A 57,671-nucleotide genomic window follows, 5' to 3' on the forward strand; every position below is an offset into this window, starting at 1 on the left:
ATAAAGGTTGAGAGAATTAACAGCACAATCAGCGGCAGATGGTGAGTGATCCCTTTGCCGGCATGAGCGTGAATTTTTTCTTCCCCGTGGAAGGTAATGAAGATCATACGGAAGGTGTAGAGGGAGGTCATAAACGCCCCTGCCAGGCCGGCAATCATCAGATTCAGATGACCGTTAGCCAGCGCACCCGCCAGGATCTCATCCTTACTGAAGAAGCCTGCGGTGATCAGCGGCAGCGCAGACAGCGCAGCGCCCCCGACCAGGAAGCAGACATACACCAGCGGGATACTTTTACGCAGACCGCCCATCTTGAAGATGTTCTGCTCATGATGGCAGGCAAGGATCACCGAACCAGAAGAGAGGAACAGCAGCGCTTTAAAGAACGCATGAGTCATCAGATGGAAGATCGCCGCGTCCCAGGCCTGAACACCCAGCGCCAGGAACATATAACCAATCTGGCTCATGGTGGAGTAAGCCAGCACGCGTTTGATATCGGTTTGCACCAGCGCGGCAAAACCGGCCAGTACCAGCGTGACCGCACCAATAATGCCGACCAGATGCAGCACTTCCGGCGTCATCAGGAACAAGCCGTGTGTACGGGCAATCAGGTAAACACCCGCGGTAACCATCGTGGCGGCGTGGATCAGAGCAGAAACCGGCGTCGGGCCGGCCATTGCATCAGCGAGCCACGTTTGCAGCGGCAGCTGTGCAGATTTACCGACCGCCCCGCCTAACAGCATCAGGGTCGCCCACTGCAGCATGTGGTTATCCGCTGCAAAGTGCTGTGGTGCCAGCTCCATCATTTCGCGGAAGTTCAGCGTACCCAGCTCGTTGTAGAGAATAAACAACGCAAATGCCAGGAACACGTCGCCCACACGGGTGATGATAAAGGCTTTCATTGCCGCCGCGCCGTTGTTCGGGTTGGTGTAATAGAAGCCAATCAGCAGATAAGAGCAGAGACCCACCCCTTCCCAGCCGAGATACATCAGCATCAGGTTATCGGCCAGCACCAGTACGACCATGCTGGCGATAAACAGGTTGGTGTAGGCGAAGAAGCGTGAGTAGCCCTCTTCTCCCCGCATATACCAGGACGCGAACATGTGGATCAGGAAACCAACGCCAGTGACCACCGACAACATGGTCAGCGACAGGCCGTCCAGCGTCAGGTTGACATCAATTTTGAAATTACCCACCTGCATCCAGGTCCACAGCGCCTGGTTGAATACCTGCTGGCCGTTATTGAAGAAGTCGATACCTGCATATGCCGCCACCAGCGCCGCAAGGCCGACCGATCCCATCCCCACGGTAGCAGACAGATTCTCTGACCAGCGGCCACGGGAGAACGCCAGCAGTAAGAAGCCAATCAGCGGAAACAGGATAGTTAAATAGAGAAGGTTCATCCGCGCATCTCGCTCACTTTATCAATGTTGAGGGTCTGGCTACGACGATGGAGCTGCAGCAGCAGCGCCAGGCCAATGCTGGCCTCAGCCGCGGCCAGGCTGATTGCCAGGATAAACATCACCTGACCGTCGGCCTGTCCCCAGTAGCTTCCCGCCACCACAAACGCCAGTGCTGCGGCGTTAATCATGATTTCGAGACTAATCAACATAAACAGCAGATTGCGGCGGATCACCACGCCTGTCAGTCCAAGGACAAACAGGATGGCTGCCAGAATAAGTCCATGCTGTAGAGGGATCATACCCGCTCCTCCTTATTACTTTTCGCCGCATCACCCGGACGGTTGCTCAGAACCTCACCAGAACGCTGTTCGCGCCCGATGTGGAATGCCACCACCAGACCCGCCAGAAGCAGCATCGATGCCAGCTCAACGGCCAGAACATACGGACCGAAAAGACTGATACCCACTGCTTTCGCATCGATCATCTTGCCGTCGATGCCCTGGTCATTAATGCCGCTAATGGCATAAACCAGCACCACCAGCAATACCAGGGAGAGCGCAGCCGGCCCCATCCACATACTCGGTTTCAGCCACTGGCGCTCCTGCTCGACTTCCTGGCCGCCCAGATTCAGCATCATCACCACGAAGACGAACAGCACCATAATCGCACCGGCATAAACAATGATTTCCAGCGCGCCCGCAAAGTAGGCGCCGAGCGAAAAGAACACTCCTGAAACGGCCAGCAAAGAAATAATCAGGTACAGCAACGCATGTACCGGGTTGGTATGAGTGATGACGCGCAACGTCGCCAGCACCGCTACCAGACCACTAACATAAAAAGCAAATTCCATGCCTGGCTCCTTAAGGTAACAAGCCCTTGACGTCGATAGGTTTGGCTTCGTTTTCAGCGTCGCCTTTGTCTTTACCGTCGATCGCCATACCCGCCATCCGGTAGAAATTGTACTCCGGGTATTTACCCGGGCCGGAAATCAGCAAGTGTTCTTTTTCATACACCAGATCCTGACGCTTGAACTCACCCAGTTCGAAATCTGGGGTAAGCTGAATCGCAGTGGTCGGGCAAGCCTCTTCACACAGGCCACAGAAAATGCAGCGCGAGAAGTTAATACGGAAGAACTCCGGATACCAGCGGCCATCCGCCATCTCTGCTTTTTGCAGAGAAATACAGCCTACCGGGCAGGCAACAGCACACAGGTTGCAGGCAACACAGCGCTCCTGGCCATCCGGATCGCGCGTCAGCACAATACGGCCACGGTAGCGTGGTGGCAGATAAACCGGCTCTTCCGGATACATCATGGTTTCGCGTTTGGCGAAGGCATTCATGCCTATCAGCCAGATACTGCGTACGGTTGTCCCGAAACCAACGACAAGGTCTTTTAATGTCATGTTCTTAAACCCCTTACTGCGCCGTGTACAGAATGACTGCGGCAGTCGCCAGCAGATTCAACAGCGTCAACGGCAGACAGACTTTCCAGCCGAACGACATCACCTGGTCATAGCGCGGACGCGGTAACGCAGCACGAATCAGAATGAACATCATCATGAAGAATGCCGTTTTAATCGCGAACCAGAAAATCGGTGGCAACCACGGACCGTTCCAGCCGCCGAAGAACAGCGTGACGATCAGTGATGAAACGGTCACGATACCGACGTATTCACCGACAAAGAACAGGCCGAATTTCATCCCGGCATATTCAATGTGGTAACCGTCGGCCAGTTCCTGTTCCGCTTCTGGCTGGTCAAACGGATGGCGGTGACAGACCGCAACACCGGCGATGCAGAAGGTAAGGAAACCTAAGAACTGCGGGATCACGTTCCACAGATGCTGCTGACTGTTAACAATGTCGACCATGTTGAATGAGCCCGCCTGTGCGACCACGCCCATCAACGACAGACCGAGGAACACTTCATAGCTCAGGGTCTGCGCAGAGGCACGCATTGCGCCCAGCAGCGAGTATTTGTTATTACTCGACCAGCCGGCAAACAGCACCGCGTACACCGCCAGACCCGCCATCATCAGGAAGAACAGCAGACCAATGTTCAGGTCGGCGCCCATCCAGGTGGAGGTCACCGGCACAATCGCCATCGCCAGCAGCAGCGAGGTAAAAGCAATCATAGGAGCGAGGGTAAAAATCACGCGGTCGGTAAACGGCGGGATCCAGTCCTCTTTAAAGAACATTTTGATCATGTCAGCGACCAACTGCAGGGAACCGCCCCAGCCGACACGGTTAGGCCCGTATCGGTTCTGGAACAGGCCGAGCAGACGGCGCTCACCAAAGCTCATAAAGGCGCCACAACCGACCACCACAAACAGGATAATCAGCGCTTTTACGACGGCAATCAGCACGTCGATAACTTCCGGTGTCAGCCAGCTCATTGTACTGCCTCCCGCAGATTGTCGATGTTGCTACCCGCCAGGAACGGTGGAATGCCCGGTAAACCGAGTGGCAAACCCACCTGCCCTGCCTGCAACGTGCTGGAGAAGCGTACTGGCAGGCGCAGTGTTTCGCCCTGGCAAGTAAACTCAACGGCCGTGCCGACATTCACCCCAAGCTTCGCAGCATCATCCGGATTAACCATCAGGTAGGCTTCTGGCATACGCTGCTGAATAACCGGGGCGCGCTGAGTCATTTCATCGCTGCCGAACAGGTGGAAATACGGTGCCACACGCCAGGCATCGTTCACGCCAGTGAAGGCAGCAGGTACCGTGTCGAACCAGCCCAGCTGTGTGGCCCCCGCTTCGATCAGACGCACGCCTGGATCGCCATTACGCAGGCTTCCGCCCACTTCCGCCTGGAATTTATTCCATGCCTGAGGTGAGTTCCAGCCTGGTGCCCAGGCAAACGGAATTTGCGAACGTGCTGCAGACGGCTGGTTGTTCCCTTCCATAGAGAAGGCAAACATGCTGTCTTTGTCCTGCGGCTGACGCGGCTCATGCACGTCGATGTTGGCGCGCATTGCAGTACGCCCACTCGAACGGTTAGGTGAACGTGCCAGTTTCTGACCACGAATACGGAAGCTGGCATCAGGTGCAGCTTCTTTAATCCCAGCCAGCTGTGGCAACGCCGCTACGCAGGCATCGATCACATGATCGAGCTGGCTCCAGTCCACTTCGCGGCTGTTAATCGTGCTTTGCAGCGAATGCAGCCAGCGCCAGCTTTCCAGCATCTGTACTTTTTCGTCGTAGTAGGCAGGGTCATAAACCTGGAAGAAGCGCTGTGCGCGGCCTTCCTGATTCACTACCGTACCGTCGCTTTCAGCAAAGCTGGCGCTGGAGAGGATCAGACCGGCTTTTTCCGTGGTCGACGTACGCTGATGATCGAGTACGATCACGTTTGGCGTATGGGCCAGCGCAGCATCCACCTTCGCCTTTGGCAGGTGACGGTAGAGATCGTTTTCCATGATAATCACGGCATCTGCTGCACCGCTTTCCAGCTCGGACAATGCCACATCAAGGGATTTCCCACCGATCAGGCCAAGACCCACGCTGTTCGTCGCGGTTGCCAGCAGGGTAATACCTACATCAGCACCGCGATTCTTCAGTGCTTTTGCCACGTTAGCGGCCGCCTGAATCATCGCTTCGCTGCCGGAGTTAGTCCCGGAGATAATCAGCGGTTTCTTCGCCCCGGCTAATGCCTGAACGATGACGTCAATTTTGCCTGCCAGTGACTTATCAATATCCGTAACGACAGGCGCACTTTCATCCAGTTCATGCGCAACGGCAAAACCAAGACGCGCCTGATCTTCCACCGGGGCGCGATAGCTCCAGGCGGCAATGTCATCAAGACGGGTCTGGTCAACGTTGGTGACAAACAGGGGGTGCTTCGCGTTCTGCCCGATGTTCAGGATGGCGGCAATCTGCCAGTCTGCCACTTTCTGTGCGGCAGCCATTTCACGGGATTTGCCCTTCACCGCCTGACGCACTGACAGTGCAACGCGCGCTCCGGTCTGGGTCAGATCTTCACCCAGCACCAGCACCGCATCGTAGCTTTCAATTTCGCGCAGCGCCGGAGTATGAATTCCGCTGTCGCGCAATACTTTCAGCATCAGATCCAGGCGCGCCTGCTCTCCCGCCGCAATGCCGGTGGAGAAGTTTTCTGCACCGACCAGTTCACGCAGTGCAAAGTTGCTTTCTACGCTGGCTCGCGGGGAACCAATGCCGATCACTTTCTTCGCCTGGCGCAGCACATCCGCCGCGCCCTGCATTGCCTGGTCAGCATTCAGCGCGATCCAGTCATCACCGCGACGCTGCATCGGCTGGCGTGGACGGTCTTTCAGGTTCACGTAGCCATAGCCGAAACGACCACGGTCGCAGAGGAAGTAGTGGTTTACAGTACCGTTGTAGCGGTTTTCAATACGACGCAGTTCGCCATAGCGCTCACCCGGGCTGGTGTTACAACCGATGCTGCACTGCTGGCAAATGCTCGGTGCAAACTGCATATCCCACTTACGGTTATAACGCTCAGAGTGCGTTTTATCCGTGAATACGCCGGTCGGACAAATTTCAACCAGGTTACCGGAGAATTCGCTTTCCAGTACGCCGTCTTCCGGACGACCGAAGTAGACGTTATCGTGCGCGCCATAGACACCGAGGTCGGTGCCATCCGCGTAATCTTTGTAGTAACGCACGCAGCGGTAACAGGCGATGCAGCGGTTCATTTCGTGGGAAATGAACGGACCGAGATCCTGATTACGGTGGGTACGCTTCGTGAAACGATAACGACGGAAGCTGTGGCCGGTCATCACTGTCATATCTTGCAGGTGACAGTTACCGCCCTCTTCACATACCGGGCAGTCGTGCGGGTGGTTAGTCATTAACCACTCGACAACGCTTTCGCGAAACTCTTTGGCTTCGCCATCATCGATCGAAATAAAGGTGCCGTCAGACGCCGGGGTCATGCAGGACATAACCAGGCGGCCACGGGTGTCTTCGGCATTCTGAAATTGCTTCACCGCGCACTGGCGGCAGGCACCGACGCTACCGAGCGCCGGGTGCCAGCAGAAATAAGGAATATCTAAGCCGAGGGAGAGACAGGCCTGCAAGAGGTTGTCTGCGCCATCAACATCATATTCTTTACCGTCTACATGAATTGTAGCCATAGTGAACATGCTTCCGTAAGGCCCGTGCGAACACGGGCGTTAAACTTTGCTTACCAGCGCGCCTTTAACAGGTTGGGCTGGATGCCGCTAATCGCGTGCGCGTTGCTGAATACCTGGGGTGCCATACCCGCTTCAAACTCTTCGCGGAAATATTTAATGGCACTTTGCAGTGGCTCTACTGCACCAGGCGCATGCGCACAGAAGGTCTTACCCGGGCCAAGCTGGCGGCAGAGTTGCAGCAGGGTTTCAATATCCCCCGGCTGTCCCTGTTTATTTTCCAGCGCGCGCAGAATTTTCACACTCCACGGCAGGCCATCGCGGCATGGCGTACACCAGCCGCAGGATTCACGGGCAAAAAACTCTTCAAGGTTACGCACCAGCGACACCATGTTGATTTCGTGGTCGACGGCCATCGCCAGCGCCGTACCCAGACGACTACCTGCTTTACCAATACTGGCAAATTCCATCGGCAGATCGAGGTGCGACTCGGTCAGGAAGTCCGTACCTGCGCCACCTGGCTGCCAGGCTTTGAACTTCAGGCCATCGCGCATGCCACCGGCATACTCTTCGAGGATCTCGCGCGCGGTGGTGCCAAACGGCAGCTCCCATACGCCCGGGTTCTTCACACGACCGGAAAAGCCCATCATTTTGGTACCGGCATCTTCGCTGGTAGAAATCCCTTTGTACCAGTCAACGCCGTTGGCGATAATGGCCGGTACGTTAGAGAGCGTCTCTACGTTGTTAACGCAGGTCGGCTTGCCCCAGGCACCCGCAGAAGCCGGGAATGGCGGCTTGGAACGCGGATTAGCGCGACGCCCTTCCAGTGAGTTAATCAGTGCGGTCTCTTCGCCGCAGATATAACGCCCCGCGCCGGTATGCACAATCAGCTCAAAGTCAAACCCCGTGCCGAGAATGTTCTTACCCAGCAGACCCGCTTCGGTCGCTTCCGCAATGGCACGGCGCAGGTTAACGGCCGCCTCAATGTACTCACCGCGCAGGAAGATGTAGCCACGGTAGGTTTTCAGTGCAAACGCGCTGATCAGCATGCCTTCCACCAGCTGGTGTGGCATCTGCTCCATCAGCAGACGGTCTTTATAGGTGCCCGGCTCCATTTCATCCGCGTTACACAGCAGGTAACGGATGTTCATGGATTCGTCTTTTGGCATCAGGCTCCACTTCAGACCCGTGGAGAAACCTGCACCGCCACGCCCTTTCAGGCCCGAATCTTTAACCTGACTGACAATCTCTTCCGGCGACAGGGATTTCAGCGCTTTTTCAGCCCCGGCATAACCATTCTTACTGCGGTACTCTTCGAGGAATACCGGCTGTTTGTCTTCACGCATGCGCCAGGTCAGCGGATGCATTTCGGCAGTACGCACGATCTGTCTCATTGATACTGCTCCAGTAAGTTGGCGATACCTTCCGGCGTCAGATGAACGTGGGTATCTTCATCCACCATCATCACCGGCCCTTTGTCGCAGTTGCCGAGACAGCAGGTTGGCAGCAGCGTAAAGCGCCCGTCCGCCGTGGTCTGACCCGGTTTGATATTCAGGCTGCTTTCCAACGCCGACTGAATCCCCTGGAAGCCCGTAATATGACAAACCACGCTATCGCAATAACGGATCACATGGCGGCCCACCGGAGTGCGGAAGATCTGGCTGTAAAACGTTGCCACCCCCTCCACATCACTGGCCGGGATCCCCAGCACATCAGCAATGGCGTGGATTGCACCGTCCGGCACCCAGCCACGCTGTTTCTGGACAATTTTCAGCGCTTCAATGGAAGCCGCACGCGCGTCTTCATAGTGGTGCTTTTCATGCTCGATGGCGTCGCGCTCTGCCGCACTCAGCACAAAAGCCCCGGTTTCATCGATCGTTTCGATCGCAATTCTTTGATCGTGCATAATTAGCGGTCCACGTCTGACATAACAAAATCGATACTACCGAGGTATACGATCAGGTCGGATACCAGGCTGCCGTTGATCACCGAAGGGATCTGCTGCAAGTGCGGGAAGCTTGGCGTACGCACGCGGGTGCGGTAGCTCATGGTGCTGCCATCACTGGTGAGGTAGTAACTGTTGATCCCTTTTGTCGCCTCAATCATCTGGAAGGATTCGTTGGCCGGCATAATCGGGCCCCACGACACTTGCAGGAAGTGAGTGATCAGGGTTTCGATATGTTGCAGCGTGCGCTCTTTCGGCGGCGGTGTGGTCAGAGGATGGTCGGCTTTGAACGGGCCTGCTGGCATGTTCTTCAGGCACTGTTCCAGAATGCGCATACTCTGGCGCATCTCTTCCATCTTCAGCATCACACGCGTGTAAGCACAGCTCACGCCGTCTCCGATTGGCACTTCGAAATCGAAGTTTTCATAACCGGAGTACGGGCGCCATTTACGCACGTCAAAGTCCAGCCCCGTACCACGCAGACCAGCACCGGTGGTGCCCCAGGCCAGCGCTTCTTCCATGTTGTAGGCAGAAACACCTTTGGAGCGGGCAATCAGCACGGAGTTTTTCAACGCCGTCTGTTCGTAAGCTTTCAGACGTTTTGGCATCCAGTCGAGGAACTCACGCAGCAAGCGTTCCCAGCCTTTCGGCAGGTCATGCGCCACGCCGCCAATGCGGAACCAGGCCGGATGCATACGGAAACCGGTAATAGCTTCCACTACGTCATAAATTTTCTGGCGATCGGTAAAGGCAAAGAACACCGGAGACATAGCACCGACGTCCTGAATAAACGTAGAGATGTACAGCAGATGGCTGTTTATACGGAACAGCTCTGAAAGCATCACGCGAATCACTTCAACGCGTTCTGGCACCTTGATACCTGCCAGTTTTTCAACCGCCAGTACATAAGGCATTTCATTGACGCAGCCGCCGAGATACTCGATACGGTCAGTGTACGGAATGTAGCTGTGCCAGGACTGGCGTTCGCCCATTTTTTCCGCACCACGATGGTGGTAACCGATATCCGGCACACAGTCGACGATCTCTTCGCCGTCCAGTTGCAGGATGATACGGAAAGCACCGTGCGCTGATGGGTGGTTCGGACCCAGGTTGAGGAACATGAAGTCCTCATTGTTGGTCGAACGCTTCATGCCCCAGTCTTCTGGTTTGAAGGTCAGGGACTCCATCTCCAGATCCTCTTTCTGCTTGGTCAGCTCGAAAGGATCGAATTCGGTCGCACGCGCCGGATAGTCTTTACGCAACGGGTGCCCTTCCCAGGTCTGCGGCATCATGATGCGCGTCAGGTGTGGGTGGCCCTCGACATTGATACCAAACATCTCCCAGGTTTCACGCTCATACCAGTTGGCATTCGGGAAAATTTTGGTGATGGTTGGCACATTCAAATCGTTTTCAGACAACGCCACCTTGAGCATGATGTCGCGATTGCGTTCAATGGAGATGAAGTGATAGAAAACGGAAAAATCCGCCGCCGGTAATCCGGCACGGTACGTACGCAGGCGCTCATCCATGCCATGCAGGTCATACAGCATCACATAAGGTTTAGGCAACTTGCGCAGGAACTCAATAATCTCAAGCAACTGCTCACGTTTCACCCAGACTACCGGCACGCCGGTACGGGTTGCTTGCACGGTAAAGGCATCAGGCCCAAAACGATTACGCAGCTCGCCGATCACCGGGTCATCCTGGTGATCTCGGGTTTGCCATAACGGCTGAGCGAGATCTTGCGTGGTTAAATCTGTCATAAGTTGTTCACCATTCTGGCCTGTCAGACAGGCACTCAGTGTTGGCGTCAGGTGGGTCAGCGCGATGACATTGTGTTTTTATTGCGCTTTTCATGACCACATCCATAAACTGCTGTCTTAAATTTCGTCAGGGGTACGCAGATTAGTGACTGCGATACGCTCGGCGTTTTTCCTGTCGCGCTCAGATTGCATATTGGCGCGATAAACGCCCTGATCGCTGACCACCCACGACAGCGGGCGACGTTCTTTTCCGATGGACTCCTGCAGCAGCAGCAGCGCCTGCATATACGCTTCAGGGCGCGGTGGGCAGCCTGGAATATACACGTCAACTGGCAGGAATTTATCCACGCCCTGTACTACGGAATAGATGTCGTACATGCCACCGGAGTTGGCACAGGCACCCATTGAGATCACCCATTTCGGTTCCAGCATCTGGTCATACAGGCGCTGAACAACCGGAGCCATCTTGGTGAAGCAGGTTCCTGCAACCACCATAAAGTCTGCCTGGCGCGGCGAAGCACGGATAACTTCAGAACCAAAGCGCGCAACGTCATGCACCGACGTAAACGACGTGGTCATTTCGACATAGCAACAGGAAAGACCGAAGTTAAACGGCCAAAGGGAGTTCTTGCGACCCCAGTTCACCATGTCGTGCATGGCATGTTCCAGCTTGCCCATGTAGACGTTTTGATGAACGTGCTTTTCCAGGGGATCGGTCACGATCTCCTGTTTTTGCAGTGGGTAACGGTCATTCTCACCGTTCGGGTCTATGCGGGTGAGCGTATAGTCCATGTTAATGCCTCGCTGTTACTGCTTGTGACGGTTGGCGTGCGAGATGGTGGTAGGTTTGACGTCAAACTGACGACGGGCAGGAGCCCAATCCAGTGCGCCAATGCGAACCAGATAAAACAGACCAGCAAGCAGAACCAAAATGAAAATGGCGGCTTCGACAAAGCCGACCCATCCGCTTTCGCGAATAGCCGTCGACCATGCGTAGAGATAGAGGGCTTCAACGTCGAAGATGACGAAGAACATGGCAACCAGGTAGAACTTGGCAGACAGACGCAGTTTTGCGGTGCCTACAGAGGCGATACCGGATTCAAAAGGTGTATTTGTATGCCTTCCACGGGCTTTTCCGCCCAAAAACCATGCTCCGGCCAACATCAGGCAGCAGAGACCAATCGAGACGATCAGGAAAACAGCGAATGCCCAGTGATGGGCGACGACTTCTGTGGTTGTTGACATACTCTTGCTTACTCACCAAAAGTGGCGTTTTGCGTCCTGCTCTATTATTTGGCAGTTAACACACCACATCGATTCAAGGGAAGAATGAAAAACCTTATAAATTTTACCGTCTTTAGCGATTAGGCAGTAATTTTATGTGGTTTTTTACTCCTTTAACTGACCTTTTGTCAACTTTGACAAAACTATCCGCACATTATTTTACACTCACAACATTTATTTAACACATGATGCTCAAAAAATGGGCTAAATCGAGTCAGTGACATCATGTGATCAAAGTGTAGCGGTTAAAACCTTGTTTGGATCGTGTATTTAACAAGGCCTATTTTGGCAGGATTCGTCCTCTTTTCCTGCCCCTTAATGGGGTTATTTTTTTGATCCAGAACACAGTTTGGTGTTTTTAGTGATAAAAACGGTCGGTTTTTTTACTGCCGAATCAATTCACTGATCGGACCAGATGGCTCGGAAAGAGGAAAAAAATCGTCGTTCAACGAATAGGTGAATTTTTGACACCGCAGTGTTAATTGACGTCAAAAAAAGAAGGGTTTCACTCGACTAAAAGGTAAAAAAAAGGCCTTTCAGATTAAAAATACGCTGAAAGGCCTTTTTTACTCAGTAAAACTTAAATTCATCAATGTTTAATGATAAAAGTAATCGTTTGCGTTTACTGGTTATTCTTCTTCATCGGCAAAAGCTGCGCTGTCTGGCGCTGCAGGGGTCAGGCGATAGGGATCATTGCCGGACTCCATTGCGTTGAAGATTGCCAGCGCCAGTTCGTTATCGCTGTCCGGGTTACGGCACAGCAAATACTCGGTGTCTGGCAACATTGGCAGCCCTTCAGCAGCCCCCATTACGCGTAATTCCGGGCTCATCATCTCAACCGGACGAGCTGTGACACCCAGGCCCGCTTTCACCGCAGCACGGACCGCAGCAAGTGTTGAGGCAACGTACGAGATACGCCACGGAATGCCCGCTTCGTTAAGATGGTCAATGGCCATGTCACGGTATGGGCTTGGCTCATCCAGCAGAACCAAAGGAATGGCTTCTCCACGCTGGAAGATATAATCCGCTGCGCAGTACCACAATGTTGGAGACGTACGCAGAACCTGCCAGGCGAAGTTCATCGGGCTGGAGGTCGTCACCACCAGATCAACTTCACCCTGGTTTAACATTTCCATCATGAAGGGATTGCGTTTCACACGGACATCGATAGCCAGTTTCGGGTAAACCGATGTCACGCGGTTGAGCAGAAACGGTAAAATGGTATCAGAAGTATCATCAGATGCGCCGATGGTCAGTACGCCCTGAATGTTGCTGTACATCAGAGAAGTACAGGCTTCATCGTTGAAGCGCAGGATTTTTCTGGCGTAGCCCAGTAACTGAATACCATGTTCCGTTAATAACTTGTTGCGTCCATGCCTGGCAAACAGCTCTTTGCCTACCAATTGTTCCAGACGCTGCATCTGCTGGCTTACGGCTGACTGCGTTCTGCACACCGCTGCTGCAGCGGCAGCAAAGGTGTTCAAATCAGCAACAGCAACGAAGGTTCTCAGCAGATCGAGGTCAAGATTAAGTATTGGACGATTTGCACTAGTCATGTTTTTTTCTTCACTTTATAAGTTTTTTACAAACAGCTACCCTGGTGTTATTACCTTTTTTATCAATGGGATAAAATGATAACAATTGCATAATGGCTACAGTGTTTAGCAATAAAAAAAATTACCCGATGCATTACTTTCATTGGCAGACGAATAAGTAGTTTTTACTCTGGTAATTTTGACCAATGGTGAATGGCAAGATCGCAGAGAAAAGGTTCTTCCGTCTGATACATCACTAATGCACGCTGCACTAACCCATAAGTTGCAGGAAGCCGCGTCGTTATAGTTAAGTAACGCCGACAAAACTCAAAAAGAGACGAGTTGCGGTGTCGTTAGTCTAAAACAACCCTTGAAAATTAAGTTACCAACACGCTGTAGAAACAGCGAAAAATGTTAAGCAGTACTTATTGTTTAGGGTAATAAAAATCTTTTTTTTATTACCGGAAGAACCTGCACACCCGGTGCAAAGTCTCCTGAAGGTTATCCTGACATACTGTCGTTTACTTTTTAAGCCCAAAACTGATTATTCTTATCACTAAAGTAAGATTTTATTGGCAACAGCCCGCAGCACAGGCCCTGACACTACAAACTTTATTATTCCCACAGCACGATTATCACACTCGGTCGAGGCAGCATGCGGATCAGCCCTCAATGGTCAATCTTCACGCAAAGCCCGCCTTGTACAAAAAACATACCGACAAATAAGCATGACTTGACTGTTTCATGTATCATCAGTACATCAATATTTACTAAATAATTTAATAATCACGTTGAAAAAGTATGACGGATAGGACAATACGCTGAGATTTTAAAACATCTGAATAGTTGTTCACATCGGATTACACTCAGATAACAGCATGAAATGTCATAAAACAGCGATCCAGTGTGCACGCCTGCCATCTGAATGAAAAAACATCCTTTAACACACCAAAGCCTGTTGCTACCCTTCAAAAGGAACCAGGAGAAGAGTACATTGTGCAATGTTTAGTTTTCCACGGCAGGAATGCCCTTCTGCCAGTCAAGGCGACAGAGATGACCCCAATTGATAAATCCAGCAAACTGGATAATGTGTGTTACGACATTCGCGGCCCGGTATTAAAAGAAGCCAAGCGCCTCGAAGAAGAAGGAAATAAAGTCCTCAAGCTGAACATCGGTAACCCTGCCCCGTTCGGTTTTGAAGCCCCGGATGAAATTCTGGTCGATGTCATCCGTAACCTGCCAAGCGCACAGGGTTATTGCGACTCAAAAGGCCTCTATTCCGCCCGTAAAGCGATCATGCAGCATTATCAGGCGCGCGGCGTGCGTGATATGACAGTAGAAGACATCTATATCGGTAACGGTGTGTCTGAACTGATTGTGCAATCCATGCAGGCGCTGCTGAACAGCGGCGACGAAATGCTGGTGCCAGCGCCGGATTATCCGTTGTGGACGGCGGCCGTATCGCTCTCTGGCGGCAAAGCGGTTCACTACCTGTGTGATGAGTCTGCAGGATGGTTCCCGGACCTGGATGATATCCGCAGCAAAATTACACCGCGTACTCGCGGCATTGTGATTATTAACCCGAACAACCCGACCGGTGCCGTCTACAGCAAAGAACTGCTGTTGGAAGTGGTCGAACTGGCGCGTCAGCATAACCTGATTATTTTTGCCGACGAGATCTACGACAAAATTCTTTATGACGCCGCACAGCATCACTCTATTGCCGCCCTGGCACCGGATCTGTTGACCATTACCTTTAACGGTCTGTCAAAAACCTACCGTGTGGCGGGCTTCCGTCAGGGCTGGATGGTGCTGAATGGGCCGAAAAAACATGCGAAAGGCTATATTGAAGGGCTGGAAATGCTGGCCTCAATGCGCCTGTGCGCTAACGTCCCTGCGCAACATGCGATTCAGACGGCGCTGGGGGGATATCAGAGTATTAGCGAATTTATCCAGCCTGGCGGCCGTCTGTATGAACAGCGCAACCGTGCCTGGGAGTTGATCAATGAAATCCCGGGAGTCAGCTGCGTGAAGCCGGATGGCGCGCTGTATATGTTCCCGAAAATCGACAGTAAGAAGTTCAACATCCACGATGACCAGAAAATGGTGCTCGACTTCCTGCTACAAGAAAAAGTGTTGCTGGTGCAGGGTACTGCGTTTAACTGGCCGTGGCCGGATCACGTTCGTATCGTCACCCTGCCGCGCGTGGATGAGCTGGATATGGCGATTAACAAGTTTGGTCGCTTCCTCAGCGGCTATCGCCAGCTGTAATGTTCCCCCCAAAGAGCGGCTAAGGCCGCTCTTCGCATTTTGACGTAAGGGAAAATGACCATGACTCAAAGCCACTTCTTTGCCCACCTCTCCCGCCTGAAACTGATCAACCGCTGGCCGCTGATGCGTAATGTGCGTACCGAAAATGTCTCGGAGCACAGCTTACAGGTGGCAATGGTCGCCCATGCTCTGGCCCTGATCAAAAATAAGAAATTTAATGGCAATCTCAACGCTGAACGTATCGCAATGATGGCGATTTATCACGATGCCAGCGAAGTGCTGACCGGCGATCTGCCCACACCGGTGAAGTATTACAACGCGCAGATTGCCCATGAGTACAAAAAGATAGAGAAGATTGCCCAGCAAAAGCTGATTGAAATGCTGCCGGAAGAGCTGCGTTCCGCCTATGCACCGCTGATTGATGAACATCAGCACAGCGAAGCGGAGACGGCCATCGTCAAGCAGGCTGATGCTCTCTGTGCCTATCTGAAATGCCTGGAAGAATTATCAGCGGGTAATAATGAGTTTCTGCTGGCAAAAGCGCGGCTTGAGAAGACGCTGACGCAGCGCCACAGCCCGGAAATGGACTATTTCGTCGAAGTCTTCGTGCCGAGCTTCAGCCTGTCGCTGGACGAAATCAGCCAGGACTCGTTGTAATCCTCCCGGGCGCGGCATGCCACGCCCAGCTGCACGGATATTTCCCAGGGGTCAGGCATGCCTGACCCGGCGGTCAAAACGCATACTCCAGTTTCAGACTCACGTCATTACGATCATAGCTGTACAACCAGTCGACGTTACTCTTCACCTTGTTATGCCGCACGGTCAGCAGTGGAACAAACCCCGCGACCTTCCAGTCAACCGCCTTCAGCACCAGCGTATAATTCTGCTCTTTGTCGCGACGACGCATCTCAAGAAGCGGACTGTACATGCCGTAATCACGCTGCCGATACGCGCTAAATACGGTCGCCTGGAACCCGGCAGGTAACTCAACAGAAGCGCCCAGACGAACGCCCTTCTGCTGATAGGCATTGACCTTATCTTCCGCCGTACTGTCGACAAAATCGATACCGCCAAACAACGTCACCCCTGCCCCAACCTCACGATACAAGGTGGCGTAAGTTGAGGTTTGCCCGCCATCAAAATTTTGCGCATACAGCTGCTGCCGAAAGCGCATCGCTTTATAGTCGCTCTCAATTTTCAGCAACGAGGCGCTGCCCGCCAGATAGCTCCACTCTGCGTGCGCACCCCAGGCACCGTAAAAGGCATCATTGCCCAGATCGTAATACTCAAACGTGGGTGCAACAGCAATCTGATGGCGTCCCTTGCGATAGCTGTAACCCGCCTGAGTACTGAAGGTCGTTTCGTTGTAGTCGCCGTGGGTGCGGTACTGAGTACCAAACAGCTGTGAACGAATATACAAGCCATGATGCTGCCAGATGGGAATACGCCGCTGCACGCTGGCGTCAAAGCTGATGCCAGTGGTACTGATCGCCTTCGGCAAGGTGCGCTCGTAATAACACTGACCACTGATCGACAGCAGGCAGGTCTGGCTGGCAGAGGTCCGGTTAACGTTATCCGTCCATTCGGGACCAAAAGCGAAAGCCCCGGTCCAGGCCTGACGTTGTTCCAGTGCATCACGGAACAGGCCAATCGACTTGCGGACGCCCGCCGTTTTTGGGTCGCTGGCATCAATACTCTCCAGCGTCTCGGTGAAGGTATTCTCCGCCTCGCGCTCCTGACCATCTTCAAACAGCGTGCGGGCCAGCTCAAGCCGGGCTGGCAGGAAACCGGGCTGCCTGTTCAGCAGTGCGGTAAATTCAGCAACAGACTGCGAAAAATCACCCCTTTTGCGCGCCAGCAATCCCTGTGCGTAGTGCACCAGCAGCGGGTCACGGTCGGCAAAGGTCAGATAGTCATTGAGAAAACGTTGCGCTTCCGGCCACTGCTGCGATTGCAGCGACAGATAGAGCGCCTGCCCCACGGCCGGGGAGCTGTGCTCTACCTGCCAGGTTTGTCCATCAATCGTAATTGTACTGCCCGCCGGGGCGGTGGTTTCACTCTGCAACAGATCGCGTTCGCGGTCTGCCGCCTGGCGCTGCACGTTCATCTCAAGCATGCGGCGAGTATCTTCACGCTCCTGAGCATGAGCGACTGAGAGCGTACAAAAAAAGGGTATAGCGATTCGTAAGGCACGGATACCCATCAGCCTGCTCATCCGCATAACGTTCCCCGAATAAAAAAAGCAGGGATCCGATAAAGGATCCCTGCTGAGGAGCAACCCTCAGGCTGCCGGTAGATTAGTTTTTAGTACCACCAAAGGCAGTATCTTTATTACGGTCTGAGAATTTCACCAGACCGGCTACAGCAGAAGCGCCGGTACCGTAGAACTGACCATTCAGAGCACCACCGGTACCGCTAACGCTGGTTACCGCTACGTTGCTTGCCGCCAGTTTCACATCGGAAGCAGAAGTGGTAATGGTGCCGCCGGTGAAGGCAATATCACCGGTAGAGCTGGCCGTTTTGGTGCTGAAGTTAGCAGTCAGCGTACTGGATGGCAGGGCTGCTGTCGCAGAGGTGCCACGGTTGATGGATTTCACCGCATAGGTCACTGGACCAGTGGTTGGCAGCGTGGTGGCAACATTCCCATTGTTCCCTACGTAAAATGCGGTATGAGTGCCATTAACTTTGCTACCGACAGCCGTCCCTTCTGCATCCCACTCACCGAACCACACATCCTGGGTTCCCACCTTGGCAAATGACCAGACCCCCAGGCCACCATGACCAGGAACGCCGATAGCCGTCAGTTGTTTACCGGAGAATTTGTAGCCATCGTTCCCACTGTTTTTGAACATCGGTAACGTGAAATGGCTGAAAGCCGTGATGGCACTGTTTAACTGCCCGCTCACTCCCGCCCCTGCAACAGCAGGCGTCGTCGTTCCAGCCTGACCAATAAGCAGGTTACTGCTGGCACTGGTCCCCCCGACAATGACCGCTGCCTGTGCCACACCTGTTGTCGCCAAAATTGCCAAAGCCAGAACCACTTTATTCTTTGCAAACATTGGAACTCTCCTTAAAAAGATGATTTACAACGGTTAACTGCAAATTTAGAGCCGCCCTTACGTGTTACACCAGCGGCTCCGGTCAAAAAAATTAAATACAAATCACAATGATATGTATTTGCATTTACATATAAGAGCGTAGTTACCCCGGAAAAAGCGGAATATCCCCATGGTAACTGCCTCACGCGCTACGAACGCGGGAAGAACTGAATCTGTGCGGTAAGTCGTTTCGGTTCACCATCTGGCGGTGCCGGTACCGGTGAAGCACGGCGTAACAGAGACAACACTTCATTATCCAGTGCACTAAAACCCACGCCCTTTCTGAGTGCTACCGTCTGTACATTTCCCTGACCATCAAGGGTAAATTCGACGGTCGCCACCCCCTGCTGTCCGCGATCCTGTGCCGCCTGAGGATAGCGTTTGCGCTTCTCCAGATGGGCCATCACTTTGCTCATCCAGGTCGCCCTCTGTTGGGGTGACAGCGCGTTGCTGGCGACGGTCTGGCGGGCGGCGTTACGTAATGCCTGCTGCGCCTGTACCTGTGCCTGAACGCTCTGGGCTGATGCCGCTTGCTCGCGTTGCTGCTCTTGTTGCTGTTTTTGCTGATGCTGCCTTTTCTGCTGCGCCTTGCGTTGTTCATCTTTTTTACTTTTCGATGCCCGGGCGGCTGACTGGGTCATCACCGTTTTTTCCACGACAGGCAGCGGTTTTTCTGGGTCCTTCAATGATGGCTGCGGCTGTGCTTGCGCGGGTGCCGCTGCGCCATCGCTCTGCGCTTCTTCTTTGTTCTGCGCCTGACTGGCCTGGGCATCCACCTTTTCCGTGGTGATATTGTTCTGCTGCGTCTGTACAGCCTGCGCCGTATCGGCGATTTCAATCATAATGGCTGCGGGAGGGGCATCGTCAGCAGCAACCGGCGGTGGCGTCCACATCCACCAGACTGCCAGACCGCCATGTAGTGCCAGCGCCAGCAGACCACCCGTTAACCACAGCGGAGAATCTTGCTGACTTTCCGGCCCGAGTACGCCTTGCATACCACCCCCAACCTGTTTTTATTCTTTCACCCCTCTCGGGTTGATTGCCTGGCATCTTGCTTCTTACTAATAAAACGAACGGCGCGGCTTTTTTTTCTCAGTGAAGACAACGTTTTTTGATTTAAATGAAAAAAAGAAAACGGGCGGGGTTTCCCCCGCCCGCAAAAGGCTATCAGAACTTCATCGTCACACTACCGCGCAGTGTCCTGCCTGGACCGGCCTGCGGTGAGATACTCATCGCCTCGACATAATAACGGTCGGTCAGGTTATCAACGGTCAAATCAAACGTCGTATTCCTGTTCAGCTTATAACTGGCGTACAGGTCAACCAGCGCATACGGACGCCAGCGAGAAGGCTGAATTGAGCCGACACCCAGTGACTGTGTGGTTTTCTCACTGCCATCACCAATTCCCTCGGTGTAGCGGCTGCCGATCCAGTTAACACGTGAACCCACGGTCAGCTTGTCATCGAGGAAACGGCTTCCCAGATTCACCGTCACCGTATCTTTCGGCGGTACCTGTTGAAGCGCGAAGCTGTTGTAAATCCCCCCGGCTGCACACTCGGTATATTCAGGATTAATACTGCCCGGCACCGCGCAGAACATCACATGGGTATAGTGGTTCCAGCCCACACTGCCGAACACTTTGCCGGTGTCATACTCAGCGGAAACTTCAAAACCGCGCATCTCGGCTGACTTCAGGTTAATGCGTCCCAGCGCATACCAGGTGAACCACGGCGTCTCCATAGGGACATTGGAACGGGTAATGTAATTATCAACCTGGTTATCAAAATACGCCGCATGCAGGCGCAGTTTGTCTTCTTTCATCAGTACGCCATCGCGCAGAATGTTAATTCCGGCCTCATAGCTGCGTGCCTGTTCCGGTTTCACGGCGTTATCCGCCACCGGCACGCCAAATGACGGGCTGGTCAGTGACTCAAAGATACTGGGGTTGCGCATGACATTGCTGTACTTCACATAAGGTTTCACACCTTCAAACGGCTCAACCGTTGCACTGATAATCCGTGACCAGCCTTTATCGGTACGCTCATACGGTGTTTCCAGGGTTGGCGCCTCATCCAGGGTTTTATAGTGCTGATAGCGCACATGGCCGTTCAGTGTCAGCCATTCCTGCGGTTTCCATTCCAGTGTGGTAAAGGCATTACTCTCGCGGCGATTACCCTCGCGCGGTTGTGGCATGACCACCGAAAGATCATCGACAAATGTAACACCCCTCGGTGTGCCAACATCTTCACGTGTATAACCTCCGCCCAGCTCAACGCTGACATCCCCGACAGGCGTGGTGAACAGTGAGGTATTCGATGCGGTGGCACCCCAGCGATCCGCACCGACCAGCATAGCGGTAGAGGTCAGAGTGCCCAGCGTTTCATTGTAGCTGGTGGCATTAGCACGGTTATCCACCTGATTGTAAAACGTGTTCACTTTGAGGTTAATCAGATCGGTATCATCGGGCTGCCACTGATAACGCGCAGTCCAGGTATCTAGCGTGATATTACTCAGCCGTCCCTGATAGAAAGAGGGGGTGATAAAATACGTCGATCCCAGCTGATAGCCGTAGTCACTGATGTATTTTGAATATCCCAGTTCCAGCGTCTGGTTATTCACCATCTTCAGCTTGCCTTTCAGCAGCCAGGATTCGTTATCCAGCGAGGTATTCAGCACCTGCTCTCCGCCACGGTAAGGTCCAATGCCGCCGTTGACTAAGGTGTTATTACCATAGAGATCCACTTTGGTCGTCACCCGGGGCTGGCCGCCACCGTGCTTACCCGCGTAGTAGTTACCGTTGTAGCGCCGGGCATAGGCAGCTACACCGTCAAAATAGTCGCTCGTCCCTGCCACCGCAATACTTCCGGAACCGCCCGTTGCCTCCAGTAACCCCGGACGCCGGGTGTCATTCTTATAATACATCTGGTCATAAGTCGGACTATCGCCAGCATAGCCGAACGATTTTTTCATGCCCGCACGGGTACCTTCCGCAGAAACATGACCACTGTTGCTGTTAAAGCCGCCCTTAATACGTACCCCCAGACTTTCGCCCGGCAGCAAAATATCCTGTACACCGATGGTACTGACGCGCACCACCCCACCGATGGCACCAGTGGCATCGGCACCCATGCTGGCACCCTTTTCAATCTCGACGGAACCAATAAAATCCGGGTCAATATAGGTACGTGAGTTCGATCCATTATATCCCTGATAAATGCTGGTCTCCTGGCTGGATCCATCGACAATAACCGGTGCTCGTCCCTGTCCCTGCATACCACGTATGTTCACATCCAGCGCCCCTGAGTTGCGGGCATCACCATTCAGCACACCGGGTACACCAGAGAGGAAGTCGCCTACCGAGGTGCCGCGAAAACGCTCCACCTGTTCGCCAGAGAGATACGCTCTGGAACCGGCACTTTCATAGGGTGCGTCCGCTGGCGTTCCACCTGCTTTAGCGGTCACGGTAATGGTGCCCAGCATCAGGGCATCATCGTCGGCATTGGATGCTGAAGCCGTATTCAGTGTGACCGTGTTGCCGCTGAAGTTTGCCTGTAGCCCACTGCCCTGCAACAACCGGTTCAACGCGGCGTCAGACGTGGTGGTGGTGGAGATACCCGGAGATGTCTTCCCGGCCGCCATTTCTGGTGGATAACTGATCTGCATACCGGACTGGCGGCCAAACGCGGCCAGCGCGCCGGACAGTGAACCGGCCGGGATGCTGAATGAAATTTGCTGTGCGGCTTCTGCGTGTGCACTGTGAGACAGCACCACCAGCGGCAACGAAAGTGAACCTAAAAGCGTTGCGCTTAACAGTCGGGTACCGACACGACGTGCAAGGCGAACTTCAACTGACGAAATCATAAATCCCCTCGGCAAAATATTGTTATTTTGTAAGCGGCCGATGATGCAGGTGACAGCCAGCACGCTCTGTCAGATACAACGAATGGGAATGACAATTTTTCTCATTAAGATGTTTTTTTTACAAAACTATTTTGGGGGAGAATGAAAACGTAGGGAGGAAGGTCTTTTTCGGTCAGATCGTGGCGATTACCGTCAGCCACGGACTCAGTTCATGCACTTTGCCACCACGAGGCTGCACCGCAGCCTGCAAGGCGCTCAAGGGGTCACTCAGATTATAGACACCGCTAATACGCTGATGACCAAGGCGGCTGCTGGCCATCACCACCTTGCCCGGCTGCCAGCGCGCAATGCGTGCGACCACTGATGATAATGTTTCGCCGTCCACCACCAGCGTACCGTCCTGCCAGGCACCGGCGGCATCAGCAGAATGATGACCATGTTCGATCAACTGGCTGTGCAGATCCAGGGTCAGCCAGTCACCGGCACCCAGCTGCGGACTGACCGGGTCACTGTTACCCGCGATAAGCACTTCAGCACTGCCGCGCCCGACGCTGACATTCAGCAGCGAACTCTCCTGGCTCAAATCGAAAGCACTGTCGAAAGTACTGACCTGCATATCACGCGCCACCGCGCGAAAAGTACGCATGTCGTCAGCGGCAACATCAATCCACGCCATCCCGGAGAGCAGCTCAATACGGCGTTCCTGCGGGGTAAAATGATAACGAACGGCACTGTCCGGTCCCAGCGCGATAGCGGTTCCGTCCTCCAGCCGCAGATGTTTCACTTCTGCGGTCGCCGTCACGTTGTCAGCACGAAGGTTAAGCAGCAGTTGGGGTCCCGCCACTGCCAACAGAGCCCCCGCAGCAGCAACTGCAGTTGCCCCCAGCAGAAAACGACGACGGGATAATCCCGGTCGGGAAGGAAGGGGCACAACGGTGGAGGGGGAAACATGCAGCAAATCGCCGGACAGGCTGTGAATATGCATCGCCTCGCGCCAGGCCGCTTCATGGGCAGGGCCACGCGCGCGCCAGACCTGAATCAGATCGCGCACCTGCGGGGTATCCTTGCCAGCCTGCAACATGATGATCAGGTCGAAGGCTTCTTCAAACAGTTTATCGTCCTGCGACATGTTTCCAGTCATCTGAGCAAATCCGGTTCGCTGGCGCGTCGGCAAAAAGAGCATTCATACTGTAATGGATAAGAGATGCGTTTGCTTATTTTAGTTCATTGCTTATGCGCATCGTTCAATTTCACGCGCAGATGAAGGTAGGCGCGTTGAATCAGTTTCCAGCAGTGGGAAATAGAAATATCCAGCTCCTCTGCCACCTCGTTAATCGTCATCTCCCCTAAACGATACAGGCGGAAAGCCTGCTGAGTTTGTAACGGCAGCTCATGCAGCGCATCGTTCAGTATTTGCAGATCCTGACGCGCACCAAAGGTCCGTTCCGGCCCGGAGAGCGGGTCAGCAATGGCATAGAAGTCCTCTTCCGGCATCTCTTCTATGGTGACAATCTGCTGGCGGCGATAGAGGTCAACCGAGAGGTTACGTGCCACCCGGTGCAGCCACGCACGCGGGTTATCATCCTTTTGCGGTGCCGAACTGAGGATGCGCAGGAAAGTATCCTGGGTCAGATCGGCGGCCACATCAGGCCCGTGCCCGCGTTTCTGAAGAAACTGCTGGATCTCGTGCGCGTGCTTCTGGAAGAGCAATTTGAGGTTCAGCATAGCGCCACCCCGGGAGCCGGAAGTTTAAAGCGAGCACAAGCAACGTTAATGCACACCATAAAAAAGTACCCTGGAGAGGACCAGCACGCGGTTGCGCGGGTCGCTATTTGTTCGTTTTCGGTAAGAATATAGAAAAAAATATAAAAATGATAATGATTCTTATTAACATTAAAATTGGTGTGACATTTATGTTGTTTTTTTTACCACGGGGAACCAGGGGGAACCAGGGGGAACCAGGGGGGAAATAAAAAGCCCCGCGAGAGCAGGGCTGAAAAGAATTAATGTTTACGGTGAATATTAACGCTGCCATCAGCATTTTTATGGATGATAAGCTCATCCAGCGAGGTGAGTACCATATCCACATCTTCCAGACGGGGTGCATCAACGGGCACGTTCACGGCAATCACATGGCAGCCTGCGCTCAGTCCGGAGAGAATGCCCGCTGCGGCATCTTCTACCACCACACACTCTTCCGGCTCCAGGTCCAGCAGCTGTGCACCCAGTAAATAGGCATCAGGTTCAGGTTTACCGCGCTCGACACGTTCTGCGGTAACAAACGCGGCAGGAGCTGGCAGCCCTGCCGCCGCATGACGGGCGCTGGCCACAGGCACAGAACCGGAGGTCACGATGGCCCAGGGGATGTCCATTTCATCAAGCTGCGCCAGCAACGCTAGCGCACCCGGCAACGCCACAATCCCGTCCGTGTCTTCGGCTTCCATTTTTTCCAGGGCGATAAACTCCTGCTGAATGGCGTCTGCTGACGCCCCGGCCATAAAATGGCGCAGTGAGGTAATAGCCTGCTTACCGTGGATGAAACCAAGCACTTCGTCCGGGTCAATCCCGTGGCGCTTACCCCAGTTTTTCCAGGCACGTTCAACGACCGTAAGTGAGTCGACTAACGTGCCATCCAGATCAAACAGAAAACCTTTACACTTCACTGCATCTTCCTTCTCAGGCGTTGATAACTTGCGCGATCTCATTCGCACTCAGATGGTACTGTCGGGGACAATTGTGCCACACAGCCAGCATCCGTTGATACTTTTCCCACATCGGCACCTGAGCATTAAACTCGTGGTTGCCCGCGGAAAAATGACCGTAACGCCCTTCCACATTCACCAGAAAGCGCACGTAGCCGAGGTAACGCCCTTCTGTGGCGGCATCAAAACCCAGGAATACCAGGCGACGCGCTTCAACCCCCTGAGGCTCTTTCAGATTAGTCCAGGAAACATGCAGCGCGTGATACATCTCCATCATCGCGACCAGCGTGCGGCATTCCGCTTCCGGCAGCTGGCTGAATTCATTATCCAGCTCGCGCAGTTGCAGGCCGTAACCGCGTTCGACAATAGTCTGATAGCGACGATGACGCGCCGCATTATCGGGATCGAGCATCGCCATTAACTGGTATTGATTGGAAAGAATTAAACGCTGTGCGTGGGTCATATCCATTTGGGGCTCCTCGGCCACGGGGGGCAATCTGAAAGTTGCACAAGGATCGCATAGCGAGGGGAAAGGCTTCTTTGACGCAAAGCGGGTTTACCTTCACTTCAGTGAGGAAAACCCGCCTGCATTTAGAGGTCATCAAGGAACGTTTTATCCAGCTGCTTGAACGCCCGTTTCAGAACATCAGCCAGTGACTGATACGTGGGCTTGCCTTCAACCGGGGTCATCGCCTGGCCGGCGGCTTGCAGTTTCTCACGCACATCGTGGAACCAGCCCAGCAAAGAAGGAGGCAACGGCGTGACCGAACGTCTTCCCAGCCACCACAGCCCCTGCATTGGCAGGCTACAGGCAAAGAGCGCGGTGGCCACGGCCGGGCCAAGTTGCCCGCCGAGGGCAATTTGCCAGGTCAGGCTGAAAACAGCGACGGGAGGCATAATGCGGATAGCAAACCGCGTGGCGCGCGTCACTCTGTTTTCTGGAAACATAGGTGCAAGGCGTTTATCGACAGGCCACGTCTTCATATAGTGCTGCCCATGCTGGAACAGCTTAAACCAACCGACACTGCCGGACTCATTCGCCATGTCTGACCTCAACTTCAGAGATAAATATTAAAAAAAAACTGTAACTCACCAACTTTACCTAACATGATTCAAAATATTTTGTCTTTGCGAGTGACCCTGGTTATCCTGTGCGCGATTTATTCCCATCATATCGGGTACGGGCAGTGGATAACGAGCAATCCGGGTCAACAATCGACCAACTTATAAAAATAACAGACAAGATTTAAAAAAATCTCGTAATATTTCCAAAAAATTTGCTTTCGGACAAAACTTTTCGAAAGCCTGACCTTCATCATTAATGTACCAGCTTTCATGCACTACGCTGATAGACTGTTGACTTTATTTTCGCCACTTTAAACAAATAGGACCTTCCATGTCGAGTAAGTTAGTACTGGTTCTGAACTGCGGTAGTTCTTCCCTGAAATTTGCCATCATCGATCCGGCAAACGGCGACGAATACCTGTCAGGTTTAGCTGAATGTTTCCACCTTCCGGAAGCCCGTATCAAATGGAAGCAGGATGGCGCTAAACAAGAAGCGGCTCTGGGTGCTGGTGCAGCTCACAGCGAAGCACTGAACTTCATGGTTAAAACTATTCTGGCACAAAAACCAGAACTGTCGGCACAAATCGCTGCAATCGGTCATCGCATCGTACATGGCGGCGAAAAGTTAACTCAGTCTGTGGTTATCGATGCGTCTGTTATCCAGGGCATCAAAGATGCTTCTTCTTTTGCACCGCTGCATAACCCGGCGCACCTGATCGGTATTGATGAAGCACTGAAAAACTTCCCACACCTTTCAGATAAGAATGTGGCTGTTTTCGACACCGCTTTCCATCAGACAATGCCTGAAGAGTCTTATCTCTACGCCCTGCCGTACAAACTCTATAAAGAGCACGGTGTTCGTCGTTACGGCGCACACGGCACCAGTCACTACTATGTAACTCAGGAAGCGGCGAAAGTCCTGAACAAACCTGTTTCTGAACTGAACGTGATCACCTGCCACCTAGGCAACGGAGGCTCTGTTTCGGCTATCCGTAACGGCGAATGTGTGGACACCTCAATGGGTCTGACTCCGCTGGAAGGTCTGGTGATGGGCACCCGCAGTGGTGACATCGACCCGGCGATCATCTTCTTCCTGCACGACACGCTGGGCATGAGCGTGGATGCGATCAACAAACTGCTGACCAAAGAGTCTGGCCTGCTGGGTCTGACTGAAGTCACCAGCGACTGCCGTTACGTTGAAGACAACTACGCCACTAAAGAAGATGCCAAACGCGCGATGGATGTGTTCTGCCACCGTCTGGCGAAATACATCGGTTCTTACACTGCACTGATGGACGGCCGCCTGGATGCGGTTATCTTTACCGGCGGGATCGGTGAAAATGCAGCGATGGTTCGTGAATTGTCACTGGGCAAGCTGGCGCTGCTGGGCTTCGAGGTTGACCACGAGCGCAACCTGGCCGCACGCTTCGGCAAATCAGGCTTTATCAACAAAGAAGGCACGCGTGCAGCGATTGTCATCCCAACCAACGAAGAGTTGGTGATCGCGCAGGACGCCAGCCGCCTGACGGCATAATCTCGCAACGAGCCGTCAGCCCAGGCTGACGGCGTTGTTTTAGACACCATTTTATATAGCTACATATTTCGCGTTACAGGAAGGCGGCAACTGAGTGAATCCTCAGGAGCTTACTCAAGTAATTGACTGGGGTGAGCGAAGGCAGCCAACACACCTGTAGCGTGAAAAATGACGCTATAGGAGAGAATCTATCGTGTCCCGTACTATCATGCTCATCCCTACCGGTACCAGCGTCGGTCTGACCAGCGTCAGCCTGGGCGTTATCCGTGCTATGGAACGTAAAGGCGTGCGTCTCAGCGTCTTTAAACCGATCGCCCAGCCACGTGCAGGCGGCGACAGCCCAGACCAGACCACCACCATCATCCGCAAAAACTCCAGCATTCCTGCCGCTGAACCGCTGGCAATGAGCCGCGTTGAATCTCTGCTGGGCTCTAACCAGCAAGATGTGTTGATGGAAGAGATCATTGCGCGCTATCACGAAAACACCAAAGATGCCGAAGTGGTGCTGGTAGAAGGCCTGGTGCCAACGCGTAAACATCAGTTCGCCAATGCGCTGAACTATGAAATCGCCAAAACACTGAATGCTGAAATCGTCTTCGTGATGTCACTGGGCAATGACTCAGCGGCCCAGCTGAAAGAGCGCATCGAACTGACGCAGAGCAGCTTCGGTGGCAGCAAAAACAAAAGCATTACCGGCGTTATCATCAACAAGTTGAATGCCCCGGTTGACGAACAGGGTCGTACGCGCCCGGACCTGTCTGAGATCTTTGACGACTCAAACAAAGCCAGCGTGGCCAATATCGATCCTAAGCAGCTGTTCGCTAACAGCCCGCTGCCCGTGCTGGGCTGCGTGCCGTGGAGCTTCGAGCTGATTGCCACCCGCGCTATCGATATGTGCCGTCACCTGAATGCACGTGTGATCAACGAGGGCGACATCGCCACTCGCCGCGTGAAATCCGTGACCTTCTGCGCCCGCAGCCTGCCACACATGCTGGAACACTTCCGTCCGGGTTCACTGCTGGTGACCTCTGCTGACCGTCCTGACGTGCTGGTTGCCGCCTGCCTGGCCGCGATGAACGGCGTGGAAATTGGTGCCATTCTGTTGACCGGCGGTTACGCCATCGACGCGCCGATTCAGAAACTGTGTGAGCGTGCTTTCCAGACTGGCCTGCCCGTCTTTATGGTCGACACCAATACCTGGCAGACCTCTCTCAGCCTGCAGAGCTTCAACCTGGAAGTCCCAAGCGACGATACCCAGCGTATTGAACGCGTGCAGGAATATGTGGCCAGCCACATCGATGCAGACTGGATCGAATCGCTGACCGCTGAATCTGAGCGCAGCCGTCGTCTGTCTCCACCTGCCTTCCGCTACCAGCTCACTGAACTGGCACGCAAAGCGCATAAACGTATCGTCCTGCCAGAAGGCGACGAACCACGTACTGTTAAAGCCGCAGCCATCTGTGCTGAGCGCGGCATCGCCACCTGTATCCTGCTGGGTAACCCGGAAGAGATCCAGCGCGTAGCGGCTGCTCAGGGCGTTGAACTGGGCAAAGGTATTGAGATTGTTGACCCGGTCGTTGCACGCGAAAACTACGTTGCCCGTCTGGTTGAGTTGCGTAAGAGCAAAGGCATGACCGAAGTGGTAGCGCAGGAGCAGCTGGAAGACAACGTGATGCTCGGCACCATGATGCTGGAGCGTGGTGAAGTTGACGGACTGGTTTCCGGTGCTGTTCACACCACCGCGAACACCATTCGTCCGCCATTACAGCTGATCAAAACCGCACCGAACAGTTCACTGGTTTCCTCCGTGTTCTTCATGCTGCTGCCTGAGCAGGTTCTGGTTTACGGTGACTGCGCGATCAACCCGGATCCCAACCCTGAGCAGCTGGCAGAGATCGCTATCCAGTCCGCCGACTCTGCACTGGCGTTTGGCATCGAACCACGCGTGGCGATGATCTCCTACTCCACCGGAACCTCGGGTGCCGGTAGCGACGTTGAGAAAGTACGCGAAGCCACGCGCATCGCGCAGGAAAAACGTCCTGACCTGGTGATCGATGGTCCATTGCAGTATGACGCAGCGATCATGGCTGATGTTGCCAAATCAAAAGCGCCAAACTCACCGGTTGCAGGCCGTGCTACCGTGTTCATCTTCCCAGACCTGAACACCGGTAACACCACGTACAAAGCCGTACAGCGCTCTGCTGACCTGATCTCCATCGGGCCAATGCTGCAAGGGATGCGTAAGCCGGTCAACGACCTGTCACGCGGCGCGCTGGTAGACGATATCGTTTACACCATCGCCCTGACGGCGATTCAGTCTAAACAGGCTGAAGGCTAACACCACAGGCAGTGACCGGGCCGACGATCGTTCTGTCGGCCTATCAAAAGGCGAACCCGATTCAGGGTTCGCTTTTTTTATAGTTTCCTTCCTGCAATCAGTAAAAAAAATTTGTGATAAATAAAGAAATCCGGAGAACTGCCGATTTATAGAAGGCCAGGGAACATGGGTGGTAGTCCCACCGCATTGGCTCCCTTGCCTCCCGGCAGTGGCAACGTTCAGCCATATTTTCAAAGGATAAGAAATGAACAAAAAAATTGCGTTATTGCTTCTCTCAGCGTTTCTCGCAGGCTGCAATGATAAAGATCAGCTGGAGTGTTCATCCCCGGTAAGCACCCAGACGTTGATTGACGTACTGAAAAAGTCAGCGATGGAGCAGATCAATCCGGAAAGCATGTCGTTTGAAGATGTCACCAACGGTATTAAACGGTCAGCATTAGAAAAAGTGCAGTTCAGCGTCGCCGATATCACGACGAACAGCAAAGATCCCAACAGTTCATTACGGACCTGTTCTGCCACGGTCAGTATTAAAATCGATCCCCAGCAATATCAGGATCTCAGTGAGTTTTATCGAGTTAACTATAGAAAAAACATTGATAAATTCCTTGAAAGCCTCAGCCTGACGCTCAATACCAATGTATTTTCTTCGCGCATTAATTATACCGCGCAACCAACCGATGATAATAAGACGGTATTTATTGAAACAGCAGGAAACAATGGTATTTCCTCCGGTGCTGCGTTTATTTCCACAATCACTATTGTTAAGCCCTTACTTGAGCAGCAAAAAATAGAACAGGCTAAACAGCAGCAGGCGCAGGTTGCACAGCAGGCCCTGGCTCAGCAACAGGCTGAAGCGGCAGCACAGCAGCAGATAGCCCTACAGAGTGCGAAAGCAGACGATGCTAACGCTACTACTGCTGCGGTTCCTGCCCAGCCGGCGCAAGTGAATACAGCCCCTTCTGCGCCACAGCGAGCCGTTCCAGTCTCATTAAATGAAGTGAGAAATCGCTTTATGGATGCAGATAAACAGCTGGGTACTGCCTGGCACGGATTAGGAAGTGAAAAACAGAAAGCGTTATTAAGTCAGCAACGACAGTGGATCAAAAATAAAGAAGCGATTTGCGGGAAAATTTCGATGAAAGGCAGCGAAGCTGAGATGACAAATATGTTTGAATGCCAACTCGACTTCACCAACAAACGAATAGTGGAACTGGAACAGGCGCGATAAAAACATTCTGCCCTGCGATCATAATCCTGAACGCAGGGCATTTTTCCCCGACTAAGACACCCTAATTACTGGATCACCACATCAAGCGCACGCAGATGCTCAGGCTGCCACGAGAGTTTTACCTCAGTGCCCGGCTGCCAGCGGCTGTCCATTTTGGCCGGCGACAGCTTGACCATAAAATTCCCCTGCCCCGCGACCTCAGTCAGCATGCGCACATGATCGCCCAGATAGATAAACTGCTGGATACGCGCGCTCACCTGCTGATCGCCCTGTTCCGGGGCATTGACGTTAATACGCTCCGGACGAATACTGAGCTGGATTTTTTTCCCCGGTGAGCTTGGCCGCACTTTCAGCGCATCCAGCTCATAACCATCGTCCAGCTTGACGCGATAGTAGTCGCCCTGTGCTGCGACCTGCGTGGCGAGCAGGCTGTTATTTTCACCAATAAACTGCGCCACAAAGGCATTGGCGGGCTGCTCGTAAAGCTGGCCAGGGCTGTCCATCTGCTGGATCATACCGTCGTTAAATACGGCAACCCGGTTAGACATGGTCATGGCTTCGCTCTGATCGTGCGTCACATAAACAATCGTCAGACCCAGCATCTCATGGAGCTGCTTAATTTCCAGCTGCATGTGCTCACGTAGCTGTTTGTCCAGCGCCCCCAGCGGCTCATCCATCAGGATCAGCTTTGGCTCAAACACCAGCGCACGCGCCAGGGCCACCCTTTGCTGTTGTCCCCCCGACATCTGCGCCGGATAGCGATCGGCCAGTGGGGTGAGTTTAATCATATCCAGAATGCGTGCCACACGCTCTTTAATATCAACCTTGCTCATGCGGCGGATCGACAGCGGAAACGCCAGGTTTTCCGCCACCGTCATATGCGGGAATAACGCATAATTCTGAAACACCATGCCAATATCACGCTGGTGCGGCGGCAAGGTATGCAAGGGTTTATCACGCAGGAAAATCTCGCCATCGGTCGGAGTTTCGAACCCGGCCAGCATCATCAGGCTGGTCGTTTTTCCAGAACCAGACGGCCCTAACAGCGTTAAAAACTCCCCTTCCTGCACGTCAAGATTCAGATTACGAACCACCAGCTTTTCGCCGTCGTAGCTCTTTTTGATGTTCTTAAAACTTACCAGGGATCTCATAGTATTCTCTCGTCAAACGGGCAAAAAACGTCCCAGGCACGCTTTGTGCATAACTCACAAGAGGTGCATCTGTTGGGTGGCTCTTTTTTAGCTCTACCACAACAAATTTCACTTCGACAAGTAGAATCTGACAAAAAATCAAAAAAAAGCCTGAAGGCATTGCTTTCAGGCTGTTGTTTTCTATTGTTTTTTTAAAAACCACCAAAACACATCAACAAAAAACCAGCAGAATCAGGCAATCATCGCCCTATGCACCATGAAAGGGCAATTCGCCCGGCGTGATGCGCCGTGACAGACAGGCGAGGATCGGGGCAAATTTCTCCGCCATCTGTTGCTCGTCGACGCAGGCATATCCCAGCAGCAGCCCGCGTCGCGCGGTACCCAGCAGGTAGTAAGCCGACAGCGGACGCGTCAGTACACCGTTTTGCTCCAGCTCAGCGCTGAGTGCCACATCGTCGATGTTATCGGGCAGCGACAGAATCAGATGCAGCCCGGCATTGCTCTGCTGAGCGATAAATTTATCTCCCAGACTTTCGCGGATCACCCGCACCAGCTCAGCGCGACGTCGGCTGTACAGCTGGCGCATCTTGCGCACATGGGCTGCGTAATGCCCCTCGCGGATAAACTCCGCCAGCGTCAACTGCACTAGCCCGTTGCCGCCACGGTACAGCTCGGAATGGGCCATTTTCATCCGCGCCGCCAGCGGCTTGGGCACCACCATGTAGCTCAGGCGCAGGCCGGGATACAGGGTTTTGCTGAAGGTGCCGAGATAAATGACCGGCGCATCCGGCGCCAGCCCTTGCAGGGCGGGGATCGGGGAGTCGGTAAAGCGAAACTCACCGTCGTAGTCATCCTCCACCACCCAACTTCCGGCGTTTTTTGCCAGCGCCAGCAGCTGGTGCCGTCGTTGCAGGCTCATTACCGATCCCAGCGGATACTGGTGTGAGGGCGTCACACAAATCAGGCGCGGCGCACGCGCTTCACCGCTCAAATCAGGCAGCGTCATCCCCTCGTCATCCACCGCCGTTGGCAACAACTCAATGCCGTTCACGGCCAGGACGTTACGGATGCCCCAGTAACCCGGCTCCTCCACCCACGCCCGGTCCCCCGGATCGCACAGCATTTTTGCCAGCAAATCCAGCGACTGATGCGTCCCGGCCGTCACCAGAATCTGGTCTGGCGTGCAGTTCAGCGAACGGATCACCCGCAGATAGTCAGCCAGCGCCTGTTGCAGTTGCAGGCAACCGCCGTGGCCGGAATAACTCAGCGCCTCCACCGGCATGCGGCGGCTCAGACGCAGGTGGATCTTGCGCCAGATATCGTGCGGCATATGGCTGACGTCGGGCACACCGGGCATAAACGCCCCCCACTGATACGCTCCGGCCCCGCTGCGCGTCAGCAGACGCGATCCCCGACTGGAGAGGCGTACGAAATTAAACGGGCGCCCGGCACTGACCGGCACGCCTTCGGTTTCCGGCACGCTTTCCGGCAACGCATCGCTGACGAAGGTACCGCTGCCGGTACGGGTTTGCAGATACCCCTCTGATTGCAACTGCTCATACGCCGCCAGCACGGTATTCCGCGACACGGACAGATCTTTTGCCAGATCGCGCGTGGCCGGCAAACGACTGCCCGTGGCAATGGATCCATCCTGAATCGCGCACTGCAACACATCGTATAAACGCTTGCCCAGCGCGCCCTCAGGCGCCAGTGCCAGGCGATGCGCGAGCAGGTCACCGAGTAACGTTCGCAAAATTGGTTCCTTGAAATAAAAAAAACTGGCTCTGGTTTATAAAACCCCGAAAAGGCTACAAAGCAAGGAGAGCAGAGAGTATTCAAAATTCATAACGAGGTTACACCATGAGCAACAGTGAAATACAGCAGCGCCGTCTGAACGCCACCCCACGTGGAGTGGGGGTGATGTGTGATTTCTTCGCCACCAAAGCAGAGAACGCCACGCTGTGGGATCACCAGGGCCGTGAGTATATCGACTTCACCGCCGGGATTGCCGTGCTGAACACCGGCCACCGGCACCCAAAAGTGATGGCCGCCGTCAGCGCCCAGCTGGACTGTTTCACTCACACCGCGTACCAGGTTATACCCTACGAAAACTACATTGCTCTGGCCGAGCAGCTTAATGAACTTGTGCCTGTGACCGGGCCATGCAAAACCACCTTTTTCTCCAGCGGTGCTGAAGCGGTCGAAAATGCGGTGAAGATTGCCCGCGCCGCCACCGGACGCCCGGGGGTCATTGCTTTCAGCGGTGCTTTCCACGGGCGCACGCTGATGACCATGGGACTGACGGGTAAAGTCACCCCGTACAAAACCGGCTTTGGTCCCTTCCCTGGCTCCGTGTTCCATGCCCGCTACCCGAATGCCCTGCACGGCTTCAGCGTAGAGGACGCGATGGAAAGCCTGGAAACGCTGTTCAAATGCGATATCAGTCCGCAGCAGGTTGCCGCCATTATCTATGAACCGATTCAGGGTGAAGGCGGCTTTAACATCGCCCCGGCTGAATTTGTTACTGCACTGCGTGCGCTGTGCGACCAGCACGGCATTGTGATGATTGCCGACGAAATCCAGACGGGCTTTGCCCGTACAGGCAAACTGTTCGCCAGCGAATATTATCCTGACGCGCAGCCTGACCTGATGACCATGGCGAAAAGCCTAGGGGGAGGACTGCCCATTTCAGCGGTATCTGGACGCGCTGAACTGATGGACGCGCCTGAACCCGGCGGCCTTGGGGGCACCTATGCGGGTAACCCGCTGGCCGTTGCCGGTGCGCTGGCTGTGCTGGAAGTGATTAAAGAAGAAGATCTGTGCGCCCGCGCCCTGCGCCTTGGCGCGGAACTGGTGGAAACGCTGAATGCCAGTGGAAACCCGGCGCTGGTTGAAGTGCGCGCGCGCGGCTCAATGGTGGCCGCTGAATTTAATGACCCGGCCACCGGAAAACCTTCCGCGGCGATGGCCCGTGATATCCAGCAACGCGCGCTGGCGCAAGGATTAATCCTGCTGACCTGTGGCGTACACGGCAATGTCATTCGCTTCCTTTATCCCCTCACTATTCCTGACGCTCAATTCAAAACGGCACTTAGCCTGCTGACATCACTTTTACGCGGCTGACTGCATCATTCCGCCGGCCACCGGGATGTGGCACATAAAATGCTTATAACAACCTAATAGAAAATGAGGAATTTGGCATGGTAAAGACCTTAGCAGCACTGATTCTCGCCACACTGACACTTCAGGCTCAGGCGGAAAGCCTGACAGTGATCTCTTTCGGCGGCACCAATAAAGCAGCACAGGAAAAAGCGTTTTATACCCCCTTCACTGCCGCGGGCCTGGGATCGATTGAGGCGGGTGAATTTAACGGCGAAATGGCACGCATCCGTTCAATGGTTGAAACCGGCCAGATAGGCTGGGACGTGGTGGAACTGGAAACGCCGGAACTGCAACGTGGCTGTGAGGAAGGTCTGTTGGAAACGCTGGACTGGAACAAGCTGGGTAATAAAGCCGACTTTATCCCTGCCGCCGTGAGCGAGTGCGGGGCCGGGATCTTCGTCTGGTCTACGGTGCTGACCTATGACGCCAGCAAACTGAAAAAAGGGCCAGCAAGCTGGGCAGATTTCTGGAATGTGAAAGACTTCCCGGGTAAACGCGCCATGCGTAAGAGTGCCAAATACACGCTGGAAATTGCATTGATGGCAGACGGTGTGAAGCGTGAAGACATCTATAACGTGCTGGCGACACCAGCCGGGGTGGAACGCGCCTTCAAAAAACTGGATCAGTTGAAGCCCAATATTCAGTGGTGGGAATCAGGCGCACAGCCGCTGCAATGGCTGGTGTCCGGCGACGTGGTGATGAGCTCCGCCTACAACGGCCGCATTGGTGCCGCACAGGATGAAGGTCATGACTTCAAAATCGTCTGGGACAACGCGCTGTACGACCTCGACAACTGGGCGATTGTGAAAGGATCTAAACACAAAGCACTGGCGGAGAAGTTTATCGCTTTTGCCAACAAAGCCGAAAACCAGAAAGTGTTTGCTGAAAATATTCCTTACGGGCCGACCAATATCAACACCAGCAAGCTGCTTGATCCGGCACGCGTAAGCAAACTGCCCACCGCGCCAGATAACCTCGCCACCTCATTACAGGTAAGCAGTGATTTCTGGCTGGAGCACGGTGAAGATCTGGAACAGCGTTTTAACGCCTGGGCCGCGAAGTAACGGCTCTGCGGGCGGACCGAAACAGTAGGTCCGCTCCTGCGCGCTTGTCGGGGGGCGCCCCCTTTATCCGGTCGCCCTGTGAGTAAACGGCCCCGCCATGATGTCAGGAGACAGTAATGAGCAATCCCGTAATGGAATCCCCCATGCCATCAACACCGGACAGTACGTCATTAAGTCAGCGCCTGCGCAAGGTCGATGGTGTGAAAACCCGTCGTTCCCTGCTGCTGATTGCGCCGCTGCTGATCTTCGTCGTGGTCTGTTTCCTGTTTCCTATCGTCTCTATTCTGAGTAAAAGCGTTCAGAACCCTGAGATCCACGAAAACCTGCCGGAAACCTCAGCCGCGCTGGCCTCCTGGTCTGGCAGTGCGTTACCGGATGAGGCAGTGTACGCCACGCTGGGAAAAGAGTTGATCGCCGCCAGGGAGCGCGGACAGATTGCCACCGTTGCCAAGCGTCTGAGTTATGAAAACACCTCGTTTCGCCGCCTGATCACCACCACGCCACGGCTTGTCCCCGCCTCGGGTGAAGGCGTAAAAGCGGCGCTGATTTCCGGACAACCGGCCTGGGGAGAATTGAGTACCTGGCAAACGCTGAAACGCGTATCCGGCCCGGTCACCAGCTACTATCTGCTGTCCGTGTTCGACCGTAAGGTCGATGCAGCCAGCGGTGATATTCAGGCACTGCCTGCTGACCAGGCACTGTATGTCAATGTGCTGCTGCGCACCCTGTGGATGGCCACGGTGGTGACACTGCTGTGCGTCGGTATTGGTTATCCGCTGGCATACTGGCTGGCGAAACAACCTGCCAACCGCGCTAATCTGCTGATGATCCTGGTACTGCTGCCGTTCTGGACGTCACTCATTGTCCGCACCGCCAGCTGGATTGTGCTGTTGCAGTCCGGCGGGCTGATTAACCGCGCCCTGATGGGTATGGGCGTTATCGACTCCCCACTGACGCTGGTGTTTAACCGTATCGGGGTGTTTATTTCGATGACCCATATCCTGCTGCCGTTTATTGTTCTGCCGCTGTATGCGGTGATGAAAGGCATCTCACCGAGCTATGTACGCGCGGCTGTCTCACTGGGCGCCCATCCTTTCCTCGCCTTCTGGCGCGTTTATGTCCCACAAACCTATGCCGGGGTTGCCGCAGGAGCATTGCTGGTATTTATGATGGCGATTGGTTACTACGTTACCCCTGCCCTGCTGGGCGGGCCGAACGACCAGATGGTGAGTTACTTTGTCGCCTTCTTTACCAACACCACCATGAACTGGGGAATGGCCGCTGCGCTCGGCAGCCAGTTGCTGGTGATCGTCCTGCTGCTGTATATCGTCTATATCCGTGTCACACGTACCTCTGCCGAAGCGGCAGCTCACTAAGGAGATGATGATGAGACAACAGGGAACCCTGATCCTGCGCCTGTGGAAAGGCCTGTTTAACTTCTATGCGGCGGCGGTGCTGCTCTTTCTTATCGTCCCGGTACTGGTCATTGTGCCGCTGTCATTTAACAGCAGCTCGTTTCTCAGCTATCCGCTCAGCGGTTTTTCGCTGCGCTGGTATGACACATTCTTTCATTCGCAAGAGTGGCTGGGTGCGCTGGGTAACAGCCTGCTGATTGCCCCGCTGGCCACGCTGCTGGCCACCGTACTGGGCGTGCTGGCCTCAATGGGCCTGGTGCGCGGTGAGTTTCGCGGGAAAGGCATCGTGATGGCGATTATCATTTCGCCGATGGTGGCGCCGGTGGTGATTATTGCCGTTGGCATGTTCTTTTTCTTTGCCAAACTGTCGCTGCTTAACAGCTATCTCGGTCTGGTGCTGGCCCATGCGCTGCTTGGCGTGCCGTTTGTCGTGATCACCGTGGTCGCCGTGCTGAAAAGTTACGATACGACGCTGTCCCGCGCTGCCGCCAGTCTGGGTGCCTCCCCCCTGCTGACGTTCCGCAAGGTGACGCTGCCCCTGATCGCTCCAGGCGTCTTCTCCGGCGCACTGTTTGCCTTTGCCGCATCGTTTGATGAAGTGGTGGTCACGCTGTTTTTGGCCAGCCCAACCCAGCGCACACTGCCGATCCAGATGTTTGCCGGGATCCGTGAAAACCTGGATCCGACGATCGCCGCAGCGGCCAGCCTGATGATTGGTGCATCGCTGATTCTGCTGATCGTGATGGAAATATTGCGTCGACGTGGCGAGAAGATGCGCCAGTCCAGCCCGGCACATTAATCACTGTTATCACAGGAATATGTGTGGCGCAGGGCTACTGCGCCACAGGGAGGGTTAGTCGTAGCGGCCTGATTCGTTATTACGCGTCAACCACAACGACAAGGCTTTCAGCGAGTCAGCGGTAAACTCATCGCAGCGGGCAGTGATCTCTTCCGGCGTCATCCAGAAAATCTCATCCACTTCTTCTTCCTGCATGGCAAACGGGCCGTGAGACACACAGCTGAACAATCCGCCCCATACGCGACAGTGTTCATCTTCATAGTAGAACTGGCCATGTTCGGCAAACGGCACCGCGGCAATGCCCAGCTCTTCTTCGGCTTCACGTCGCGCCGAGCCCAGCATCTCTTCACCGGTCTGCACTACGCCCCCGGCGGTCGCATCCAGCATCCCCGGCATAAAGTCTTTCGTCTCGGTACGACGCTGCACCAGAATTTTGCCCATGCCATCGTGAACCACGATGTAGGTTGCGCGATGGCGCAAACACTGCGCACGCATCTGTACACGGCTGGATTGTGCAATGACCTCGTTATCTTCGTTAACGATATCCACCCACTCCGTGCCCTGATCTTGCTCCACCATCCGTAACCCTTTTTGTTCTGGCGCCTGGCGCACAGTTGAATCAAACGTTTTCGCACACGGTTGCGCGATCCGCCCTAAATTAATGTTTAACGCCGCACGACGCAATCATCAATTTGTGCTGATGCGCTATGCCGCTTTTGACGATTCGGATAACCACAGCTGTACAGACGCACGCTGCCACTGAAAATGCGCATAATCAGCGAGCCGCGGCGGTAACGCATCGCCGTGCAGCGCCAGGCGATTCAGCATGACCGCAAGGTCAGTATCCGCTATCGACCACTCGCCAAACAGGTTCTGCTGACCTTGCGGGAGCAGACGTTCCACGGCGCTAATCAGTTTTGCGGCCGCCTGCTGACCGGCCTCATCCAGCGGGGCAAACCGCGCTCCGGCAAACAACACTTCCGTCGGGCGCTGCTGACGGATGGGCATAAAGTCACTGCGCAACCAGGCCTGAATCTCACGAGCTTTAGCACGTTTTTCGATATCACGTGGATAAAGGCGCTCATAGTCCGGGGCCGGGAAACGGTCTTCCAGATACTCCGCAATCGCCGAGGATTCAGACAAATGGAAGTTGTCGACCTGCAACGTTGGCACCCGGCGCGTTAACGACACATCGCCATAAGCCTGCTGCTGATGCTCACCGCTGCCGAGATCGACGCGCTTCAGGGAAAAAGGAATGCCTTTTTCGCTCAGGGCAACATAGACCGACATCACATAAGGGCTGAAAAAGCTGGAATCTGACCACAACAGGATCGTGGGATAACGCATCAGGACGTCCTCTGACGTTCACGGATAGGAACATCCTGTTTACCGACTTTTCACGCCGATGGCAATCTCCGCAATGAGGGAGTTTACCATTTCAGAACAACCACCACAGCATCTGCACGTGCGCCCTGTCACACGCAATCCTGGTATCTTCACCTATGCTGAAAGCAGCATACTGTGTACTGGCGCATTCTGAAGGATAATCCGCATGCATATTCTGATTACCGGCGGGACGGGGCTGATTGGCCGCCCGTTAACGGCCCGATTACTTCAGGCAGGCCACCAAATCAGCGTGGTCACGCGTGATGTCGCCGCGGCACGCCGTACCCTGAGTGAAAAAATTAACCTGTGGTCGGGCCTGGACCAACAGCGTGATCTGAACGGCATTGATGCGGTCATCAACCTGGCGGGAGAGCCGATCGCGGCAAAACGCTGGAGCGAGCCGCAAAAGCAGCTGTTATGCGATAGTCGCTGGCAAATAACGATGCGCCTGGTTGAATTGATCAAGGCCAGCAGCGCCCCCCCTGCGGTGCTGATTTCCGGTTCCGCCACCGGTTTTTACGGCGACACTGGCGAACTGGTGGTGACCGAGGATGACCCCGGTCATGCGGAGTTTACGCATGACCTCTGTGCACGCTGGGAGCAGCTGGCGTTGAACGCACAAAGCGACCGCACCCGCGTGTGCCTGCTGCGTACGGGCGTCGTGCTGGCGGAGAAAGGCGGAGCGCTGGAAAAGATGAAGCTGCCGTTTAAGTTGGGGATTGGCGGGCCGCTGGGTAACGGTAAGCAGTACCTCCCGTGGATACATCTGGAAGACGCGGTAAACGGCATTCTCTGGCTGCTGGATCATCCCGAGCTGGACGGGCCGTTTAATCTGGTAGCGCCCTACGCGGTGCGCAACGAGCAGTTCGCTGCGGCACTGGGTGAAGTGATGCACCGTCCGGCATTTATGCGTACGCCCGCCACGGCCATTCGCCTGATGATGGGCGAGTCAGCGGTGCTGGTGTTGGGGGGACAGCATGTGCTGCCGCAACGGCTGGAAGCATCGGGTTTTCGTTTTCGCTGGTACGAGCTGGATAAAGCGCTGGCAGATGTGGTGTGAATGACGGGCGGATTTCTCTTGAATATAATATCCCCTTTCCGGGTCACTGATCGCCATATTTGATATCACCTTCCACATAACACGACGAGTAGCGGGTATCTGTAGCAAAATGATTTTCCACTGGACAGGCATGATTAAAGAAGTTGATTGCCTGTTCTTTGGTCGGTCTGAATTTTCTACAGGTATTCATCTCATCGATATTGGTGACGCCTTTAATGTCTGACCATTACCGATTGTGTTGATGGATTTATAGGTAAACACTTGATTTCTCAAAAGTAATCGATTACTTTTAATCGTCGTATTTTTTACACGCGTATTCCTGTGCATACCCGACACGCTGTTTTCCATGCACTGTCAGAGATCATTACCTTTTTATATTAACAATGCGGAATTAATTTTGAGCGATCACAATGCAGTCAACACCAGGAGTCCAGGCTTCGCCCTGCTGTCACTTGCCCTCGGGGGATTTGGTTTAGGAACCGGTGAATTTGTTATCATGGGACTTCTCCCTGATGTCGCCCATTCGCTGAATATCACTGAGCCTCAGGCCGGGAATGCCATTGCCAGCTATGCGTTGGGCGTGGTGGTAGGCGCACCGATTATTGCCGTGCTCACTGCGCGTATGAACAGAAAAATCCTGTTGATTGCTCTGATGTTTATTTTCTTTATCGGTAATCTTGCTACCGCACTGGCCGGTAACTACCCGACACTCGTCGCTGCCCGGTTTATCGCCGGGCTTCCTCATGGTGCTTACTTTGGTATTGCCTCACTCGTTGCGGCCTCACTGGTGCCTGCGGATAAACGCGGTAAAGCCATCAGTCTGGTGATGCTGGGCCTGACGGTCGCCACGCTGGCGGGTGTACCTCTTGCCGCATGGTTAGGGCAGTTTTTCTCCTGGCATATCGCTTTTGCTTTTGTCGGTGCAATAGGCTTGAGCACCTGCCTGATGATTACAATGTTAGTTCCTGCAACAGCAAACCGTTCCGATGCTCATCCGATGAAAGAACTCACGGCGCTGAAAAATTCGCAGGTGCTGATGACCCTGCTGACGGGCGCAGTGGGTTTTGGCGGCATGTTTGCCATATTCACCTATATTATCCCCACGCTAAAAAACCTCGCTGCATTGCAGGACAACCTCGTCCCCTGGGTCATGGCTGCCTTTGGATTGGGAATGATCGTCGGTAACCTTGTTGGCGGGCGTCTCGCCGATCACAACCCGCTTAAGGTCATTGGCGGCGCTCTGGTCTGGAATACCCTGATCATGGTCCTGTTCCCTTTCCTTGCAGGGCACGTGTTCACCGGCCTGTTGGCGACCTTCCTGGTCGGGACTTCATCGGTATTGCTTCCCTCGATTCAGATCCGCCTGATGGATGTGGCAAAAGAAGCACAAACGCTTGCGGCCGCAATGAATCACTCTGCGTTGAATATTGCCAACGCGATGGGGGCTTATCTGGGAGGGGTGGCGATTACGATGGGGTTTGGATGGATCTCAACGGCGTATGTCGGCATCGCTCTGGGTATCTCAGGCATACTGGTTTACCTGCTTACCGCGTCACATGCTTCACGATTAATTTTGTCAGCCGATAATCAGAGCTGACTTCAGCATGGGTCGATCGAAAAAGATGATCGACCCCTACGCGGCTCATCTCGTAATGGCTGACCTTCTTTTTCGCTCAGCCAGCAACGCCGATCTCCCCTCAACACGGGTCGATCGGAAAAGATGATTACCCCCTACTTCAATGCCCCGGACAAAAACTGTTGCAGGCGGGTACTCTTCGGATGATTAAAGACCTCTTCCGGTGGCCCTTCCTCTTCTATCTTGCCCTGATGCAGGAAGATCACATGGTTCGACACGTGGCGGGCAAATTCCATCTCATGGGTCACCACCACCATGGTTTTACCCTCCTCCGCCAGCTTCTGCATAATGCGCAGCACCTCCCCCACCAGCTCCGGGTCCAGCGCTGATGTCGGTTCATCAAACAGCAACACTTCAGGCTCCATCGCCAGCGCACGGGCGATAGACACGCGTTGCTGCTGACCACCTGACAAGTGTACCGGATACTTTGCCCGTGCACGCTCGTCAATCCCGACCTTGTCAAGGTAACGAATGGCACGTTCACGCGCTTCCGTTTTACTCAGGCCCAGCACCTGCACCGGCGCTTCCATTACATTCTCCAGCACCGTCATATGGCTCCACAGGTTAAAGTGCTGGAACACCATCGTCAGGCGGGTGCGCAGCATACGCAGCTGCTCTTTGTTGGAGACTTTCAGCTGGCCGTCGACATCACGTACCAGAGTGATATTTTGGTTATTCACCGAAATCGTGCCTTCACTCGGTTTTTCGAGGAAGTTAATGCAGCGCAGGAAGGTACTTTTCCCTGAGCCGGAGGAACCAATGATACTGATCACATCCCCGGCATTCGCCTGGAGTGAAACACCCTTTAGCACTTCATGTTCACCGTAACGTTTATGCAGCTCGGTGACGCTTAATTTATTATCAGCCATAGTGTTGTTACTCAATGTGACGATGAAGGTTTAACGTGCGCCAGCCAGCGTTTTTCCGCTTTACGGAACAGACTAATCAACACATAGGAAATAATCAGATACAGCACGGCCGCAATACCAAAGGCAATAAACGGTTGATAGGTGGCCGAGTTTATATCGCGTGCCACTTTCAGCAGATCGGGCACCGTGGCGGTAAACGCCAGCGCAGTGGAGTGCAGCATTAAAATCACTTCATTACTGTATGCAGGCAGCGCAGAGCGCAATGCGGAAGGCATGATAATGCAGCGATACAGTTTAAAGGTGGAGAAACCGTAAGCGCGCGCCGCCTCGATCTCACCATGCGGCACCGAGCGAATCGCTCCGGCAAATATTTCCGTGGTGTACGCACAGGTGTTCAGCGTCAGTGCCAGTAGCGTACAGTTCAGTCCACTGCGGAAAAATGCATTCAGCAGGTCCGTGCCTTTGACAATTTCCAGCGTGTACATACCGGAGTAAAACACCAGCAGTTGCACATACAGCGGCGTACCACGAAACACGTAGGTAAACAGCCATACCGGAAAACGGATCGCCCTGATGGGAGACACGCGGGCAATCGACATCAGCACCGCCATACACCCGCCCAGCACGACAGACACCACCAGCAGCCACAGCGTGATTGCCACGCCAGAGAAGCGGTAACCATCCGTCCATAACAGGGCTTTCCAGTACTCCTGAATAATCTCAATCATAGGTCAGCCCTTTTTACACCCACCGTATAACGGCGTTCCAGCCACCACAGCACACCATTGGAGAGCGTGGTAAAAATCAGATAGATGACACCCGCGACAATCGCGAAATAGAAGGGTTCCCAGGTCGATTTCCCTGCCAGCTGCGTTGCTTTCACCACATCTTCCAGCCCCAGCAGTGAGACCAGCGCCGTGGCTTTCAGGATCACCTGCCAGTTGTTACCGATACCCGGTAGCGCAAAGCGCATCATCCCTGGGAACAGCACACGGCGGAAGGTTTGAGAACGGGTGAAACCAAAGGCGGTCGCGGCCTCAATCTGCCCTTTTGGCACGGCCATATAGGCGCCACGAAATGTTTCGGTGAAGTAGGCTCCGTAGATAAAGCCCAGGGTGATAATCCCGGCCACCATCGGATCAATATCAAACTGTGACAGACCGAAGAAGTCGGTTACCTGGTTCAGCGCAATTTGCAGACCATAGAAGATCAGCAGCATCAGGACCAGATCCGGAACCCCACGGATGAGTGTTGTGTAGCCTTCAAAAATAACCACCAGCAGGCGGCTGTTGGAGAGCTTGGCCCCGGCGCCAATCAACCCCAGCACCACGGCAAACACCACTGAGCTGAGGGCCAGCTCGAGTGTTACCATTGCGCCTTTAAAAATCACTTCAGAGTAGCCGTACAGCATAGGCAATATCCTGTTCTTATGATTCTAACTTCACGTTTACGCCATCGGCATTAAACGCGGCCCCACTGCATGACACAGTGAGGCCTGCAGACAGGGTTTACTTAACCGCCGTACACATCAAAATCGAAGTATTTTTTCGCTAACTTGTCGTAAGTACCATCTTTGCGGATTTCATCAAACGCTTTATCGATAGCGGCTTTCAGCTCAGGGTTCTCTTTGCTGAGGCCGATCCCTGTACCAACACCAAAGATTTTTTCATCTTTAACAGCCGGGCCTGCAAACGCATACTCTTTGCCCGCAGGCTGCTTGAGGAAGCCCTCGCTGGCAGCCACTTCATCCTGGAACGCGGCATCAATACGGCCCGCAGTCAGATCCTGATACACCAGATCCTGGTTAGCGTATGGCGTCACAGTCACGCCTTTTGGACGCCAGTTTTCGTTCGCGTAGGTTTCCTGAGTGGTCCCCTGCAACAGACCGATGGTTTTGCCTTTCAGCGCTTCCAGCGTTGGCTGAATTTTCGAACCTTTCGGCGCGATCAGGCGCGAGTTGGCCGCATACAGTTTTTCAGAGAAGGCGATCTCCTGCTGGCGTTTTTCAGTGATCGACAGGGAAGAGATGATGGCATCGATCTTCTTCGCTTTCAGAGAAGGGATCAGCGCATCGAAGTCGCTTTCAACAAACGTACATTTGGTTTCCATACGCTTACAAATTTCGGTCGCCAGATCGATATCAAAACCGACCAACTGCCCCTGAGCATTTTTCATTTCGAACGGTGCATACGTTGGGTCGGTACCAATACGCAGCGTTTTTGGACCCGCAGCAAATGCGCTGCCTGCAGCTGTAATTGACATTAACAGGGAGAGAGCCAGGACCTGCTTTTTCATACATTACCCCAATTTAAATATTATTTTTAATGGTTCGTGATGTGTTTGCACAGTGACTTACACAATACAATTAGCAGGTTCCGTGCCACATTTTGTGGCAAACCGCTGTTTATATTGCACGATGCTTCAGGCACTGTGATTACTCAGTTTGCAGGAAAATTTATAGCAGGTTTGTTGGCAGACCGAAGCAACAATGTTTCATTTTGGTGCGCAACTTGCACGAAAAGCGATTCAGCACCAATAGGCGCACCAAAATGGTGCGATATATTCCCCGTTATGCACCTTGCCAGCGCGTAAACAGGTCTTCATCCAGTTCGATATCAAACTGGTCAAGTACCCGATTAACGGTCTGATCGACAATATCCATCACACTCTGTGGGCGATGATAAAAAGCGGGCACCGGCGGCATAATAATGGCCCCCAGTTCTGCGGCAGCGGTCATCGTACGCAGATGGCCAAGATGCAACGGGGTTTCACGCACACACAGCACCAGTCGGCGCCGCTCTTTCAGCACCACATCAGCGGCGCGGGTCAGCAGGCCATCGCTGTAGCTGTGAACAATACCTGACAGGGTTTTCATTGAGCAGGGAAGGATCGCCATACCCTCGGTTTTATAAGAACCCGAGGAGATACTGGCAGCAATATCGCGTACATCGTGGACCACATCCGCCAGCGCCTGGACTTCACGCAGCGTATAGTCACTTTCCAGCGCCAGCGTCTGCCGCGCAGCCTGGCTCATTATCAGATGGCTCTCTACCCCGCTCACCTGCTGCAAAATTTGCAGCATGCGAATGCCATAAATCACACCGCTGGCGCCAGAGATGCCAATAATGAGTCGTTTCATACCAAATCCTTCAAAAAAAATGGGCCGGAATTGCTTCCGGCCCATCTTAGCCTATTTACCCTGAATCATTCGAGTTAGATGAAGGCGGCAAGGCTGATCATCCCCGGGAGCATAGACAACTATGTGACCGGGGTGAGCAAACGCAGCCAACGCACATATCACTCAAAGTACGACGGGTATCAGCCTTCGTTGTGCATCTCGAGATTTTCCACTTCGTTCTGACGCTGCATCGCTTTCGCATCGTCATTACGCAGAGATTGCAGATACTCCAGGTACTGCTGGTCCACGTCTTTGGTCACGTAGATACCATCAAATACCGAGCACTCAAACTGGGCAATATCCGGGTTCTCTTCACGCACCGCTTCAATCAGGTCGCTCAGGTCCTGGAAAATCAGGGCATCTGCACCGATCAGCTGGCGGATCTCTTCCACTTCACGGCCGTGAGCAATCAGCTCAGTGGCGCTTGGCATATCAATGCCATAGACGTTCGGGAAGCGAATTTCCGGTGCCGCAGACGCGAGATACACTTTCTTCGCTCCCGCTTCACGTGCCATTTCGATGATCTGCTCAGAGGTGGTACCGCGCACGATGGAGTCATCCACCAGCAGCACGTTTTTACCCCGGAACTCAGCACGGTTAGCATTCAGCTTACGGCGAACCGCGCTGCGACGCAGGTGCTGACCTGGCATGATAAAGGTACGGCCGACATAACGGTTTTTCACAAAGCCCTGACGGTAGGGCTTGTCGAGAATACGCGCCATCTCCAGTGCGATATCGCAGGAGGTTTCAGGGATTGGAATCACCACATCGATATCCAGATCTTCCCACTCGCGGGCAATCTTGGCACCGAGTTTGGTGCCCATACGCACGCGGGCGCTGTACACCGAAATCTTATCGAGGAACGAATCCGGGCGTGCAAAGTAAACGTACTCGAACAGGCACGGATTCCACTTTGGATTTTCAGCACATTGACGGGTGGACAGCTGGCCTTTCACGGTCACATACACCGCTTCGCCCGGTGCCACATCGCGCAGGAACTCAAAGCCAAGGGTATCCAGCGCCACGCTCTCTGAAGCCACCATATACTCGATACGGCCATCAGCCATAGCGCGTTTGCCGATCACCAGTGGACGAATACCGTTAGGATCGCGGAATGCCACCAGACCGTGGCCGATGATCATCGCCACGCAGGCATACGCACCGCGAACGCGCTGATGCACCGCGGCAACGGCGGAGAAGATGTTCTCTGCTTCCAGCGGGTCATGCTGGAAACGATCCACTTCCTGCGCAAAGATATTCAGCAGGATTTCAGAATCAGAGGTGGTATTCACGTGACGACGACCCGTTTCGAACAGCTCTTTACGCAGTTCGTGAGCGTTGGTCAGGTTGCCGTTATGGGCAAGAGTAATACCGTAAGGGGAGTTTACGTAGAATGGCTGGGCTTCAGAAGCACTTGAGCTTCCTGCCGTGGGGTAACGAACGTGGCCGATACCCATATTGCCTTGCATACGTTGCATGTGGCGGGCTTCAAATACATCGCTAACCAGACCGTTTGCTTTGCGCAGACGGAAGCAATTCAATGCATCAATGGTAACGATGCCTGCGGCATCCTGCCCACGGTGCTGAAGCACCGTTAACGCGTCATAAATCGACTGGTTGACCGGTGCAAAACCGGCGATCCCGACAATACCGCACATATTGACATTTCCTCATAAGCCGCAACCCCGGTTCGATTACCGGGGCAAAAAACTCGACGTGCTTTTCAGGTAATCAAAAAACCACCTGATAATACTACTGAACTGAGGGATTAGCTGGGACTGTTGCCAGTCCGGACTCTTAGAAAAACCGGTGAATGTGTCGAGGAAAAACAGCATGGCTGAAACGATCAGCACACCGCGTAATGCCCCAAAACAGACGCCAAGGACTCTGTCGGTTCCCGACAGGCCGGTTTTTTCAACCAGCGAACCAATAACGTAGTTAACAATGGCCCCGACAATCAGGGTAGCAATGAATAACACCGCTACGGCGATTCCATTTCGAACCAGTTCGTCTTCAAATCCTGTGAACCAGACGGCAAGGAAGGAGTAGTAATGACTGGCGACAAAAAATGCGCAACCCCAGGTGACGAGAGAAAGAGCTTCCCGAACAAACCCTCGGATCAGGCTAACAAGAGCCGAAAAACCAATAACCGCAATAATGACGTAATCTATCCAGACCATGAACGCTTCCAGTGACCATGCCCCTGTATCAGCCGCTCTCCCCTTGTAAGCACAGGTGCAAGGGGATACTGCCTCAGTTCGGGGCGAATTCTAACAGAAAAAGAAAACGTTTGCGTAGCGTTTTACTGACGCGATTTAAATAAACGAGAACGCTTAAAAAAACCCCTTCCGGACACCGATTTCAACGGCCCGGACCCCACCACGCAATACCTTGATTTGCCAGCATCATCACGTACGACGCCCGGAGTGACGAGGTGTCGGCTCCGGGCGCAGGGTGATCATAGCTATCGCAATAATAGTCCGTCGCTGAGAGAAACAACGGACCAGAACGGCTTATTTAACACTGTACGGTTTAACAACTCCGCCCAGCCCCGAGATCCCCTGCAATGTGCCAACGGCAGCCTGCATTTTCGCTTTCGAAGCATCCGGCCCCACGTAAATACGGGTAATTTGCCCCTGCACCGGCGTGGACGGAACGGTAAAGGCACGGTAGCCCGACAGGCGCAACTGTGCGACGATCTCATTCACTTTTGCCGCATTTTTCAACGCACCCAGCTGTACAACCCAGGCCTGCCCTGATGGCGCTGATTCCGTCACTGGTGGCTGGCTCTCAACAGGCGCCTCCACTTTCGGCTCAGGCTTCTCAACCGGTTTCGGTTTTTCAACAGGTTTAGGCTTCTCGATCGGTTTTTCGACCGGTTTAGGCTGCGGCTTCGGCTTTTCCACCACTTTCGGCGGTTGCTGCTGCGCAGGCTTCACCGGCGGCGGCGTCACTACCGTTGGCTGGTTATGAGACTGCGGCGCGGTGGAGCCGCTGTCGGCCTGCGAGGAGTTGTCGTTAGCATTGCTACCCGCACTGATCGCCGCCCCTGCCCCTTCCGGCGGTTGTGCCGGTAAGGTTTGCGTCACAGGCGGAACCAAATCGGTTTCCTGCTGGTCTTCGGGTTTCGGCACCAGAGGAATAGCCGCAAACTCTTCTTTATAGTGCTTCTTTTTACCATCGAGTAAGCCGGGCAGCACAATCACACCCAGCGCCACAATGATAATGGTTCCGACTAAACGGTTTTGAAACTTACTTGCCACTGCCGTTCTCCGTTTCCATCGTTTCCATGACCTGTGCCACGGTGTGGAACGAACCACACACCAGCACAATATCCTGTTCGGTTGCCTGTTGCAGCGCCTGTCGCCAGGCAAGCTCAACCGAGCCAAACGCCTGTGCACCCTCAAGATGCACCATCAGCTGTTCAGCGGTGGCACCGCGCGGACCGTCGAGCGGTGCACAGTACCAGTAATCCACCTGCGGCGAGAGGCATGCCAGCGTACCGGCAATGTCTTTATCATGCAGCATGCCTACCACCGCATGTACCTTGCCGTTGCGTGGCACTTCTGCCAGGCGCCCCGCCAGATAGCCTGCCGCATGGGGGTTGTGCGCAACATCAAGGATCACCCGCGGTGATTCGGCGACCGTCTGAAAACGACCGGGCAACATGGCCTGGTGCAGTGAACGACGGATTATTGCCTCATCAACGTTAAGCGGGGATGCACGCAGCGCCGCAAGTGCGGTAGCCGCATTCGGCAATGGGACTTGTGGCAACGGCAGCTGCTCCACAGTGCCGTGGGCATCGCGGAAAGACCAGCTGTCATGAGTTACGCTGTATGACCAGTCGCGGTCGCGCTGCAACAGCTGTGCGCCCTTCTCTGCGGCCACATCCGCGATGGTGTGCGGCATATCCGGCTCACCCACTACGGCAGGTTTCCCCGCGCGGAACACCCCGGCTTTCTCCCGGCCGATGCTTTCGCGATCCGGCCCGAGCCAGTCGGTATGATCCAGCGCAATACTGGTTACCACGGCGACATCGGCATCCACAATATTGGTGGCATCAAGACGCCCGCCCAGCCCGACTTCAAGGATCACCACATCCAGCTTCGCCTCAGCAAACAGCCACAGCGCCGATAGTGTGCCGTACTCAAAGTAGGTCAGCGTGGTGTCACCCCGGCCCGCTTCAATGGCCGCAAAGGAGGTGGTATGCGCTGACTCCGCCAGTTCTTCACCCTGAATGCGCACCCGTTCGGTGTAACGCACCAGATGCGGCGAACTGAAAACGCCCACGCGATAGCCCGCCGCCATCAGCACCGTTTCAAGGGTTCGGCAGGTGGTGCCTTTACCATTGGTTCCGGCGACGGTGAAAACCACAGGGGCTGGTGTCAGAAGGTCGAGAGAAGAGGCAACGCGCCGGATACGATCCAGCCCAAGTTCGATAGCCTGAGCGTGTAAATGCTCAAGATAATAAAGCCACGAGGCAAGAGGCGACGTGGCTTGAGGAAGATTATCCATGTGTCCCGTTCACAACGTTACGGTTCATTGGTGAAAGGGACGCAGGGTCCCTTTCTCATCATCGGTCAGGCCTCGTGGCTCTGGGATGCGTCAGCAGGCGCTTCTTTGACAATATCTTCCTCAGGTGCAGGCAGATTCATCATTTTCGCCAGCACACTGGCCAGCTTGAAGCGCATCACTGGACGGCGGACGATCATGTCAATCGCGCCTTTTTCGATCAGGAACTCACTGCGCTGGAAGCCCGGCGGCAGTTTTTCGCGCACGGTCTGCTCAATTACGCGTGGACCCGCGAAGCCGATCAGGGCTTTAGGTTCCGCAATGTTCAGATCGCCCAGCATCGCAAAGCTGGCAGAAACGCCGCCCATAGTTGGGTCGGTCAGCACGGAGATATAAGGCAGACCACGTTCCTGCATCTTCGCCAGTGCTGCACTGGTTTTTGCCATCTGCATCAGCGACATCAGCGCTTCCTGCATACGGGCACCGCCTGACGCAGAGAAACAGATCATCGGGCAGTTATCTTCCAGTGCCTGCTCAACCGCACGCACGAAGCGCGCGCCCACCACGGAACCCATTGAGCCGCCCATAAAGGAGAACTCAAACGCGGCTGCAACAACCGGCATCCCGTGCAGGGTACCTTTCATCACAATCAGCGCGTCGGTTTCGTTGGTCTCTTTCTGAGCCGCAACCAGACGATCTTTGTATTTTTTTGAATCCCGGAACTTGAGCACATCTTTTGGTTCCAGTTCACTGCCCAGCTCAATCAGTGAGCCTTCGTCCAGCACGCTGTGCAGACGATCGCGACCATGCATGCGCATGTGATGGTCGCATTTAGGGCAGACTTCCAGATTACGTTCCAGCTCGGCGCGGTAGAGAACCTGCCCGCAGCTATCACATTTTGTCCAGACCCCTTCAGGAATGCTTGCTTTACGCGATGGGGTGATGGTGCTCTTATTGAGAATTCGTTCAATCCAGCTCATTGATGACCTTTCTGTTTGAACCTGGCGCTCCTGCTGGGGAGCGCCAGTTTTTCTTTTTCCACGCAGCGACCTGTAGTCGCAGCGCAAACCATAATTTATCGCTCATTAAACCATAACCGCCCGTGACTGTGGATAAAAATCTGGTCAGAGGGCGCAAGCCTGAGGATTTATTTTATTGCTGTTTCTGCTGACGTGCTGCGCGGCGATGACGTACCACTTCAATCACTCCTGGCAATACCGATAGCAGGATAATCGCCACAATCAATAGCTTAAGGTTTTCCTGCACCACCGGGAAATTACCAAACAGATAACCCGCATAGGTAAACAGCAGCACCCATAGCAGTCCGCCCGCCACGTTGTACAGGGCAAAATGACGATAGGACATCTTGCCCATTCCCGCCACAAACGGGGCGAAAGTACGGACGATCGGCACGAAGCGCGCCAGAATAATGGTTTTCCCGCCATGACGCTCATAAAATGCATGGGTTTTATCAAGATAGCTGCGACGGAAGACTTTTGAATTGGGATTACTGAACAGCTTATCGCCAAACAGCCGCCCGATCGTGTAGTTCACCGCATCACCCAGTATCGCGGCGACGACCATCAGTGCCACCATCGTATGCACATTGAGGTCATTGCCTGGCAGTGCGGCCAGCGCCCCCGCAACAAACAGCAGGGAATCCCCTGGCAGGAATGGCGTCACCACCAGACCGGTTTCACAGAACAGGATCAAAAACAGAATGGCATACACCCAGACACCGTACTGGGCAACCAGCTCCGCGAGGTGGACGTCGATATGCAAAATGAAGTCGACAACAAAACGAATCAATTCCATACAGGCTTCCTTTAATACTCCAGGCCAGGGTTAATCCCCGAGGAACAGTGGTCCCATCGGTGGACGGGGTATTTCAAAACGGGCGGGATAGTCGACCGCGACCAGATACAGACCCTCTGCCCGCCCTGTCGCCGCTGCCAGCTTGCGGTCTTTTGCCGCCAGCAACTCTGCTATCCAACTCTCAGGCTGATTTCCACAACCCACTTCCATCAGACTGCCAACAATGTTGCGCACCATGTGATGCACAAACGCATTGGCTTTAATATCGACCACCACATACGCGCCGTGGCGGCTGACGTTCAGATGCATCACATTACGCATTGGCGTACGTGACTGGCACTGCACGGCACGGAACGAGGTAAAGTCATTCTCGCCCAGCAGGCACTGCCCGGCACGCTGCATTTTTTCCACATCCAGCGGATGATAAAAATGCGTGATGCCACCCCCGAGGATCGCCGGCCGCAGCCGCTGGTTATAAATCATATAACGGTAACGGCGAGCCGTGGCGCTGAAGCGGGCGTGGAAATCATCCGGCACCGCTTTCACCCAACGCACGGCAATATCCGCTGGCAGATGGGTGTTCACGCCCAGCGTCCAGGCGGCATCTTTACGCTGCGAGGTGGTCTCAAAATGCACCACCTGCCCCGTACCATGCACTCCGGCATCGGTTCGCCCGGCGCAGACCACCTCCACCGGATGGTTGGCAACTTTTGTCAGCGCAATCTCCAGCTTCTCCTGCACGCTGCGGACTTCCTGCTGCCGCTGCCATCCGTAATAGCGGCTACCATCATATTCAATGCCCAGCGCGAGTTTTAACGTCGGCTGTGGCACGGCGATGTCGGACATTAGTAGAAGTACTCCTGCACCAGCTTCTCAGCGGTTTTGACGGCCATCAATGCCCCGCCAAAACGCACGTTGTCGGCCACGGACCAGAACTGCAACAGTTCAGGAATACCGTAATCATTGCGCACACTACCAATACTGAGGTGCGCACTACCGGAAGCATCGCCCACCTGCGTCGGGAAATCATCTTCTGCCGTCAGGTTGATATCTTCCACCTGGCCCAGCGCGTCACGGGCTTCTTCCGCAGAGATCGGGCGCAGGTTCTCAATGTAGACAATCTGCGCGTTACCGTAGAATACCGGTGCCTGAATGGTGCTGACCGCAATCGGCAACCCATCGTCCTGCAGGACTTTACGCACCTGCTCTACCAGACGACGTTCCTGCGGCACACTGCCCTCTTTATCGGCAATCAGCGGCAGCACGTTGAACGCCAGCTGACGACCAAAATAGCCGTCTTCCGCAGGCAGGCCGTTCAGCAGCCGCGCACTTTCACCGGCCAGCGAATCCACCGCCGCCTTGCCGTGGGAGGATGCCGCCAGCAGATTCGTTACCTGCAAACGCCCCAGACCTGCCTGATCAACCAGCGGTTTGATGGCGCACAGCAGCTGGCTGGTTAATGCATCGGCCACGCTGATAATATTGCGGTTACGGTAATCGGCGAGTACCTGTGGATTGACGTCCGGCACCACTAACGGGACATCCGGCTCAAGTGCAAACAGATCGCTGCTGTCGATCACCAGGCAACCGCCGTTAGCGGCTTCATCAGCGTAACGTGCTGATGCTTCGCGCCCGGCAACGAAAAACGCCAGTTGCACCTGCGTCCAGTCAAACTCTGCCGCATCGGACACGTGTAACGATTTACCTTCATAGCGCAGCACTTCACCCGCACTACGCTCGCTTGATAGCGCATACAGCTCACCAACAGGGAACTGACGTTCCGCCAGCAATTCCAGTAAAGCTCCCCCTACTGCGCCTGTCGCACCTAAGATTGCGATATTCCAGCCGTCGGACATGTTGGTTTACTCCAGACAATGACACAAAAATAGAAGGCGGTGAGTTCACCGCCCGAATTTTGGGAATAAACCTACGTAGGGGATTCACCCTACGCAGGTTGACTTAATAAAGACTTAAAGGTGGGCCGCGTTAAAGCCCAGCTTATTCAGCAGCACAGCGGTGTCGGCGTTATCACACTCAACCCGCAGCGAAGACCACTCGCGGCGCTCCTGATAATTCTTGCGCAGACGATCAAACTCACCTGGGATCGCAGCCACATGGCGCAGCGGCGCATCATCGCGGCGCACATCATACACCAGATGCACCAGACGTTTCAGCGTTGCCTGATCCAGCTCACCGCGCAGCGTGATGCGGCCAAATTCCGGTGCGGGCAGCAGCGTATCCAGCGCCACCTGCTGCGGTTGGCCGATGAACTGTGTCCAGGCTTCAAAAACCTGGGTGGTACCGCGTGCTTTCCCTTCCAGGGTGTAACCGGCGATATGCGCCGTGGCGATATCCACTTTATTCAGCAGCGGCAGCGACAGCTCCGGTTCTGGCTCCCAAACGTCCAGTACCACGCTGAGGTCATCACGCTGTTCCAGCACCTTCAGCAACGCGGCATTGTCCACCACCGGGCCACGGCAGGCGTTGATCAGAATGGTGCCCGGTTTCAGCGCCAGCAACAGGGCTTCATCAGCCATATGCAGCGTCTGGTAAGGGCCCTGTTTAAACAGCGGAGTATGGAAGGTCAGCACGTCGGCTTCCGCCACCAGCTGTGCCAGTGGCTGGAAGTCCCCTTCATCACCGCGTTCGGCACGTGGGGGATCGCACAGCAGCGTGCGAATGCCCAGCGCCTCAAGGCGCGCCTGCAGGCGCCCCCCAACGTTGCCCACTCCCACAATGCCGACGGTACGGTCGGTTAACTGGAAACCGTCACGTTCGGCCAGTAACAACAGCGAGGAGAAGACGTACTCCACCACCGCAATGGCGTTACAGCCGGGTGCGGCTGAAAACGCAATCCCCTGCTGGTTAAGCCAGCTCTCGTCGATATGATCGGTGCCTGCGGTGGCGGTCCCGACAAATTTCACCGGCTTGCCGCTCAGCAGTTCGGCATTCACTTTGGTCACTGAGCGCACCATCAACCCGTCGGCATCATCCAGCTCTTGCTGCGGGATCGGACGGCCCGGCACGGCCACAACGTCGCCAGTACGGCTGAACAGTTCACGGGCGTACGGCATATTTTCATCAACGAGAATTTTCACAAGCGGTTTCCAGTCGGTTCAGTGAGGGGCGTTATTCTGCCATAAAGCAGGAAAGCGAATAACCCGCATATGCGGGTAACGGCAAAAAAGGAGGGTATCAGGTTACCTCGCTTCAGAGCGCTGATGCCGATAGCGTTCTGGCGTGGTGCCAGACTGTTGCTGAAACATCACGATCAGCGCGGAAGCCGAGCTGTACCCTAAATCCAGCGCCACATCCTGCACACTTTTTCCCCGTTCCAGCAGTGAAACCGCATGCAAAAACCGCAGACGCTGCCGCCACTCGCTGAAGGATATGCCCAGCAGTGCCTGGCAGCGCCGTGAGAGTGTGCGCTCGGTGGTGTAGACCCGCTGCGCCCACTGAGCCAGCGTGGTGTTATCGGCCGGATTCTGCTCCAGCGCCTGAAGTACCGGCGCGAGGGTCTTATCCTGGGTGGAAGGCAGATAGCTTTGCTGACTCTCTGCTACCCGTAGCTGATCGATCAATACTTCACAGAGGCGAAGATCCTGCGTCGTCTGTGGCACCAGCAGCTCGCGCGCGGCGCACTCTTCGATAATCGCATGCACCACCGGACTGACGCGCAGCAGGCAGGCACGCTCGGGAAACCCCTGGCATGCATCCGCTGCAATATTAAGCGTGCGAAAATAGGCTGCTTTATGGTTGTAACAGGCGTGCTGATGGCCAGGCGGTACCCAGATCGGCAAATTGGGCGGCGTCAGCAGGCGCTCTCCCTCTACTTGCATCTCCAGCACATTACATTTCACAAAAATCACCTGCCCCCAGGGATGCTGATGCGGCAGATACTCTGTACGGGCATTGGCCAGTTCATAGCGGAAAAAGAGGGGAAGCCGTTCGGCATCCTTAGGAGCCTGGTACGTCAGTTGCTGGATCATCTTGTCCGGTTCCGGCGTGCATTTGTCTTATTATCGTTATCTGTATTAAACAGGACAAGTTTACACTAAAGCTCTCACGCTAACCTTAAGAGCATACTGATGAGTTTTCTGTTTCCCCTGCTGGCCGTGCTGATCTGGTCGATCAACGCGATTGTCAGCAAAATGTCGGCCGCAGCGATCGATCCTGCTGCGATCTCCTTCTATCGCTGGCTGCTGGCCCTGCTGATTCTGGCACCTTTTGCCCTGCCTGGCGTCTGGCGCAATCGCCAGCAGATCAAGCAATCATGGTGGAAACTGCTGGTGCTTGGCCTGCTCGGTATGGTGCTGTATCAAAGCCTGGCGTATTACGCTGCACACAGCGTCAGCGCACTGTTTATGGGCATTCTTAATGCACTGATCCCCTTACTGACCGTGTTGTTCAGCGTGGTGATAATACGACTGGCCCCGACGCAGGGCATACTGCTGGGCAGCCTGCTCTCCTTTTCCGGGCTAGTGTG

Annotated in this window: 52 protein-coding genes and 1 pseudogene (2 of these 53 running past the window's edge); 12 read left to right on the plus strand and 41 right to left on the minus strand. The window is 54.3% G+C overall.

Annotated features, from left to right (window positions below):
* The 12 genes and pseudogenes from nuoL to lrhA form a co-directional block, all read right to left on the minus strand.
* Positions 1 to 1,400 carry the 5' portion of an NADH-quinone oxidoreductase subunit L gene (nuoL, locus tag FY046_RS03580; protein WP_167863593.1) on the minus strand. The gene continues 439 nt to the left of window position 1, outside the view, so 1,400 of the gene's 1,839 nt are visible here — the first part of the coding sequence; the start codon lies at positions 1,398 to 1,400; its stop codon lies beyond the left edge, outside the window.
* A complete protein-coding gene (nuoK, locus tag FY046_RS03585) occupies positions 1,397 to 1,699 on the minus strand; it encodes an NADH-quinone oxidoreductase subunit NuoK (RefSeq protein WP_133841406.1) in 303 nt (100 codons plus the stop codon). The genes nuoL and nuoK overlap by 4 nt, the downstream gene beginning before the upstream one ends.
* On the minus strand, positions 1,696 to 2,250 hold the full coding sequence (gene nuoJ, locus FY046_RS03590) for an NADH-quinone oxidoreductase subunit J (protein ID WP_133841405.1): 555 nt from the start codon (positions 2,248 to 2,250) through the stop codon (positions 1,696 to 1,698). Before nuoJ ends, nuoK begins: the two co-directional genes overlap by 4 nt.
* Before the next feature lie 10 nt (positions 2,251 to 2,260).
* On the minus strand, positions 2,261 to 2,803 hold the full coding sequence (gene nuoI / locus FY046_RS03595) for an NADH-quinone oxidoreductase subunit NuoI (protein ID WP_048915455.1): 543 nt from the start codon (positions 2,801 to 2,803) through the stop codon (positions 2,261 to 2,263).
* Positions 2,804 to 2,816: 13 nt separating this feature from the next.
* Positions 2,817 to 3,794 carry an NADH-quinone oxidoreductase subunit NuoH gene (gene nuoH, locus FY046_RS03600; RefSeq protein ID WP_133841404.1) on the minus strand — a complete coding sequence of 326 codons (978 nt, stop codon included), beginning with the start codon at positions 3,792 to 3,794 and terminating at the stop codon, positions 2,817 to 2,819.
* On the minus strand, positions 3,791 to 6,517 hold the full coding sequence (gene nuoG, locus FY046_RS03605; RefSeq protein ID WP_133841403.1) for an NADH-quinone oxidoreductase subunit NuoG: 2,727 nt from the start codon (positions 6,515 to 6,517) through the stop codon (positions 3,791 to 3,793). The genes nuoH and nuoG overlap by 4 nt, the downstream gene beginning before the upstream one ends.
* 50 nt (positions 6,518 to 6,567) lie before the next feature.
* Positions 6,568 to 7,908: an NADH-quinone oxidoreductase subunit NuoF gene (gene nuoF, locus FY046_RS03610; RefSeq protein WP_133841402.1), complete on the minus strand. Its 1,341-nt coding sequence runs from the start codon at positions 7,906 to 7,908 to the stop codon at positions 6,568 to 6,570.
* A complete protein-coding gene (nuoE, locus tag FY046_RS03615; protein ID WP_133841401.1) occupies positions 7,905 to 8,420 on the minus strand; it encodes an NADH-quinone oxidoreductase subunit NuoE in 516 nt (171 codons plus the stop codon). The genes nuoF and nuoE overlap by 4 nt, the downstream gene beginning before the upstream one ends.
* A gap of 2 nt (positions 8,421 to 8,422) precedes the next feature.
* Positions 8,423 to 10,236, minus strand: a pseudogene (nuoC, locus tag FY046_RS03620) (NADH-quinone oxidoreductase subunit C/D).
* A 103-nt stretch (positions 10,237 to 10,339) separates the two neighbouring features.
* Positions 10,340 to 11,014 carry a NuoB/complex I 20 kDa subunit family protein gene (locus FY046_RS03625; protein WP_133841399.1) on the minus strand — a complete coding sequence of 225 codons (675 nt, stop codon included), beginning with the start codon at positions 11,012 to 11,014 and terminating at the stop codon, positions 10,340 to 10,342.
* 15 nt (positions 11,015 to 11,029) lie between these two features.
* Positions 11,030 to 11,467, minus strand: a complete 438-nt coding sequence (gene nuoA, locus FY046_RS03630) for an NADH-quinone oxidoreductase subunit NuoA (protein ID WP_004158614.1) — start codon at positions 11,465 to 11,467, stop codon at positions 11,030 to 11,032.
* A 668-nt stretch (positions 11,468 to 12,135) separates the two neighbouring features.
* Positions 12,136 to 13,062 (minus strand): transcriptional regulator LrhA, encoded by a 927-nt coding sequence (gene lrhA / locus FY046_RS03635; RefSeq protein WP_133841397.1) that lies wholly within the window; start codon positions 13,060 to 13,062, stop codon positions 12,136 to 12,138.
* Positions 13,063 to 14,094: 1,032 nt separating this feature from the next.
* Between lrhA and FY046_RS03640 the strand changes: the two genes are divergently transcribed.
* Complete coding sequence (locus FY046_RS03640) at positions 14,095 to 15,312, plus strand: pyridoxal phosphate-dependent aminotransferase (protein ID WP_133841396.1); 1,218 nt, start codon at positions 14,095 to 14,097, stop codon at positions 15,310 to 15,312.
* Between the two features lie 60 nt (positions 15,313 to 15,372).
* Positions 15,373 to 15,969 carry a 5'-deoxynucleotidase gene (gene yfbR / locus FY046_RS03645; RefSeq protein ID WP_133841395.1) on the plus strand — a complete coding sequence of 199 codons (597 nt, stop codon included), beginning with the start codon at positions 15,373 to 15,375 and terminating at the stop codon, positions 15,967 to 15,969.
* Between the two features lie 73 nt (positions 15,970 to 16,042).
* Here yfbR and FY046_RS03650 read toward each other — a convergent pair whose 3' ends face one another.
* From FY046_RS03650 to yfbV, 9 genes are all read right to left on the minus strand, one after another.
* On the minus strand, positions 16,043 to 17,527 hold the full coding sequence (locus tag FY046_RS03650; RefSeq protein WP_238336998.1) for a porin family protein: 1,485 nt from the start codon (positions 17,525 to 17,527) through the stop codon (positions 16,043 to 16,045).
* Between the two features lie 82 nt (positions 17,528 to 17,609).
* The gene (locus tag FY046_RS03655) at positions 17,610 to 18,371 is read right to left on the minus strand and encodes a Slam-dependent surface lipoprotein (protein ID WP_133841394.1); all 762 of its coding nucleotides are present in this window, start codon (positions 18,369 to 18,371) and stop codon (positions 17,610 to 17,612) included.
* 188 nt (positions 18,372 to 18,559) lie between these two features.
* Entirely contained in the window at positions 18,560 to 19,405 is an 846-nt protein-coding gene (locus tag FY046_RS03660; protein WP_446185761.1) for an energy transducer TonB, read from the minus strand.
* Between the two features lie 172 nt (positions 19,406 to 19,577).
* Positions 19,578 to 22,271 carry a TonB-dependent receptor domain-containing protein gene (locus tag FY046_RS03665; RefSeq protein ID WP_446185762.1) on the minus strand — a complete coding sequence of 898 codons (2,694 nt, stop codon included), beginning with the start codon at positions 22,269 to 22,271 and terminating at the stop codon, positions 19,578 to 19,580.
* 172 nt (positions 22,272 to 22,443) lie between these two features.
* The gene (locus tag FY046_RS03670) at positions 22,444 to 23,412 is read right to left on the minus strand and encodes a FecR family protein (RefSeq protein WP_159336282.1); all 969 of its coding nucleotides are present in this window, start codon (positions 23,410 to 23,412) and stop codon (positions 22,444 to 22,446) included.
* An 83-nt stretch (positions 23,413 to 23,495) separates the two neighbouring features.
* Positions 23,496 to 23,996, minus strand: a complete 501-nt coding sequence (locus FY046_RS03675; protein WP_133841390.1) for an RNA polymerase sigma factor — start codon at positions 23,994 to 23,996, stop codon at positions 23,496 to 23,498.
* A 278-nt stretch (positions 23,997 to 24,274) separates the two neighbouring features.
* Positions 24,275 to 24,934: a sugar phosphatase gene (locus FY046_RS03680; RefSeq protein WP_133841389.1), complete on the minus strand. Its 660-nt coding sequence runs from the start codon at positions 24,932 to 24,934 to the stop codon at positions 24,275 to 24,277.
* Between the two features lie 13 nt (positions 24,935 to 24,947).
* Complete coding sequence (locus tag FY046_RS03685) at positions 24,948 to 25,442, minus strand: YfbU family protein (protein WP_133841388.1); 495 nt, start codon at positions 25,440 to 25,442, stop codon at positions 24,948 to 24,950.
* Between the two features lie 122 nt (positions 25,443 to 25,564).
* Positions 25,565 to 26,017, minus strand: coding sequence for a terminus macrodomain insulation protein YfbV (yfbV, locus tag FY046_RS03690; RefSeq protein ID WP_133841387.1), 453 nt, complete (start codon positions 26,015 to 26,017; stop codon positions 25,565 to 25,567).
* A gap of 352 nt (positions 26,018 to 26,369) precedes the next feature.
* On the opposite strand from yfbV, the gene ackA reads away from it, so the two are divergent.
* The 3 genes from ackA (at position 26,370) to FY046_RS03705 (ending at position 31,138) form a co-directional block, all read left to right on the plus strand.
* A complete protein-coding gene (ackA, locus tag FY046_RS03695; RefSeq protein ID WP_133841386.1) occupies positions 26,370 to 27,572 on the plus strand; it encodes an acetate kinase in 1,203 nt (400 codons plus the stop codon).
* Between the two features lie 193 nt (positions 27,573 to 27,765).
* The gene (gene pta, locus FY046_RS03700; RefSeq protein WP_133841385.1) at positions 27,766 to 29,910 is read left to right on the plus strand and encodes a phosphate acetyltransferase; all 2,145 of its coding nucleotides are present in this window, start codon (positions 27,766 to 27,768) and stop codon (positions 29,908 to 29,910) included.
* A gap of 244 nt (positions 29,911 to 30,154) precedes the next feature.
* The gene (locus FY046_RS03705) at positions 30,155 to 31,138 is read left to right on the plus strand and encodes a lysozyme inhibitor LprI family protein (protein WP_446185763.1); all 984 of its coding nucleotides are present in this window, start codon (positions 30,155 to 30,157) and stop codon (positions 31,136 to 31,138) included.
* A 65-nt stretch (positions 31,139 to 31,203) separates the two neighbouring features.
* On the opposite strand, the gene FY046_RS03710 is transcribed toward FY046_RS03705, so the two are convergent.
* From FY046_RS03710 to pdxR, 3 genes are read right to left on the minus strand one after another with little or no spacing between them, the layout of a single operon-like run.
* Entirely contained in the window at positions 31,204 to 32,289 is a 1,086-nt protein-coding gene (locus tag FY046_RS03710; RefSeq protein ID WP_159336280.1) for an ABC transporter ATP-binding protein, read from the minus strand.
* Positions 32,267 to 32,491 (minus strand): hypothetical protein, encoded by a 225-nt coding sequence (locus tag FY046_RS03715; RefSeq protein WP_167863555.1) that lies wholly within the window; start codon positions 32,489 to 32,491, stop codon positions 32,267 to 32,269. Before FY046_RS03715 ends, FY046_RS03710 begins: the two co-directional genes overlap by 23 nt.
* A gap of 45 nt (positions 32,492 to 32,536) precedes the next feature.
* Positions 32,537 to 34,042, minus strand: coding sequence for a MocR-like pyridoxine biosynthesis transcription factor PdxR (gene pdxR / locus FY046_RS03720; protein ID WP_133841383.1), 1,506 nt, complete (start codon positions 34,040 to 34,042; stop codon positions 32,537 to 32,539).
* A 107-nt stretch (positions 34,043 to 34,149) separates the two neighbouring features.
* Here pdxR and FY046_RS03725 point away from each other — a divergent pair, with 107 nt between their 5' ends.
* From FY046_RS03725 to FY046_RS03740, 4 genes are all read left to right on the plus strand, one after another.
* Positions 34,150 to 35,412 carry a 4-aminobutyrate--2-oxoglutarate transaminase gene (locus FY046_RS03725; protein WP_133841382.1) on the plus strand — a complete coding sequence of 421 codons (1,263 nt, stop codon included), beginning with the start codon at positions 34,150 to 34,152 and terminating at the stop codon, positions 35,410 to 35,412.
* 77 nt (positions 35,413 to 35,489) lie between these two features.
* Positions 35,490 to 36,515: an ABC transporter substrate-binding protein gene (locus tag FY046_RS03730; protein WP_159336279.1), complete on the plus strand. Its 1,026-nt coding sequence runs from the start codon at positions 35,490 to 35,492 to the stop codon at positions 36,513 to 36,515.
* Between the two features lie 116 nt (positions 36,516 to 36,631).
* Complete coding sequence (locus FY046_RS03735) at positions 36,632 to 37,891, plus strand: ABC transporter permease (RefSeq protein ID WP_133841380.1); 1,260 nt, start codon at positions 36,632 to 36,634, stop codon at positions 37,889 to 37,891.
* Positions 37,892 to 37,901: 10 nt separating this feature from the next.
* Complete coding sequence (locus FY046_RS03740; RefSeq protein ID WP_133841379.1) at positions 37,902 to 38,729, plus strand: ABC transporter permease; 828 nt, start codon at positions 37,902 to 37,904, stop codon at positions 38,727 to 38,729.
* A gap of 54 nt (positions 38,730 to 38,783) precedes the next feature.
* Here FY046_RS03740 and yfcD read toward each other — a convergent pair whose 3' ends face one another.
* Positions 38,784 to 39,308 (minus strand): NUDIX hydrolase YfcD, encoded by a 525-nt coding sequence (gene yfcD, locus FY046_RS03745; protein WP_133841378.1) that lies wholly within the window; start codon positions 39,306 to 39,308, stop codon positions 38,784 to 38,786.
* A 126-nt stretch (positions 39,309 to 39,434) separates the two neighbouring features.
* Positions 39,435 to 40,076 carry a glutathione transferase gene (yfcF, locus tag FY046_RS03750; RefSeq protein WP_167863591.1) on the minus strand — a complete coding sequence of 214 codons (642 nt, stop codon included), beginning with the start codon at positions 40,074 to 40,076 and terminating at the stop codon, positions 39,435 to 39,437.
* Between the two features lie 205 nt (positions 40,077 to 40,281).
* On the opposite strand from yfcF, the gene FY046_RS03755 reads away from it, so the two are divergent.
* Together FY046_RS03755 and FY046_RS03760 are read left to right on the plus strand one after the other, a co-directional pair.
* On the plus strand, positions 40,282 to 41,175 hold the full coding sequence (locus FY046_RS03755) for a TIGR01777 family oxidoreductase (RefSeq protein WP_159336278.1): 894 nt from the start codon (positions 40,282 to 40,284) through the stop codon (positions 41,173 to 41,175).
* Positions 41,176 to 41,521: 346 nt separating this feature from the next.
* Complete coding sequence (locus FY046_RS03760) at positions 41,522 to 42,772, plus strand: MFS transporter (protein ID WP_167863590.1); 1,251 nt, start codon at positions 41,522 to 41,524, stop codon at positions 42,770 to 42,772.
* Positions 42,773 to 42,906: 134 nt separating this feature from the next.
* On the opposite strand, the gene hisP is transcribed toward FY046_RS03760, so the two are convergent.
* The 15 genes from hisP to FY046_RS03835 all read right to left on the minus strand — a co-directional run bounded on the left by hisP (position 42,907) and on the right by FY046_RS03835 (position 57,174).
* Positions 42,907 to 43,680, minus strand: a complete 774-nt coding sequence (gene hisP, locus FY046_RS03765) for a histidine ABC transporter ATP-binding protein HisP (RefSeq protein WP_133841374.1) — start codon at positions 43,678 to 43,680, stop codon at positions 42,907 to 42,909.
* Between the two features lie 11 nt (positions 43,681 to 43,691).
* On the minus strand, positions 43,692 to 44,408 hold the full coding sequence (locus FY046_RS03770) for an ABC transporter permease (protein ID WP_159336276.1): 717 nt from the start codon (positions 44,406 to 44,408) through the stop codon (positions 43,692 to 43,694).
* Positions 44,405 to 45,091 carry a histidine ABC transporter permease HisQ gene (locus FY046_RS03775; protein WP_133841372.1) on the minus strand — a complete coding sequence of 229 codons (687 nt, stop codon included), beginning with the start codon at positions 45,089 to 45,091 and terminating at the stop codon, positions 44,405 to 44,407. The genes FY046_RS03770 and FY046_RS03775 overlap by 4 nt, the downstream gene beginning before the upstream one ends.
* A 101-nt stretch (positions 45,092 to 45,192) precedes the next feature.
* On the minus strand, positions 45,193 to 45,975 hold the full coding sequence (gene argT, locus FY046_RS03780) for a lysine/arginine/ornithine ABC transporter substrate-binding protein ArgT (RefSeq protein WP_133841371.1): 783 nt from the start codon (positions 45,973 to 45,975) through the stop codon (positions 45,193 to 45,195).
* A gap of 274 nt (positions 45,976 to 46,249) precedes the next feature.
* Positions 46,250 to 46,819 carry a UbiX family flavin prenyltransferase gene (locus FY046_RS03785; RefSeq protein WP_133841370.1) on the minus strand — a complete coding sequence of 190 codons (570 nt, stop codon included), beginning with the start codon at positions 46,817 to 46,819 and terminating at the stop codon, positions 46,250 to 46,252.
* A gap of 179 nt (positions 46,820 to 46,998) precedes the next feature.
* Positions 46,999 to 48,516 carry an amidophosphoribosyltransferase gene (gene purF, locus FY046_RS03790; RefSeq protein WP_133841369.1) on the minus strand — a complete coding sequence of 506 codons (1,518 nt, stop codon included), beginning with the start codon at positions 48,514 to 48,516 and terminating at the stop codon, positions 46,999 to 47,001.
* A gap of 36 nt (positions 48,517 to 48,552) precedes the next feature.
* Entirely contained in the window at positions 48,553 to 49,038 is a 486-nt protein-coding gene (gene cvpA, locus FY046_RS03795) for a colicin V production protein (RefSeq protein WP_133841368.1), read from the minus strand.
* A 333-nt stretch (positions 49,039 to 49,371) separates the two neighbouring features.
* On the minus strand, positions 49,372 to 50,121 hold the full coding sequence (gene dedD, locus FY046_RS03800; RefSeq protein ID WP_159336275.1) for a cell division protein DedD: 750 nt from the start codon (positions 50,119 to 50,121) through the stop codon (positions 49,372 to 49,374).
* Positions 50,111 to 51,373 carry a bifunctional tetrahydrofolate synthase/dihydrofolate synthase gene (gene folC, locus FY046_RS03805; protein ID WP_133841366.1) on the minus strand — a complete coding sequence of 421 codons (1,263 nt, stop codon included), beginning with the start codon at positions 51,371 to 51,373 and terminating at the stop codon, positions 50,111 to 50,113. The genes dedD and folC overlap by 11 nt, the downstream gene beginning before the upstream one ends.
* A gap of 65 nt (positions 51,374 to 51,438) precedes the next feature.
* Positions 51,439 to 52,350 carry an acetyl-CoA carboxylase, carboxyltransferase subunit beta gene (gene accD, locus FY046_RS03810; RefSeq protein WP_159336273.1) on the minus strand — a complete coding sequence of 304 codons (912 nt, stop codon included), beginning with the start codon at positions 52,348 to 52,350 and terminating at the stop codon, positions 51,439 to 51,441.
* A gap of 172 nt (positions 52,351 to 52,522) precedes the next feature.
* Positions 52,523 to 53,185 (minus strand): DedA family protein, encoded by a 663-nt coding sequence (locus FY046_RS03815; RefSeq protein WP_133841364.1) that lies wholly within the window; start codon positions 53,183 to 53,185, stop codon positions 52,523 to 52,525.
* 30 nt (positions 53,186 to 53,215) lie between these two features.
* On the minus strand, positions 53,216 to 54,031 hold the full coding sequence (gene truA, locus FY046_RS03820; RefSeq protein WP_159336272.1) for a tRNA pseudouridine(38-40) synthase TruA: 816 nt from the start codon (positions 54,029 to 54,031) through the stop codon (positions 53,216 to 53,218).
* The gene (locus FY046_RS03825; protein ID WP_133841362.1) at positions 54,031 to 55,041 is read right to left on the minus strand and encodes an aspartate-semialdehyde dehydrogenase; all 1,011 of its coding nucleotides are present in this window, start codon (positions 55,039 to 55,041) and stop codon (positions 54,031 to 54,033) included. The genes truA and FY046_RS03825 overlap by 1 nt, the downstream gene beginning before the upstream one ends.
* Positions 55,042 to 55,155: 114 nt before the next feature.
* Positions 55,156 to 56,283, minus strand: a complete 1,128-nt coding sequence (pdxB, locus tag FY046_RS03830; RefSeq protein WP_133841361.1) for a 4-phosphoerythronate dehydrogenase PdxB — start codon at positions 56,281 to 56,283, stop codon at positions 55,156 to 55,158.
* A gap of 102 nt (positions 56,284 to 56,385) precedes the next feature.
* Positions 56,386 to 57,174: an AraC family transcriptional regulator gene (locus tag FY046_RS03835; RefSeq protein ID WP_133841360.1), complete on the minus strand. Its 789-nt coding sequence runs from the start codon at positions 57,172 to 57,174 to the stop codon at positions 56,386 to 56,388.
* A gap of 99 nt (positions 57,175 to 57,273) precedes the next feature.
* Here FY046_RS03835 and FY046_RS03840 point away from each other — a divergent pair, with 99 nt between their 5' ends.
* Positions 57,274 to 57,671 carry the 5' portion of a DMT family transporter gene (locus FY046_RS03840; protein WP_133841359.1) on the plus strand. Its footprint extends 484 nt past the window's final position, so only the first 398 of its 882 coding nucleotides appear in the window; its start codon is at positions 57,274 to 57,276; its stop codon lies beyond the right edge, outside the window.

The sequence above is a fragment of the Erwinia sp. 1181_3 genome (genome assembly GCF_052824965.1).

What these genes read in the sequence shown, in the direction of transcription:
- nuoK (WP_133841406.1), bottom strand. Translation starts at nt 1,699, where the DNA reads ATGATCCCTCTACAGCATGGACTTATTCTGGCAGCCATCCTGTTTGTC.
- nuoJ (WP_133841405.1), bottom strand. Translation starts at nt 2,250, where the DNA reads ATGGAATTTGCTTTTTATGTTAGTGGTCTGGTAGCGGTGCTGGCGACG.
- nuoI (WP_048915455.1), bottom strand. Translation starts at nt 2,803, where the DNA reads ATGACATTAAAAGACCTTGTCGTTGGTTTCGGGACAACCGTACGCAGT.
- nuoH (WP_133841404.1), bottom strand. Translation starts at nt 3,794, where the DNA reads ATGAGCTGGCTGACACCGGAAGTTATCGACGTGCTGATTGCCGTCGTA.
- nuoG (WP_133841403.1), bottom strand. Translation starts at nt 6,517, where the DNA reads ATGGCTACAATTCATGTAGACGGTAAAGAATATGATGTTGATGGCGCA.
- nuoF (WP_133841402.1), bottom strand. Translation starts at nt 7,908, where the DNA reads ATGAGACAGATCGTGCGTACTGCCGAAATGCATCCGCTGACCTGGCGC.
- nuoE (WP_133841401.1), bottom strand. Translation starts at nt 8,420, where the DNA reads ATGCACGATCAAAGAATTGCGATCGAAACGATCGATGAAACCGGGGCT.
- FY046_RS03625 (WP_133841399.1), bottom strand. Translation starts at nt 11,014, where the DNA reads ATGGACTATACGCTCACCCGCATAGACCCGAACGGTGAGAATGACCGT.
- nuoA (WP_004158614.1), bottom strand. Translation starts at nt 11,467, where the DNA reads ATGTCAACAACCACAGAAGTCGTCGCCCATCACTGGGCATTCGCTGTT.
- lrhA (WP_133841397.1), bottom strand. Translation starts at nt 13,062, where the DNA reads ATGACTAGTGCAAATCGTCCAATACTTAATCTTGACCTCGATCTGCTG.
- FY046_RS03640 (WP_133841396.1), top strand. Translation starts at nt 14,095, where the DNA reads ATGACCCCAATTGATAAATCCAGCAAACTGGATAATGTGTGTTACGAC.
- yfbR (WP_133841395.1), top strand. Translation starts at nt 15,373, where the DNA reads ATGACTCAAAGCCACTTCTTTGCCCACCTCTCCCGCCTGAAACTGATC.
- FY046_RS03650 (WP_238336998.1), bottom strand. Translation starts at nt 17,527, where the DNA reads ATGAGCAGGCTGATGGGTATCCGTGCCTTACGAATCGCTATACCCTTT.
- FY046_RS03655 (WP_133841394.1), bottom strand. Translation starts at nt 18,371, where the DNA reads ATGTTTGCAAAGAATAAAGTGGTTCTGGCTTTGGCAATTTTGGCGACA.
- FY046_RS03660 (WP_446185761.1), bottom strand. Translation starts at nt 19,405, where the DNA reads ATGCAAGGCGTACTCGGGCCGGAAAGTCAGCAAGATTCTCCGCTGTGG.
- FY046_RS03665 (WP_446185762.1), bottom strand. Translation starts at nt 22,271, where the DNA reads ATGATTTCGTCAGTTGAAGTTCGCCTTGCACGTCGTGTCGGTACCCGA.
- FY046_RS03670 (WP_159336282.1), bottom strand. Translation starts at nt 23,412, where the DNA reads ATGACTGGAAACATGTCGCAGGACGATAAACTGTTTGAAGAAGCCTTC.
- FY046_RS03675 (WP_133841390.1), bottom strand. Translation starts at nt 23,996, where the DNA reads ATGCTGAACCTCAAATTGCTCTTCCAGAAGCACGCGCACGAGATCCAG.
- FY046_RS03685 (WP_133841388.1), bottom strand. Translation starts at nt 25,442, where the DNA reads ATGGATATGACCCACGCACAGCGTTTAATTCTTTCCAATCAATACCAG.
- yfbV (WP_133841387.1), bottom strand. Translation starts at nt 26,017, where the DNA reads ATGGCGAATGAGTCCGGCAGTGTCGGTTGGTTTAAGCTGTTCCAGCAT.
- ackA (WP_133841386.1), top strand. Translation starts at nt 26,370, where the DNA reads ATGTCGAGTAAGTTAGTACTGGTTCTGAACTGCGGTAGTTCTTCCCTG.
- FY046_RS03705 (WP_446185763.1), top strand. Translation starts at nt 30,155, where the DNA reads ATGAACAAAAAAATTGCGTTATTGCTTCTCTCAGCGTTTCTCGCAGGC.
- FY046_RS03710 (WP_159336280.1), bottom strand. Translation starts at nt 32,289, where the DNA reads ATGAGATCCCTGGTAAGTTTTAAGAACATCAAAAAGAGCTACGACGGC.
- FY046_RS03725 (WP_133841382.1), top strand. Translation starts at nt 34,150, where the DNA reads ATGAGCAACAGTGAAATACAGCAGCGCCGTCTGAACGCCACCCCACGT.
- FY046_RS03730 (WP_159336279.1), top strand. Translation starts at nt 35,490, where the DNA reads ATGGTAAAGACCTTAGCAGCACTGATTCTCGCCACACTGACACTTCAG.
- FY046_RS03735 (WP_133841380.1), top strand. Translation starts at nt 36,632, where the DNA reads ATGAGCAATCCCGTAATGGAATCCCCCATGCCATCAACACCGGACAGT.
- FY046_RS03740 (WP_133841379.1), top strand. Translation starts at nt 37,902, where the DNA reads ATGAGACAACAGGGAACCCTGATCCTGCGCCTGTGGAAAGGCCTGTTT.
- yfcD (WP_133841378.1), bottom strand. Translation starts at nt 39,308, where the DNA reads ATGGTGGAGCAAGATCAGGGCACGGAGTGGGTGGATATCGTTAACGAA.
- yfcF (WP_167863591.1), bottom strand. Translation starts at nt 40,076, where the DNA reads ATGCGTTATCCCACGATCCTGTTGTGGTCAGATTCCAGCTTTTTCAGC.
- FY046_RS03755 (WP_159336278.1), top strand. Translation starts at nt 40,282, where the DNA reads ATGCATATTCTGATTACCGGCGGGACGGGGCTGATTGGCCGCCCGTTA.
- FY046_RS03760 (WP_167863590.1), top strand. Translation starts at nt 41,522, where the DNA reads ATGCACTGTCAGAGATCATTACCTTTTTATATTAACAATGCGGAATTA.
- hisP (WP_133841374.1), bottom strand. Translation starts at nt 43,680, where the DNA reads ATGGCTGATAATAAATTAAGCGTCACCGAGCTGCATAAACGTTACGGT.
- FY046_RS03770 (WP_159336276.1), bottom strand. Translation starts at nt 44,408, where the DNA reads ATGATTGAGATTATTCAGGAGTACTGGAAAGCCCTGTTATGGACGGAT.
- FY046_RS03775 (WP_133841372.1), bottom strand. Translation starts at nt 45,091, where the DNA reads ATGCTGTACGGCTACTCTGAAGTGATTTTTAAAGGCGCAATGGTAACA.
- argT (WP_133841371.1), bottom strand. Translation starts at nt 45,975, where the DNA reads ATGAAAAAGCAGGTCCTGGCTCTCTCCCTGTTAATGTCAATTACAGCT.
- FY046_RS03785 (WP_133841370.1), bottom strand. Translation starts at nt 46,819, where the DNA reads ATGAAACGACTCATTATTGGCATCTCTGGCGCCAGCGGTGTGATTTAT.
- purF (WP_133841369.1), bottom strand. Translation starts at nt 48,516, where the DNA reads ATGTGCGGTATTGTCGGGATCGCCGGTTTTGCACCGGTCAACCAGTCG.
- cvpA (WP_133841368.1), bottom strand. Translation starts at nt 49,038, where the DNA reads ATGGTCTGGATAGATTACGTCATTATTGCGGTTATTGGTTTTTCGGCT.
- folC (WP_133841366.1), bottom strand. Translation starts at nt 51,373, where the DNA reads ATGGATAATCTTCCTCAAGCCACGTCGCCTCTTGCCTCGTGGCTTTAT.
- accD (WP_159336273.1), bottom strand. Translation starts at nt 52,350, where the DNA reads ATGAGCTGGATTGAACGAATTCTCAATAAGAGCACCATCACCCCATCG.
- FY046_RS03815 (WP_133841364.1), bottom strand. Translation starts at nt 53,185, where the DNA reads ATGGAATTGATTCGTTTTGTTGTCGACTTCATTTTGCATATCGACGTC.
- truA (WP_159336272.1), bottom strand. Translation starts at nt 54,031, where the DNA reads ATGTCCGACATCGCCGTGCCACAGCCGACGTTAAAACTCGCGCTGGGC.
- FY046_RS03825 (WP_133841362.1), bottom strand. Translation starts at nt 55,041, where the DNA reads ATGTCCGACGGCTGGAATATCGCAATCTTAGGTGCGACAGGCGCAGTA.
- FY046_RS03835 (WP_133841360.1), bottom strand. Translation starts at nt 57,174, where the DNA reads ATGATCCAGCAACTGACGTACCAGGCTCCTAAGGATGCCGAACGGCTT.